This window comes from Pseudomonas fluvialis (assembly GCF_002835605.1).
Taxonomy (GTDB): domain Bacteria; phylum Pseudomonadota; class Gammaproteobacteria; order Pseudomonadales; family Pseudomonadaceae; genus Aquipseudomonas; species Aquipseudomonas fluvialis.
The window spans coordinates 56,129-112,244 of record NZ_PIYS01000029.1 but is presented as its reverse complement, the minus strand read 5'-3'; the positions used below and the strand labels follow the sequence as shown (position 1 = coordinate 112,244).

Genomic DNA, 56,116 nt, shown 5'->3' with positions numbered 1-56,116 from the left:
AGCATTTTGAGGCTGTTTTCAACGCTGTATTGCCAACGCAGGTAGTTTTTCAACGGCCTGCTAAGCGGCTTAGCAGACCGCCTTCCATGTAGTACTCACTGCATGGAGGCAGGAGGCCAAAGCCGAGGTGGTTTTGCAACGGCCTGCTAGTCCTGCCGCCAGGGCGCCTGCAAATAGCGTGTGCGATTGAAGGTTTCCATCCACTGCGGATAAAAAACCACCAGGGCCGTAACCAGGGTGCCGTTGATGAACGCCTCGGGAAACAGCACCAGCCACAGGTAACCCAGCAGGTTGTCCCACTCTTCCACGATGGTCAGTTGCCCGCCCAGGCTGAGCATGCCCAACCCAACCAGACAACTGAGCACAGCGACTATCCCGGCAGCGGAAAAGCCACAGGCAAAGATATAGACAAACAGATTGCGCGGCTGGAAACGCTCCACCCAACGACTGCACGCCTCGCTCAGCCACACCGGCAGCAACACCAGTAGCAACCCATTGGCGCCCAGCGCCAACCACTCCTGTCGCCCCAGCAGGCATAACGCCAACTGCGCAGAGAGCCCCACCAGGATCGCCAGGGGCCAGTCCAGCAAAAGAGTCAGCGCCGTCATGCCAATAAAGTGGAAGGACAGACCCGACTCAAAATCCCGACGCAGGAGCCATAACCCGCACAGCAGCAGCCAACTGCCGCCCAGCAAGTGCTGACGACGCGTATCGCTGAGCAACTCCAGCCAGGGCGCCCGAGCCACTGCCCAGCAAATTCCGGCTGTATAGAGCAACGCCGACAGCGTCAGCGTTTCACCTGTCAGCAAATGTCCGGCAATCATCGCTACCCCCTCCCGCCGTGCACTAGCATACGCCTGGCACACCCAGCGGTTAATATACCGCCATGAACGAGCGCGACTATCTTCGCTTGCTTACCCGCCATGCGGAACAGGCCAACGATCTGCTATCCAACGCCCGCAAATGGGAGCGTGAGCGCTGGGCTTGTCAGCGCCTGCTATTGGCGCTCAACCTGGCATACCGGCTCGATGAGTTCCGCAGCGGCCAGGAACCTCCGGATGTACAGTTTCGCGAGGCCAACTTCGAAGTCTTCTTTGTCCTGGATGAAGGACGCCGACTCAATGAAGAATGGCGAGAAGAAGTCAATCGCCGTCGCAATGCCTTCAGCCTCAGCCAACTGGTGCGCCGCGAACGACGCCCACAGCGCATCAGCGCCAGCCAACTGCAAGCACGCCTGGCCCCCACGCTGCGCAAGAAGGCTCACAACTATCGAGAGCGCGGCATCGACCCCGGCGAACTCGACTTGCTGGCCTTCGTCAACCTCAAGCGCGTGACACCGGACTTCAACAGCCCATTCCCACCGCCTACGGAATATCTGCGCCAGGGCTGGCGCTCCCTGTCCCTGGTGGGCCCGACCTTCGCACGGGTACTGTTCGCGCACGCCGATGCGCCGGAGTTTCTGCGCAGCAACCTGGGAAGAACCACGCTGTTTGACGTCGGCCCCAGCCTTTGACAGCAGACTCACGACCGCTACCTATACTGCGAGAACTTTCGCAATGGAGTGCCGGTCATGTCCACGCGTCCGCTTCTATTCCTCGCTCTGCTGCTGGTCGGCACACCCTGTGCGGCGCAGGCTCTGCGGGTCTTCTACATTGAAAAGCCACCCTACTATCACAGTGTTGAGGGTGAGCCGACGGGCTTTCTGCTGGAACGCAGTCGCGCCATTTTCGCGGCGGCGGGCATAGCGGTGCAGTTTGAAAGCCGGCCGGCCAAACGAATTCTCATGGAAGTCGCCGATCCGCAGGCCAGCTTCTGCTCTATAGGCTGGTTCAAGACCGCCGAGCGCGCGCAGCTGGCCTGGTTCAGCCAGCCTATTCATCGCGATGAGCCCATGCAGGTTCTGACCCGCAGCACCCTGCAAGGCCAGCTCCGCGAGGTACGCCAGATCGAGCAACTACTGAACAGCCCACTCCGCCTCGGCCTGGTGGACGGTTTCAGCTATGGCGCAATCGACCAACGCCTGGCGCAGCAACCCGCACGCCAGCGGATTACCGCGCCGCCGCTACAGATCGTCATGATGCTGCTCAACGAACGCATCGATTACACACTGGTCGATAGTCGCGAGTTGCCTTACCTGATCGGCGAGGCAGACCTCAGCCAGGGGCGCCTGAGCCAACTCAGCCTGGCTGACATGCCACCCGGCCAATTACGCTATCTGATGTGCGGGAAAGGCCTGGAGAAAAATCAGCGCGCAGCAATAAACCAGGCTATTCAGCAACTTGAGCTGAAACCCGATTGATCAATGCAACGACAGGATAGATAAGGGAAATGGTGGGTCGTGTAGGATTCGAACCTACGACCAATTGGTTAAAAGCCAACTGCTCTACCGACTGAGCTAACGACCCAAAAAGATGGTCGGGGTAGAGAGATTCGAACTCCCGACATCCTGCTCCCAAAACAGGCGCGCTACCGGACTGCGCTATACCCCGGCTGAAGATTGGCTCCGCGACCTGGACTCGAACCAGGGACCCAATGATTAACAGTCATTTGCTCTACCGACTGAGCTATCGCGGAACTGTACATCTTCAACTCTGCGACATGGACAACGTTGTGTTCATGCTTCAGAGGCGCGCCATTTTACCCAGGCAAAGCCTCCTGTCAACCCTTTGCATGAGGCTTTGTCACGAAAAGACCAAACCCAGCGACCTGGCATATGCTGTGCATTCAGCACTTTGCAGTCACTGTGCGCCCTGCTATATCTGTGCACAGCTGTTAACCCTTAGCTGTGCCGGCCCCAGGCCACAGGCAGGATAGTCAATGAGCACCCAGGACCAACCCGGCACACCGCAGATTGTCGCCCAGCGCGGCATTCAGCCACGCCACGGCGAACTCATGCAGCGCTGTCGTCAGCAACTGATGAATTGCCTGGCCGAACACCTGAGCGGAGTCTTCGCCCAGGTTGACGACACGCTGTTTGAGCACGCGGAAAAAGCCGAGAACAACCAGCTGCAGGGCCTGTTCTTCGACAGCATGCGGGCCATTCGTAAACAGCGTCCGCATATCGAACGCCACTATCACCAGTACATTGCTCAACAGTTCAGCGCCTTCCTCGATCAACGTGATTCTGCACACCTAGCCCCTGCCCAAGAGCTGGATGCTGAACAGCTCAGCCTGATCCAGAACGACGAATATGAGGAAAGCCTGCAAGTCACCAATATGGTCAGCCGGGTCAAGGCACGCTGTGCGCAGAGCCTGTTCACCCTGGAACAGCGTCTGGCTCTGCTCAATGGTGGTGCAGCCTTGCAGGAAAATGCCAACCCCTGTGGCCCACACTGCGTTGCTCAGGGATTTTGCGAGGCACTGGCGCAAACCAGCCTGCCCTTGCGTATCAAGGTCATTCTTTATCTGCTGTTTGACCAGCACGTCATGGCCAATCTGGATGCGTTATACAGCAACCTCAACCAGCTGCTGGTCGATGCCGGCATCCTGCCCAATCTCAAGTTCAGTCCACAGCGTGCTGCCGCACGCCATGCGTCCAGCAAGGCAAGCGAGCCGCCTTCAGCCGCCCCCCCCGCAGCCGAGCCTGTCTCGGGCAACCCGCCCGCAGGTCATGCAAGCGCATCCAGCACAGCAGGCGGCGCACTACCCGAACTGATGTTTGCCAGCCACCCGCCCAGTGATCCGCACCTTCTGTTCAGCGGGGTCAGCCAACTGCTGCATCTGCGTCATGCACAGCCAGGCAGCGAGCTACTCCCCGGCGGCCAGCCAAGCATGGCCAGTCTGGCTCCGCACAGTGCCACGGAAACCTACAGCGCCGATGAACTGCTCGCCGCGCTGGATCGTCTGCAACGCCAATCTGCTGCCGAGCTGGGCCAGCGTCTGCAACAACCGCAGCCAACGGCCAGCCTCAAGCGAGAACTTCAGGAGCAACTGGCTGCGTTCAGTCAGGCGCCGGAGCAGCACAAACTGGCCGAACAGGAAGCCGACGTCATCGATCTGGTGGGCATGCTGTTTGACTTCATCCTGGATGACGACAACCTCCCGGATAGTTGCAAGACCGCTCTGTCGCACCTGCACACGCCATATCTGAAAATCGCCCTGCAGGACAAGGCACTGTTTACCCAGCACCAGCACCCGGCACGCCGGCTGCTCAACAGCATGGCCCAGGCAGGCGTGCTGTACGCCGGCAATGATGACGAAGCCGGCCTGCTGGCCAAACTGCAGTGGACGGTCGAACAGGTCATGCAACGTTTCTGCGGTGACCTGCAGCTGTTCCATGAGCTGCAAAACGAATTCAACCAGTTTGTCGCCACCCTGCAGCACAAGGTAGAACTGCGCGAGAAGCGCGCGGTAGAAGCCATCAAGGGCCGTGACCGGCTGCTTGGCGCGCGCCAGCTGGCGGTTGAGCAGATCACCCGCATCGTCACCCGCCAAGCGCTACCCAGCATTATCCGCAACTTTCTTGAACTGACCTGGAGCGATGTCCTGGTTTTCGCCCTGCTGCGGCACGGCCAGGACAGCCATACCTGGCAGCGCTCACTGGAAGTGGCGGAGCAGCTCGCCTGGAGCGGTACGCCGCTGGACAGCGACGGTCAGCAACGCCTGCAGAAACTACGCCTGGCCCTGCTGGAAGACATCCGCAAAGGCCTGGAGCTGCTGGGTGGCTATCACGAGGAAGGCATTCGTCGCCTGCTGCAGGATCTGGTGGCTTGCCAGCACGCCATCCAGGCCAAGCAGCCACAACTGGCCGACCGCCTCAATCCCGAGCTACCCAACAGTCCGCTCGGTGCCATGCTGGGTGAGGATGCCAAGCTTCTGGAGGAACAGCCCAGTTCCGGCCTGACGCCCCGCGCCCAGGCCCTGATCAAAGAGCTGGAGCAACTGGAATTCGGCACCTGGTTCGAGTTCAGCGATGGCCAGCAACAGCGCCGCCTCAAACTGTCCTGGTTCAGTCCCACCACCCGCAACTACATGTTTGTCGACCACAGCGGACAACGCGTAGCCATCAAGCCAGTCACCCTGCTGGCCAGCGAACTTGAACAAGGCCTGGCGCGCATCATCGCGCCGGAACGGCAAAGCCCACTGGTCGATCGCGCCCTGCATGCCATCTACCGCGTCCTGCAACGCTTTTCCGGGCGCAACGCCCCGCGCCAATGAGGATTCGTCATGGATGAACGTCGCCAGCATCCCCGCCATACCAACCTGCACCAGCTGGAAGCCTTCGACGCCAACAGTAACGTCCGCCTGGGACGGGTAGCTGACCTCTCAGAAACAGGCTTCATGCTGTTCAGCGAGCAGCAGATTGCCGTGGACAGCCTGTGGCAGATCCGCCTGTGCCTGGCCACTCCGCTCAATGGCATTCAGGAGTTGCAACTGGGCGCCGACTGCCTGTGGTCACGCCCGGGGGCCGATGGCAGCCATGCCTGGGCGGGCTTCCAGATCATCGACCTGAGCGAGGCTCAGGAGCAGCTATTGCGCGAATGGCTCAAGCATCTTTAACGAAGCGCGCGACGCGCATAGAGAAAAGCGCCAATAGGCACTTGCTATTTCGCTAATAAGAATTATTCTCATTCCATAGATGTGAACAACAGGAGGAATGAGCACATGACTTACATGATCGATGCGTGGCTGGATCGCCCGCACCCCTGCCTGCGTATCCTCAATCGCGAGACCGGCGAAATCTGTGCGGTGCTGCATGAGGACGCGTTACAGGAACTCCGCGAACAGGGCGAGCTGGATCTCAGCGACTTCGCCTCCTGTGAGCCGGCCACGCTCAAGGAGCTGGTGCGCAATCTCTTCCTGTTCTGCTACGCCCGCGCCTTGCGCCCCAGCCTGGGCGGGTAACTGCCAGCCCCCGCCAGATGGCGGGGGCCGGTTTGCAAGCCTTACAGAATGTCGAGCAGCTCAACGTCGAACACCAGCACGCTATGCGGCGGGATGCTGCCTACCGCCTGCTCGCCATAGGCCAGCTCGCTGGGCACATGCAGGCGCCACTTGCTGCCGGCATTCATCAGTTGCAACGCCTCGACCCAACCGGCAATCACGCCACCCACCGGGAACTCGGCAGGCTGGCCGCGCTCGTAGGAACTATCGAACACCGTGCCATCGATCAGCGTACCGTGGTAGTGGGTACGCACATGATCGTCACGCCCCGGCTTGGCGCCTTCGCCCGTCACCAGCACTTCATACTGTAGGCCGGAGGGCAGCACCACTACGCCTTCACGCTGCGCATTGCTGGCCAGATAGTCACGCCCTACTGCGGCGGCCGCCTGGGCTTTCAGCTCAGCTTCCGCCTGCATACGCTCACGGATAACCCGGAAGCTGGCATTCAGTTGCTCAGCCGCCACACGGCTGGGCTGGCTGGCAAACGCATCGCGCAGGCCGGCGACAATGGCCTCCAGCTCCACGCCGGGCGGCGGGTTGTCACGCAGCTGGTCACCCAGCTGGCGGCCAATACCGTAGCTGACGCGCGCCTCATCGGTGGACAGATTGAGTTCGGACATGGCCGGCTCCAGGCAGATAAAAGGGCGGCCAGCCTAACACAGTCCCCCGATCACGCCGACCGGCCACGCTGCTGGCGGCAACGCTGCGAGCAATAGCGCACTGCGTCCCAGCAGCGCTGCCATTTCTTGCGCCAGGTAAACGGCAATCCGCAACACGCGCAGGTCTTGCGCGGCAAGTCGGCTTTGCGCCTCATAGCATCTCGCCACGGTCCAGGCGCGCCAGCAACTGCTCGCCACGCGCCCAGAGCGCCTCACGCTGGCCTTCAGCCATGCGTGCCAGGTTGCGATAAGGCATGGCCAGGCGCGGATTGGCCGATAGTTGCGCCTGATGACGCATCAGGAAATGCCAGTACAGGGCATTGAACGGGCAGGCCTGCTCGTCCGTGCTGCGGCTGACCTGATAACGACAACCGCTACAGTAGTCGGACATACGCTTGATGTACTGGCCGCTGGCACAGTAGGGCTTGGAACCCAGATAGCCGCCATCGGCATGCAGCACCATGCCCAGGGTGTTGGGTAGCTCGACCCAGTCGAACGCATCCATATACACCGCCAGGTACCAGTCGCACAGCTGCTGCGGCTGGATACCGACCAGCAAGGCAAAATTGCCGGTGATCATCAGCCGCTGGATATGGTGGGCATAGGCGTGCTCCAGCGTCTGGCCGATGGTCTGACGCATGCAGTTCATCTGCGTCTGCCCGCTCCAGTAGAACGCCGGCAGAGCACGCTGGTTACCCAGTGCATTGCGCTGCGCATACTCCGGCATCAACAACCAGTAGATACCTCGTACATATTCGCGCCAGCCCAGCAACTGGCGAATGAACCCCTCAGCGGCATTCAACGGCACCCTACCCTGCCAGTAGGCTGCCTCGACGTCCCGACACAACTGGCGCACATCCAGCAGGCCGATGTTCAACGCCGCACTGATCCGCGCATGGAACAGAAACGGCTCATCACTGGCCATGGCGTCCTGATAGTCGCCAAATGCCGCCAAGCCGTTGTCCAGGAAGTACTGCCAGAGCTGCTCCGCCTGGGCATGGGTGACCGCATGGGCAAAGCCTTGCAGGCGACCGTAATGTGCGGCAAAACGTTGCTCGACCAGCGCCTGCACAGCCAGGGTGATGGCATCCGCGCTGAAATACAGCGGCAGCGGCGGCTTGCTGTGACGGCCCAGCGGTTTGCGGTTGTCCTTGTCGAAGTTCCACGCCCCACCCACTGGCGTGCCATCACCATTCATCAGCAGGCCCTGCTCGCGGCGCATCTGCCGGTAGAAGAACTCCATGCGCAGCTGACGCTTACCGGCCGCCCAGGCAGCAAACTGCTCACGGGAACAAAAAAACCGCGTATCGGCGTGCCAGTGCAGCGGCAAGCCGGCTTCACGCAGGGACTGCTCGACCCGCCAATCACCGGTCTCGCAGAGGTGCGCCTGCCCGGCACCTTCTTCATGCAGCGCACGCGCCAGTTCACCAGCCAGGCTGCCGGTATTCTGCGGATCGTCGAGGTGCACATAACGCACTCGCCAACCCCGCTCGCGCAGTGCTTGGGCAAAGTGACGCATGGCACTGAACAGCATGATCAGCTTGTACGGGTGATGCGGCACATGGCTGGCTTCCTCCTGCACCTCGGCCAGCAGCAGACAGTCATGCGCGGGATCCAGCTGCGCAAACAGGGGCAAGTGCCAGGACAGCTGATCACCAAGCAACATGCCCACACGGGGGGCACGGCTCATAACGGGTTGGCCAGGGATAACCGGCAGGCCTCGCCGCGCTGCTCCGGCAAACCACACAGCTCCTCATGCACTTCGGCATGCCAAAGTTCCAGTGGCATCGTCACCCGTCCCTCCAGACACTGCCGGACCTGCAGCAGTGAACGCCACAGCAGAACCACGCCTTGCTCGTCACGCACCGGACGACGATCACCACCCTGTACAGCCTGCAACAGGTAGTACCCACCCTGCAGCGAATGCACGCGCAGCGCATCGAGTGCACCACGCGCAGACAGTTCCGTCAGTTCATCAAGAGTCACGGCCACACCTATACATAAAAATTATAATGCACAACTTATGTATAGCATCGATCCCAATAAAAAGCAGCCATTCCTGCAAATAACTGGCAATCTGCTAGGCTCTAGGCCTAGTAACTTATACAATGGCCACACAGATAGCAGAGTGCCATCATTCATGCCCAGCACCGCCCAGTCGTTCGAAATCTTCCCCTGGAACAGCAACCTGGAAACCGGCATTGCGCTCATCGACGAGCAGCATGCGCGACTGGTCGAACTGCTCAATCGCCTTGCCCAGCAACACGTGCAGGGGGTTAGCGCCGAGGAAATTCAGGGCATTCTCGGCGAACTGGCTGACTATGCCGATTACCACTTCCACAGCGAGGAAGCGATCTGGCAAGCGTCGCTGGGTGATGACCCCTGGCTCAACCAGCACCAGCACAGCCATGCGGCCTTTTTCCAGCGCATCCAGGCACTGCAGGACAGTGCACGGCCCTTTACCGAAGTCCTCAGTGAACTATTTGCCTTCCTCACCCAGTGGCTGGCCTTTCATATTCTGGATAGCGACAAGCGCATGGCCAAGGCCGTGTTTGCCGTGGCCGATGGCCTGGACGTAGCGGCGGCCCGGCAGCGCGCCGATGAAGAAATGAGTGGTGCCACCGCCCTGCTGATCAGCACGGTGCTGCAGATGTATGAGCAGCTGTCGTCCCAGGCACTCGAGCTGATGCAGGAAAAACATGCCCGCGAACGTGCCGAAGCGGCCTTGCGGCACAGCGAAAGTCGCTGGAAATTTCTCCTGAAAGGCTCCAGCGAAGGCCTCTGGGAATGGTCAGCCGAGCACGGCGACCTGTTTGCGCAACTGGGACAGCTAACCCTGCCCGAGGCCAATGACAGCCCGTCGTGGCAGCTCTACGAGGAAGACCGCCAAACCCTGCAACGCGCGCTCGGCGAGCTCTACAGCGGCCAGCAGGAACAGTTGCTATGCCACTATCGACTGCGCAACGCCCAGGGTGCCAGCCGCTGGATGCAGTTACGCGGCAAGGTCATCCAGCGTGACGAACAAGGCCAGGTGTTGCGCCTGATCGGCACCCGCCAGGACGTTTCCGAGCGCGAACTGGCTCGTCAGGTTCTGCAGCTGGGTCATGAACTGCTGTTCATTACCGATCACCAGAACCGCATCACCGCCATCAACCAGGCCTTCACCCGCGTCACCGGCTACAGCGCCGAACAGGTGCTTGGCCAGTCACCGCGCCTGCTGGCCTCCGACCGTCATGATCAGGCTTTTTTCCAGGCGTTCTGGCAGGCGCTCCAGCAGCAGGGACGCTGGCAGGGAGAAATCTGGAATCAGCGTGCCGACGGCAGCCAGTATGCCCTGCAGTTGGCCATCCATCGCCAGATGGGGCCGGATGGCAAGCATTGCCAATACGTCGCCATCGGCCATGAAGTGACCGCCTACCTGGAAGCGAACGCACAACTCCAGGCGCTCTTCGCCAGCCTCCCCGACGCCATCCTGGTGGCGGATGACCTGACCCAGCGCATCGTCAGCGCCAGCCCACAGGCCGAGCAGCTTTTCGGCCGCCCCTGCGACGAGTTGCTTAACCTGCCGATTGCCAGCCTGCATCCGCTCAGCGAGCTGGCCAAGATCACTCACGAGCTGGACAAGGGCAATAGCCAGCAGCATGAAGTACGTTTGCTGGAAACTCGCATCCGTCATGCCAGCGGCCACGAGGTCGAGGTGGAAATCAGCAGCGGCCATCATTTCCAGCTGCACGGGCGCAGCTACCATGTCGGCGTATTTCGCGACATACGCCAGCGCAAACAGCAGGAAGCCACGCTGCAGCACTATGCCCACGAACTGGAGCAGCGCAACCAGGAACTGGCCACGCTGCTCGACACCCTGCCCGACCTGATCTGGTTGAAAGATCCGCAGGGACGATTCCTGCGCTGCAATGCACGCACCGCCTCACTGTGGGGTCTCGACGAGAGCCAGGTGCTGGGTAAAACCGACTTCGACCTGCTGCCTCGCGAGCACGCCGAGCAATTTCGCGCCAACGACCTGGCAGCGATCCAGCACGGCGGCACCCAGGCCAACGAGGAATGGCTGACCTTTGCCGATGGCCACAGCGAGCGTGTGCAAACCCGCAAGACCCCCCTCTACGATCGTCAGGGACAGCTGATCGGGGTGCTCGGCATCGCCCATGACATCACCGCGCTGAAACAGCAGCAGGATGCCCTGGAGGTGCAACGCCAGCACCTGGCCACGGCCCTGGAAGCCGCCGAGGCGGGCACCTGGGAATGGAACCTGCAAAGCCACCAGGTGCGCTATAACCCGCGCTGGGCGCAGATGCTTGGCTACCAGCTCGAGGAGCTGGGCCCTCCCACCTTTGCCGTCTGGGAAAACCGCGTACATCCGGAAGACCTGCCACAGGTGATGCAAAACCTGCAGGAGCACCTGGCCGGTCAGCGCGACAGCTACAGTGCCGAATACCGTATCCAGCACCGCAACGGCTTGTGGCTATGGCGACGCAGCCTGGGGCGCATCATGCAACGCGACGAGCAACAGCAGCCACTGCTGGTGGTGGGTATCGATATCGACATCACCGAGCACAAGGAGCATCAGCAGCAACTCAGCTATGTCGAGCGCCATGACGCCCTGACCGGCCTGGCCAACCGTGTACTGTTCGGCGAAATGCTCAACCATTGCATGCAGCAGGCCCTGCAGGACAACAGCACCCTGGCGGTGGCGTATATCGACCTGGACGACTTCGCCCAGCTCAACCAGCAACTCGGCCGTGACGCCTGCGATCAATGGTTGCAGGAAGTCGTGCGCCGCCTGCAAGGCAGCCTGCGCGAGCCCCAGTACCTGGCGCGCACCGGTGGCGATGAATTCGCCATCGTCCTGTGCAACCTGCAAGCGCCGGACAGTTATCTCACCCCTCTACTGCGCGTTCTGGAGAGCATCAGCCAACCCTGGCAACAGGGCGAGCGGCAATTCAGTTGTACCGCCAGCATTGGCGTCACCCGCTACCCGCAGGACAACCCGGTAGACGCCGAACAACTGCTGCGCCAGGCCGACCAGGCCATGTACCAGGCCAAGCTGATCGGCAAAAACCGTTGCCACCTGTTCGATGCGGCTCATGACGAGCACACCCGTGTGCAATACATCCGCCTGGAAGAGATCCGCCAGGCACTGGACAACCAGGAGTTGCGCCTGTACTTCCAGCCCAAGGTCAACATGCGCAGCGGCCAGGTCAAGGCCTTCGAGGCCCTGATCCGCTGGCAGCACCCGGAGCGCGGCCTGCTGCCACCGGCGCTGTTCATTCCGGCGCTGAGCAACCAGCCACTGGCCCTGCGGGTCGGCAACTGGGTTATCGACCAGGCCTTGCAGCAACTGGCGCAATGGCAGGCCCTGGGGATCGATACCTGCGTCAGCGTGAATGTCGACAGCTATCAACTGCACAGCGATGACTTCGCCGAGCAACTGCTGCAGCGCCTGCAGCAGTACCCACAACTACGCCCCCAGCAACTGCGCCTGGAGATTCTGGAAACCGGCGCCCTGCAGGACATGCAGCACGTTTCGCAACTGGTCGATCAGCTGCAGGCCCAAGGCATTGAATTCGCCCTGGATGACTTCGGCACCGGCTTTTCCTCGCTGACCTTCCTCAAGCAGCTACGCGCCAAGACCCTGAAGATCGACCAGAGTTTTGTCCGCCAAGCCCTCGAAGACCCTGAACAGGCCATGATCATCGACAGCATCGTCGGCCTGGCGCGCAGCTTCGAGCGCGAGGTGATTGCCGAAGGCGTGGAGAGCGAAGCCCACGGCCTGCTGATGCTGCAACTGGGCTGTGAGCTGGGCCAGGGTTACGCCATCGCCCGGCCGATGCCCGCTCAGGCCGTAGCCGCCTGGCTGGCCAGTTGGCAGCCCCCTGCCAGCTGGCAGGCCAGCCAGGCGCTGGACGAACAGGGCGTACAACTGTTGCTGGCCGAACTGGCGCACGTGGCCTGGCTGCGCCAGCTACAGGAGTACCTATCCGGCCAGCAGAGTGACGCGCCCCAGGCCCACGCCGACAGCTGTCGTTTCGGACGCTGGCTGGACAAGCCGGAAACCCACCAGCGCTATGCCGGACGCGAAGACTTCCAGGCATTGCTGAAGCAGCACGCCGCACTTCATGAACTGGCCGTGCAGTTACTCCGCCGTCACAGGGAAGACGCGCGCCAGGATATCAGCCAGGCGCTGGCCAACCTGCTGGCTACCAGCGCCAGCCTGATGCGCAAGCTGCACCAGCTGCGCCAGAGCCTGCACGCTAGCGACGACTGATCCAGCTCAAGATCGTCGCAGCTACAGCCGATACAGTAAAAGCACAGTGCTATCAAACCTGCCGCAGAGGACACTTCATGCGTACCTGGCTGACCCGCTTTTCCCTGAAAACCCGTCTACTCGGCCTGCTCGGCCTGCTCGCCATACTGGCACTCGGGCTGACCCTGGCCGGCCTCAGCGGTATGCGCCAAAGCAATGCCGAGCTGGATCGTTTGTATAACCAGGTCCTGCTACCGGTAGACAAACTGGCTGATCTGACCAATCACATGCACAATGCGCGCAGCCAGTTGCTACTGGCCCTGCAACACCGCCCTGGCAGCGTCTACGAGAACGCTCACGACCACGCCGTCAGCCAGCACTTCGACGCCGTAGAGAACAGCCTGCGCATCATGCAGGAGCGTATCGACGACTATCAGCGCCTGCCGATGAGCGAGCAACAGCAGCGTCTGGTCAGCGAACTGCAACGGCATCTCGGCGATTACCTGAACAATGGCGTACGTCCGGTACTCAGCGCCATGCGTCAGGGCGATTATGTCGGCGGCAACGGCATCCTGCTGACCCGCCTGCAACCCGCCTTCATGACCACCTATGCCAGTGTCCGCCAACTGACCGAGCAACAGCATGCCCAGGCCAAGGCCGACCATGAGCGTGCCGACCAGCAATTCGACCAGTTGCTGTTGAGCATCAGCCTGGCGCTGGGTGTCGCCCTGCTGTTGGTCAGCCTGATCGCCGCCGCCACCCTATCGGGTATCACCCAGGCTGTGCAGGCCTTGCGCCAGGGAGGCGAACAACTGGCCGAAGGCAACCTGCGCCATCGCGTGGACTACCAGGGCGATGACGAGCTGGGCGACATTGCCAGCGCCTTCAACGGCATGGCGGCTCGCGTACAACACAGCATGCAGGAACTGGCGGGCGCCGTGGAACAATTGGCTGCCGCCGCCGAACAGACCGCCCAGGTCAGCCACCAGACCAGTGATGGCATTCGTCGCCAGCAACTGGAAACCGATCAGGTCGCCACGGCCATGCATGAAATGTCGGCCACCGTCCAGGATGTTGCCGGCAATGCGGCCAGCGCCGCACAAGCGGCTGAACAGGCTGACCAGCAAGCCGAAAGCGGCAAGCGCGTGGTGCAGCAGACCATCGAGGCGATCGACGGCCTGGCCAGCGAAGTCGAGCATGCCGCCACGGTCATCCATGAACTGGAGGCCAACAGTGGCAGCATCAGCTCGGTGGTCGACGTGATCCGCAGCATTGCCGATCAGACCAACCTGCTGGCCCTGAATGCGGCTATCGAGGCCGCCCGCGCCGGCGAGCAGGGCCGAGGCTTTGCCGTGGTGGCTGACGAGGTGCGCTCACTGGCCTCGCGCACCCAACAGTCGACCAGCGAAATCCAGGCGATGATCGAGAAGCTCCAGCAAGGTGCCAACCGTGCAGTAGAAGTCATGCAAAGCAGCTGTGACAAGGCGCAACGCGGCAAGGAACAGGTCGCCAGTGCCGGTCACCTGCTCGAGCAGATCAGCGCGGCAGTGGCCACCATCAACGACATGAACGCGATGATCGCCTCGGCCGCCGAAGAGCAAAGCTCGGTCGCCGAAGAGATCAATCGCAACGTCACCAGCGTCAGCCAGATCGCCGAAGAAACCAGCGATGCTTCGCGGCAGAACGTTGCCACCAGCACGCAACTGGCCAGCTTGGCCAGCCAGCTGCAAAAGGTCGTACAGCGCTATCGCCTGTGATCAGGTCGGCCACAACTGGCTGATGCCCGCCACGCCCTGGGCACCAGCCTGCCAGGCCTGCGCCAGGTGCTGGCGGCCCAGCCCGCCCAACAGGTAGGCGGGACAGCGGCACACCGCCAGGCAATCCCGTACGGTTTCCCAGCCCAGCCCTGGCTGGCCGGGGTGACTGGTGGTGGGCAGCACAGGCGAAAGGGTGAGGAAGTCCACGCCCAGCGCCTCGGCCATGGCCAGTTCCTGAGGATCATGACAGGACGCCGCCAGCCAGCGCCCCGCAGGCAGCGGTCGCGCCTGTCCGGCCAGTGCGTGCAACTGACGGGCATCGAGATGCCAGCCAACCTCGGGAAACGCCTCCAGCCGCGCCAGCTCGCCCTTGGCCATGAGCTGCGCTCGCCCTGCACACAGCGGCAGCAGCTGTGCCAGCAGATCACGGTAGGCTTGCTCGGTCAGTTGCGGAGCACGCAACAGGATCAACCGGGTGCCCTGCTGCAAGGCCCGTTGAATACCCTGCAGCAACGCCGCGCTGGACAGGTTGGGCGGGGTAATCAGGTAACAGTCTGGCAGGCGCGCAGCCGCCACGATAGGCAGGTTGGCTGCTGGGAAGGCGTAATCAGGCAATGTCTCGGCAGGCACCCAACGCAACGGTTGGCCCTCGATACCCTGTGCCTGACCAGAAAAGGCACTGACCTCCCAGACATCCAGCAACACCTGCTTGTCGGCATAGTCATGGGCGACCTGGATCAGCGGACGCGCCTGCTGCACAGCGATCCCCAGCTCCTCATGGAGCTCACGAGCCAGGGCTTGCGCTACCGACTCGCCAGGCTCCACCTTGCCGCCGGGAAACTCCCAGAGTCCCCCCTGGTGCTTGTCGGGCGAACGCTGGGCAATCAGCACCTGCCCCTGCGCATCGCGAATCACCGCGGCAGCCACATGGATACGCATAGCGACAACCTCGTGCCCACCCACTGCCACGCACCACCAGGCGCCAGAACAGCAGGTGGGCAGCTTCTCAGGTGCGGTATTCCGCGTTGATCTTGACGTATTCGTGAGACAGGTCGGTGGTCCAGATGGTCTCGCTGCACGTACCACGTCCCAGCTCGATACGGATGGTAATTTCCTCACGGGCCATCACCGCAGCACCCTGTTCTTCGCTGTAGCTGCTGGCCCGGCAGCCCTGGCTGGCGATGCACACTTCACCGAGGAATACATCGATCTTGCTCACATCCAGGTCCGGCACGCCGGCATAGCCCACCGCAGCAAGGATGCGCCCCCAATTCGGGTCGGAGGCAAACAGTGCGGTCTTGATCAGCGGCGAATGGGCCACCGCATAGGCGACATCCAGGCACTCCTGGTGCGTAGCCCCACCATTGACCTGCACGGTGACGAACTTGGTAGCCCCTTCACCGTCACGCACGATGGCCTGGGCAATGTCCATGAACACCGCGAACACCGCTTCGCGCAGTTTGCCGAACAGCTCGCCGCTGGCCGAGGTGATTTCCGCCAGCGGCGCCTGTCCGGTGGCAATCAGCATGCAGCAATCGTTGGTCGAGGTGTCGCCATCGATGGTGATGCGGTTGAACGACTTGTTGGCGGCATCGCGTACCAGAGCCTGCAGCACATCGCGGCTGACCTTGGCGTCGGTGGCGATGTAGCCGAGCATGGTGGCCATGTTCGGGCGGATCATCCCCGCGCCCTTGCTGATACCGGTGACAGTGACAGTCACACCGTCGTGCTGGAACTGCCGGCTGGCGCCCTTGGGCAGGGTATCGGTGGTCATGATGCCGGTGGCGGCTTCGGCCCAGTGATCTTCGCTCAGATCATCCAGCGCCGCCTGCAGCGCGCTTTCGATCTTCGCCACCGGCAGCGGCTCGCCGATCACCCCGGTGGAGAACGGCAATACCGCGCCCTCGTCGACACCGCTCAGTGCGGCCAGCGCGGCACAGGTGCGGCGGGCGTTGGCCAGCCCCTCGGCACCGGTGCCGGCGTTGGCGTTGCCGGTATTGGTCAGCAGGTAACGCACGTCGCCCTGCAAACGCTCACGGGTGAGCAGCACCGGCGCCGCGCAAAAGGCGTTGGTGGTAGTCACGCCGGCAATCTGCGCCCCTTCGGCCAGGCGCATGATCACTACATCCTTGCGCCCCGGACGCTTGATGCCCGCCGAAGCAATGCCAAGTTGAAAACCGGGAACCGGGTGCAGGGTAGGCAGAGGACCAAGACCAACAGCCATGAAAGCGCTCCTTGTCGACACAGGTGACGGACGAAACAGTGAAAAAACGCCGCGAACAGGCTGGCCGTTCGCGGCGTGGTTAACGATGAATCAGCCTCGCCGCACACCAGAGCGGTAAAGCAGGCGGGGCCTTACAGGCCAGGCAAGCACTGACCTGTTAGTCAATCTTGCCGTGGCAATGCTTGTACTTCTTCCCGGAGCCGCATGGGCACGGCTCGTTACGGCCGATTTTCGACTCATTGCGCTGCGGTTGCTGGACGCCTTCCGCAGCGGGCTCGGCCGGCTCATCGCCGATCACATCGGGGGCCGCTGCATGCTGGAACTGCATACGGCGGGCCAGCTCCTCGGCCTCACGGCGCAAACGCGCCTCTTCCTCGACCGGGTCCTCACGGCGCACCTGTACATGCGAGAGCACGCGGATGGTATCGCGCTTGATCGACTCGAGCAGCTCCTGGAACAGGCTGAACGACTCGCGCTTGTACTCCTGCTTGGGGTTCTTCTGCGCATAACCACGCAGGTGGATACCGTGGCGCAGGTGATCCATGGTCGACAGGTGTTCCTTCCACAGGTCGTCCAGTACACGCAGCAGCATCTGCCGTTCGAACGTACGCAGCGCTTCAGCACCGGCCAGTTCTTCCTTTTCGTGGTAGGCGGCAACCAGTGCATCGTGGATTTTCGCGCGTAGCGGCTCTTCGTAGAGTTTCTCGTCGTCGTCCAGCCACTGCTGGACCGGCAGACGCAGGCCGAAGTCGCTGTACAGGGCCGCTTCCAGCCCGGCAATGTCCCACTGTTCGGGCAGCGACTGCGGCGGGATATGGGCGTCGATGGCGGCACTCAGCACTTCGCGGCGGAACTCGTCGATGGTTTCGGCGACGTTATCCGCCTGCAGCAGGCTGTTGCGCATGTGATAGATGACCTTGCGCTGCTCGTTGGCCACATCGTCATATTCCAGCAATTGCTTGCGGATATCGAAGTTGCGTCCTTCGACCTTGCGCTGCGCTTTCTCGATGGCATTGCTGACCATGCGATGCTCGATGGCCTCGCCCTGCTGCATGCCCAGCGCCTTCATGAAGTTCTTCACCCGGTCGGAGGCAAAGATACGCATCAGGCTGTCTTCCAGCGACAGATAGAAACGACTGGAGCCCGGATCACCCTGGCGACCGGAACGACCGCGCAGCTGGTTATCGATACGCCGCGATTCGTGACGCTCACAGGCAATCACATGCAGACCACCCGCTTCGATGACCTGCTGGTGACGTTTCTGCCAGTCGGCCTTGATCTGCGCCACCTGTTCGTCAGTGGGGTTTTCCAGGGCCGCGACTTCCACTTCCCAGTTACCACCCAGCAGGATGTCGGTACCACGACCGGCCATGTTGGTGGCAATGGTCACCGCACCCGGACGACCGGCCTGGGCAATGATCTCGGCTTCTTTCTCATGGTATTTGGCGTTGAGCACCTTGTGCTCGATGCCGGCCTTGACCAGCAACTGCGCAACGTATTCGGAACTTTCGATGGAAGCCGTACCCACCAGCACCGGACGGCCAGCCTGCTGGCACTGGCGAATATCGGCAATCACCGCTTCGTACTTCTCGGCCTGGGTCAGATACACCAGATCGTTGTAGTCCTTGCGCGCCACCGGACGATGGGTAGGAATAACCACCACGTCGAGACCGTAGATCTGCCGGAACTCGAAGGCTTCGGTATCGGCGGTGCCGGTCATGCCGGACAGCTTGCCGTACAGGCGGAAATAGTTCTGGAAGGTAGTCGAAGCCAGGGTCTGGCTCTCGGCCTGGATATGCACCCCCTCCTTGGCTTCGATGGCCTGGTGCAGGCCCTCGGAGAGACGCCGTCCCGGCATGGTGCGGCCGGTATGCTCGTCGATGAGGATGATCTGGTTGTTCTGCACGATGTACTCGACGTTGCGATGGAACAACGTGTGTGCACGCAAAGCGGAATACACATGAGTCAGCAGGCTGAGGTTGTGCGCCGAATAGAGGCTCTCCCCTTCGGCCAGCAAGCCGGCCTTGACCAGCAGTTCCTCGACGAACTGATGGCCTGCCTCGTTGAGTTCGACCTGGCGGGTCTTCTCGTCGATGCTGTAATGGCCGGGCAGGGCCTCCTGGCCTTCCTCGGCCTCAACCTGGCGAGTCAGCTTGGGAATCAGCTTGTTGATTTCGCTGTACAGGCGCGAGCTGTCCTCGGCCTGGCCGGAGATGATCAGCGGGGTACGGGCTTCGTCGATGAGGATGGAGTCCACCTCGTCGACCACGGCAAAGTTCAGCTCACGCTGGAATTTCTCATCCAGGCTGAACGCCATGTTGTCACGCAGGTAATCGAAGCCAAACTCGTTGTTGGTGCCGTAGGTAATGTCGGCGGCATAGGCGGCGCGCTTTTCTTCCGGCGCCTGGAAGGGCGTGACCACGCCCACCGACAGGCCAAGGAACTCATACAGCGGGCGCATCCAGTTGGCATCGCGGCGGGCCAGATAATCGTTGACGGTTACCACGTGCACGCCTTTGCCGGACAGCGCATTCAGGTACACCGCCAGGGTGGCCATCAGCGTCTTGCCTTCGCCGGTGCGCATCTCGGCAATCTTGCCTTCATGCAGGGTCATGCCGCCGATCAGCTGGACATCGAAGTGGCGCATGCCCATGACCCGCTTGCTCGCCTCGCGGCAGACGGCAAAGGCCTCAGGCAACAGTTGATCAAGACTTTCGCCCTGCGCCAGGCGTGCCTTGAAGGCTTCACTCTTGCCCCGCAACTGCTCGTCGGAGAGCGCCAGCATCTGCTCTTCAAAGGCATTGACGGCCTGCACCACCTTGGCCATGCGCTTGACTTCACGCTCGTTCTTGCTTCCAAAGAGTTTCTTGAAAAGGGGGGCAAACATATCGGCAGGACTTCCACGCGTTGGAATGAAGAGCATCGCAGGCGACACCCAGGCAGCCTTCATGGCCGCAAGCGAAGGGGCATTCTACTCGGAAATGTCGGTGAGGAAAGGGGCTTCCCGGACTGTCGCCGTGCACCAGGACGCACATCTGCTACCATGCCGCGACCTGTGCGGAGTCCAGCCATGTCGTTTCGCCCCCTCGATGCCAAAGCACCCGCTCTGCTGCTGCGCGAGCTCAAGCCCTTGCGCGACCTGTTGCACAGCGCCGAGCAGCTCAACCGCCTGCAGCAACTGCTGGATGGCCAGCTGCAGCCGGCCGCCCGGCCGTTCTGCCGGCTGGCCTCCTGGCGCGAGGGCATCCTGCTGCTGATCATCACCGACAGCCAGTGGGCCACCCGCCTGCGTTACCAGGAGCGCCGCCTGCTCCGCCAGCTGCAAGGTCTGGCCGAGTTCCGCGGCCTACAACGCATCCTTTTCAAGGTACAACCGACGCGTACCGGCCTGGGCTGCAGCATCGCGCCGCCACAGCGCTCGGCCAGCGCCCGTGCCAACCTGCTGGAAAGCGCCGAGGACATCCGCGACCCACGCCTCAAGGCAGCACTGCAACGCCTGGCTGAACACGTCCAGCCCGACGACTGACTACTCGACAATCACCACCCCACGCATGTCCGGGTGCGGCCCACACAGGTATTCGTAACGGCCCGGCAGGTCAAAGGAGCGCTGCCAGGCCTCGCCGGGAAACAGAGGCTCGGACTCGTCCAATCCTTCGTCCTGAAACCATACCGTGTGGTAACCGCGCTTCTCCGTATTCAGCCAGCGCACGTTGTCGCCCACGCGGATATGCACCTGCGCCGGCTGGAACTGCATATCCTGCATGCGCACCTCAACGTCCTGCCCCCAGGCGGCACCCGCCACCCACAAGGCCAATACTCCCGCCCAACGCTTCATGTTCCGCCCTCAACAGGTCTTCACAGGGAGTGTCGATCGCGCCACGGCCTCGCACAAGAGGGTGCGCCAGCCTGTCACAAGCAGACATAAAAAAGGCCACCCGAAGGTGGCCTGAATAAAGAGAAGAGATAGGGTATTGCTTAGCTTGCCGCAGCAGGACGCATGTAGGAGATGGGCGCGCTGCTGGCATCCTCGAAAATCACGACTTCCCAGGCATCGGTTTCCTCGATCAGCGTACGCAACAGGCGGTTGTTCAGCGCGTGCCCGGACTTGTAGCCCTTGAACTCGCCGATCAGGCTGTTACCCAGCAGATAGAGGTCACCAATGGCGTCGAGGATCTTGTGCTTGACGAACTCGTCTTCGTAACGAAGACCATCTTCATTGAGCACATTGAACTCATCGACAACGATGGCGTTGTCCACGCTGCCACCCAACGCCAGGTTCTGCGAACGCAGGTATTCGATATCACGCATGAAACCGAAGGTGCGGGCGCGACTGACTTCCTTGACGAAGGAGGTGCTGGAAAAGTCGACACTGGCCGTCTGGGTACGTCCACGGAACACCGGATGATCGAAATCAATCTCGAAGCTCACCTTGAAACCGTCGAAGGGTACGAAGGTAGCGCGCTTCTCGCCCTCCTCCACGGTCACTTCGCGCAGCACACGGATGAACTTCTTCGGGGCGTCCTGTTCTTCCAGGCCAGCCGATTGAATGAGGAACACAAAGGGACCGGCGCTGCCATCCATGATCGGCACTTCGGGCGCGGAGAGTTCGACGTAGGCGTTGTCGATGCCCAGGCCAGCCATGGCCGAAAGCAGGTGCTCCACGGTGTCCACCTTGACATCACCATTGACCAGGGTGGTCGACATGGTGGTTTCCCCCACGTTCTCGGCGCGCGCGGGGATTTCCACCACGGGGTCGAGATCGACGCGACGGAACACGATACCGCTATCGACAGGCGCCGGCTTGAGGGTCAGGTACACCTTCTCCCCGGAATGCAGGCCAACGCCGGTGGCACGGATGATGTTCTTCAGGGTGCGTTGTTTGATCATGTTTTAGACTGCGTCTAGTTGCGAACTGTTTTCAACAATAGCCGGCGATGATAACAGAGCCGGCCTTTGCTGAACACCAATCACAACAATGCCCTCGATATAGTCAATCAATCAGCCTGGCGGCGCAGGAAAGCCGGGATATCCAGGTAGTCCAGATCTTCCTGGGTATTCAGGCGTGCGGCCGTGGCGGCACTACCGTGGCTCTGACGCTGCACGGTAGGACGCTCGTAGTCCTTATAGTTGACAGATGCCGACTCGGCGCGCGGCGCGCTGGCGGCCGGCGCTTGCAGGGTAGCAGCGCTCGCCACCTGCAGGGTGTTGTCAACCACCTTGACCGGCTTCTCGGAACGCGAGCTGAGGCCGGTAGCCACCACGGTCACGTGCAGCTCGTCGCGCATATCGGCATCGATCACCGCGCCGACCTTGACGGTCGCGTGCTCGGAAGCAAAGGCTTCGATGATTTCACCTACTGCGGCGTATTCGCCCAGCGACAGGTCGAGACCAGCGGTGATGTTCACCAGAATGCCACGTGCGCCCTGCAGGTTGACGTCTTCCAGCAGCGGGTTGCGAATTGCCGCCTCGGTCGCCTCACGCGCACGATTCGGGCCGCTGGCCGAGCCAGTACCCATCATGGCCATGCCCATTTCACCCATCACGGTCTTCACGTCGGCAAAGTCGACGTTCATCAGGCCCGGACGCTGCATGATGTCGGAGATACCGCGCACGGCACCGGCCAGCACGTCATCGGCTTTGGAGAACGCCGACAGCAGGCTGGCATCCTTGCCCAGGATGGTCAGCAGTTTTTCGTTGGGAATAGTGATCAGCGAGTCGACGCACTCGGCCAGCGAACGAATCCCCTCGTCGGCCACCTGCATGCGCTTCTTGCCCTCAAAGGGGAACGGACGGGTCACCACCGCCACGGTGAGGATGCCCATTTCCTTGGCCACTTCGGCAATCACCGGTGCAGCACCGGTGCCGGTACCGCCACCCATGCCGGTGGTGATGAAGACCATATCGGCGCCTTCCAGCACCTCGGCGATACGCTCGCGATCCTCGATCGCCGCCTTGCGACCGATGTCCGGATTGGTACCGGCACCCAGCCCCTTGGTCACTGCAGTACCCAGCTGCAGGATGGTGCGTGCGCCGATGTTCTTCAGCGCCTGGGCATCGGTATTGGCGCAGATGAACTCAACGCCTTCGATGTTGTTCTTGATCATGTGGTTGACGGCATTGCCACCACCACCGCCGACACCGATAACCTTGATGACGGCGCTCTGCGGAACGTTGTCTACGAGCTCGAACATTTCCCTTCTCCTTTTTACTTTCTAGTTGTATCGCCTACTGCTACCGCGCTTAGAAATTGCCCTGGAACCAGCGTTTCAATCTTTCCAGTACCGGCGTTGCCGTCTCCTCACCACGCCCACCCGCGCTGTACCCACTGCCTTCGGACTGCTTCTGCAGGCCGTACAGCAACAGGCCAACCCCGGTTGCGTAGATTGGATTGCGCACGACATCGGTCATTCCCTTGACACTGTGCGGCACGCCCAGGCGTACCGGCATGTGAAAGATCTCTTCGGCCAGTTCGACAGCACCTTCCATCTTCGAGGTACCGCCGGTGAGGACGATCCCTCCTGGAATCAGATCCTCGTAGCCACTGCGCCGCAACTCGGCCTGGATGAGGGTGAACAGCTCGTCGTAACGCGGTTCAACCACTTCTGCCAGGGCCTGGCGGGACAGTTCGCGCGGTGGCCGGTCTCCCACGCTGGGGACCTTGATGGTTTCCCCCGCACCGGCCAGTTTGGCTAGGGCGCAAGCATACCGAATCTTGATCTCCTCGGCATACTGAGTCGGGGTGCGTAATGCCATTGCGATATCATTTGTGACCTGGTCGCCAGCAATCGGGATGACGGCCGTGTGGCGAATGGCTCCATCCGCGTAAATCGCGATATCCGTGGTGCCACCACCGATGTCGACCAGGCACACGCCCAGGTCCTTTTCATCGTCGGTAAGCACCGAGTAGGCCGAGGCCAATTGCTCGAGAATGATGTCGTCGACCTCCAGGCCACAGCGGCGCACGCACTTCTCGACGTTCTGTGCCGCGTTCACCGCGCAGGTCACGACATGCACCTTGGCCTCCAGGCGTACGCCGGACATGCCCAGCGGCTCGCGCACGCCTTCCTGGTTATCAATCACATAGTCCTGCGGCAGGCTGTGCAGCACTCGCTGGTCGGACGGGATGGCTACGGCCTGGGCCGCTTCGAGCACCCGTTCGAGGTCGGCCAGGCTGACCTCACGATCACGAATGGCCACGATACCGTGGCTGTTCTGGCTGCGGATATGGTTACCCGCCAGCCCCACGAAAGCCGAATGAATACGGCAGCCGGCCATCAGCTGGGCCTCTTCCACCGCACGCTGGATCGACTGCACGGTGGACTCGATATTCACCACCACGCCTTTCTTCAGGCCGCGCGACGGGCTGGTGCCGATGCCAACCACTTCCACCTGGCCGTCGGCGGTTACCTCGCCGACCAGCGCCACCACCTTGGAAGTGCCGATATCGAGACCGACGATCATCTTGCCGCTCTGCACGTTTGCCATGCTTGTTCCCTTCTCCTCAATTCACCGCTGTCGCAGGCGCGACAGCCGGCTCTACCTGACGCCAGGCCACGGCCAGGCCGTTGGGGTAGCGCAGGTCAACGCGTTGGATATTGGCCAGCTGAGGCTTGAGTTCGGCCTCATGGATGGCGATGAAACGGCGCAGTTTCTCTACCAGATTGTCACGCCCGAGCAGCAACTCCAGGCTGTGCCCCTCGGCGTTGGCCGTAGTCGTCAGGTACCAGCTGCCACGCTCACGCAGTTCCAGGCGGGCGATGGAGAAGCCCAACGGACGCAAGAGCTGGCTGAACACCTGATACTGCTGCATCACCTGTTCCTTGGCACGCTGCGGGCCGACCAGCTGGGGCAGATGCTGATAATGCTCCAGCTCGCGGGGCGCAAAGGCCTGGCCCTGGTTGTTGAGCAAGGCCTGCTCTCCCCAACGGGCAATCGGCAGCTGTTCTTCCAGGCGAATTACCAGTTGATCGGGCCACACACGGCGCACTTCGGCACTGGCGATCCAGCTCATCTGCTCCAGTTCGCCACGCATCGCCGCCAGGTCGACTTCCAGGAAGCTCGCCGCCGCGAACGGTGCAATACGCTCCTGCACAGCCTGCTGGCTGATGTAGCGCAGGTCGCCCTGCACACTGATCCGGCTGATCGGCCGGTCGGCATACGGCAACAGGCGCTGAGTCCCCTCATAGACCCCCAGCCCCAGCACTACCAGCGCCAGCGGCCAGAGCAGGCGCTTGAGCGGACTGAAGTCCGGGCGCGGCAGGCTCAAGCGCACGGGTTGCTTGGCCACCATGCGACTGGCCCCGCGTGGCGCCGGCTTGCCACCGCGCTGCGGTGCGCGCAGCGGCGCTGACGTGGGATGACGCAGGCTCATGACCATGGCTTAGCCCCTCGCCTCGACGCTGTCGGCAAGAATCGCCAGCACCAGCTGGGTGAAATCCAGGCCGGCAGCCCGCGCGGCCATCGGCACCAGGCTGTGATCGGTCATGCCCGGCACGGTGTTGACCTCGAGCAGCCAGAAACGCCCAGCAGCATCCTGCATCACATCGGCACGCGCCCAACCCTGCACGCCGACCGCCTCGCAGGCGCGCGCCGTCAGCTCGCGCAAGGCCTGTTCCTGGGCGGCCGGTAGGCCGCAGGGAATCAGGTACTGGGTGTCGTCGGCCAGGTACTTGGCCTCGTAGTCATAGAACTTGTGGGTTGTGCCCAGGCGAATCGGTGGCAGCACTTCGCCGCGCAGTACGGCCACGGTGAACTCCGGGCCATCGATCCACTGTTCGACCAGCACCTGCGCGTCATAGCGCGCGGCTTCCTGCCAGGCTTCGATAAGCGCCGTGAGGTTGTCGACCTTGGCCATGCCGATGCTCGAACCTTCATGGGCTGGCTTGACAATCAGCGGAAAGCCCAGCTCTGCCGCGGCGGCCTGGCAATCGGCCGGCGAAGCCAACGCGGCATGCCGCGGCGTCGGCAGGCCGAGACTATGCCAGACCTGCTTGGTACGCAGTTTGTCCATGGCCAGCGCCGAGGCCAGGATGCCGCTACCCGTGTAGGGGATGCCGGCACATTCGAGCAGCCCCTGCATGGCACCATCTTCGCCGCCCCGCCCATGCAGCACAATGAACGCACGGTCGACGTGCGCGTCAGCCAGGCGCTGCAGGATATCGTCACCGACATCGATCCCCACCGCATCCACCCCGGCCTGCAGCAAAGCCTGCAGTACGGCGTTACCGGATTTAAGGGAAACCTCGCGCTCGGCGCTCTTGCCGCCAAACAGCACGGCAACGCGGCCGAAGGCCTGCGGATCAAGGGTGCACTTCAGGCTCATTTCGACTCACCAGCGAACAGGGGGTGCTTGCACAATTGGCCAGCCAGGGCACCGATATCCCCGGCGCCCTGGCACAGCAGGATGTCGCCGTCGCGCAGCAACGGCTTGAGAATCGGGGCCAGGTCAGTACCCCGCTCGACATAGATCGGGTCGAGCTGACCGCGCTGACGGATGCTGTGGCACAGCTGGCGGCTGTCGGCGCCGGGAATCGGCTCCTCGCCGGCCGGATAGACCTCCATCAGCAGCAGGACATTGGCATCACCCAGCACCTGCACGAAGTCCTCGTAGAGGTCACGGGTACGGCTGTAGCGGTGCGGCTGGTAGACCATCACCAGGCGCCGCTCCGGCCAACCGCCGCGTACCGCCTTGATCACCGCCGCTACTTCACGAGGGTGATGACCATAGTCATCGACCAGCATTACCCGCCCCTCGCCCAGCGACAGCTCCGGGTACACCTGGAAGCGCCGCCCAACCCCCTGGAAACCGGCCAGCCCCTGGACGATCGCGGCATCGTCGAGCCCCTCGTCGGTGGCAATGGCAATGGTGGCCAGGGCATTCAGCACATTGTGATTGCCCGGCATGTTGACGCTGACCTGCAGCGGCTCACGCTCGCGGCGCAACACGGTGAAATGGGTCTGCATGCCTTGCTGGCGGACATTGATGGCCCGTACGTCGGCATCCTCGGCAAAACCGTAGGTAACGATCGGCCGCGCTACCTGCGGGAGAATCTCGCGCACCACCGGATCATCTACGCACAGCACCGCCAGCCCGTAGAACGGCAGGTTGTGGAGGAACTCGACAAAGGTCTTCTTCAGCTTGTTGAAATCGCCGCCGTAGGTACTCATATGGTCGGCGTCGATATTGGTCACCACCGCGACCAGCGGCTGCAGGTGCAGGAAGCTGGCATCGCTTTCATCGGCCTCGGCCACCAGGTAGCGACTGGTCCCCAACTGGGCATTGGTGCCGGCGGCATTCAGTCGGCCACCGATGACGAAGGTTGGATCGAGCTTGGCGGCGGCAAACACCGAGGCGATCAGGCTGGTAGTGGTGGTCTTGCCATGCGTACCGGCCACGGCAATGCCATGCCGGTAGCGCATCAACTCGGCCAGCATCTCCGCGCGCGGCACTACCGGAATGCGGCGCTCCAGGGCATACGCCACTTCCGGGTTGCTCGGATTGACAGCACTGGACACCACCAGCACATCGGCACCACTGGCATTACTGGCGGCATGCCCAATATGCAGGGTGGCACCAAAGCGCTGCAGGCGTTCGGTCACCGGCGACGCCTTGAGGTCCGAGCCGGATACCTGATAACCGAGGTTGAGCAGCACCTCGGCAATCCCACACATACCGACCCCGCCGATACCGACGAAATGAATATGCCGGATGCGGCGCATTTCCGGCTGCGGCATGGCTTTACGGCTTTCAACCATGGGCCACCTCCAAGCAGGTATCAACCACCACCTTGGTGGCATCGGCTTTGGCCAGGCGCCGGGCGGCGGCAGCCATGGCAGTCAAACGTTCGCGGTGCATGGAAACCTCGGCAAGCTGCGCGGCCAAGTGGGCCGCGTCGGTCGTACGTTGGGCCAGGAGCACGGCAGCGCCCTCACTGACCAGAAATTCGGCATTGCGTGTCTGGTGGTCGTCGATGGCATGCGGCAGCGGCACCAGGAACGCCGCCTTGCCGGCCGCTGCCAGCTCGCTGACGGTCAGCGCCCCGGCCCGGCAGATCACCAGGTCAGCCCAGGCATAACTGGCGGCCATGTCCGTAATGAACGGCAGCACTTCGGCAACCAGTCCGGCGGCGCGGTAACGCTCGGCCGTCAGTTCGGCGTGACGACGCCCGGCCTGATGGCAGACCTGCGGGCGCTGCTCCGCCGGCAACAAGGCCAGCGCATCGGGCAGCAGGCGGTTGAGCGGTTCGGCACCCAGGCTGCCGCCCAGCACCAACAGACGCAGCGGGCGATGCGCGGACTGCGGCACAGAGGGCGTAAGAAAAACTTCCGGGCGTACCGGATTACCCGTGGTACGCAGCTTGGCCGATGCGGCAAAGGCGCCCGGAAACGCCTGGCAGATGCGCGCCGCCAACGGCGCCAGGGCACGATTGGCCGTACCGGCAACGGCATTTTGCTCATGAATCACCAGCGGCACGCCGGACAGACGCGCGGCCAAGCCGCCCGGGCCGGTGACATAGCCGCCCATACCCAGCACGCAGACCGGACGCAGCGTGCGCAGTACACGCCAGGCCTGCCACAGGGCACGCAACAGCTGCCAGGGCGCCTTGAGCAGCGCCAGCTTGCCCTTGCCGCGAAGGCCGCTGACCTGAATACGTTGCAGCGGCAGACCGGCCGCTTCGACCAGTTCGTTCTCGATCCCCTGCGGCGTGCCCAGCCAGTGCACCTCGTAGCCGCGTGCCTGGAACTCGCGGGCACAGGCCAGCGCCGGGAATACGTGACCGCCGGTGCCGGCAGCCATGATCAGCACCTTAGCGGCCATGGCGCAGCCCTCCCGACAACGGCGCAGGGGCCGGTTCGAGGAAGTCCTCCTCGCGGAACTCATAGTCGGCACTGCCCAGCAAGGCCGTACGCCGTTCCCACTCGATACGCAGCAACAAGGCCAGGCTGACACAGCAGATCACCAGCGAGCTGCCACCATAGCTGAGGAAGGGCAAGGTCAGTCCCTTGGTCGGCAGCAGGCCGACGTTCACGCCGATGTTGATTAGGATCTGGCCGATCCACAGCACCGCCAGGCCATAGGCCAGGTAAGCCGCGAAGAACTGCCGCGCCTGCTCGGCCCACAGGCCGATGTACAGCGCGCGAACACTGACGAAGACGAACAGCGCCACACTGATCAGCGCCCCCAGCATACCCAGCTCTTCGGCCAGCACGGAAAACACGAAGTCGGTATGCGCTTCCGGCAGATAGAACTGCTTCTGGATGCTGTTGCCCAGGCCCACGCCGAACCACTCGCCACGCCCGAAGGCAATCAGCGCCTGGCTGAGCTGGTAGCCGGCACCAAACTGATCGGCCCACGGATCGACGAAGTTGAGCAGGCGCTGCATACGGTAGCTTTGGCTGGTCATCACCAGCACCCCGGCGCCGAGCACCGCGCTGGCCAGTGGGATGAAGCGCAGCAGGCTGACCCCGCCGAGGAACAGCATGGCAATCGCCGCGCCAAACAGCACCACGGTGGCCCCGAAATCGGGCTCGGCCAGCAGCAGGAAGCCCAGCATGCCCAGCAGCACCAGCGGCTTGAAGAAGCCACGCCAGGTATTGCGCACTTCCTCGCGGCGACGCACCAGATAACCCGCCAGGAAAACCACGGTGAACAGCTTGGCCAGCTCGGACGGCTGCACGTTGAACAGGCCGAAGCCAATCCAGCGCTTGGCACCGTTGACCTCTCGACCGATCCCCGGCAGCAGCACGAGAATCAGCAGCACAAAAGACACCAGCAGCAGTGGCGCTCCCGCACGCTGCCAGAACGACAACGGCAGCAGCAACACAAACAACCCGGCACACAGCCCGATGGCCAGGTACACCAGGTGACGGATCATGTGATACAGCGGGTTACCGGACAGCGCGGCAGCCACCTCGGTGGAAGCCGAGGCAATCATCACCAGGCCCAGGCCAAGCAGTGCCAGGCAACCCGCCAGCAGCGGGAAGTCCAGGTCAATGCCGCGCCCACTGTTCAGCGGCGACGGCTGCTTGAGCAGCTCGGCCAAACGACTCAGCACAGGGCCTCCACGGCGCGGGCAAACAGCTGGCCGCGCTCCTCGAAGTTCTTGAACATATCCAGGCTGGCGCAGGCTGGCGACAGCAGTACCGCATCCCCTGGCTGGGCCAACTCCGTGCAGCGCGCAACCGCCTCTTCCAAGTTGCTCACGCGCAGCAGTGGCACACCATCGCCCAAGGCATCGGCCAGCCGCTCGGCATCGCGCCCGAGCAACACCACGGCGCGGCAGAATTTGCTAACGGGGGCCTTGAGCGCCGAGAAATCGGCGCCCTTGCCGTCACCGCCGGCAATCAGCAGCAGTTTGCCGGCGATATCGCTGCCCAGCCCTTCGATGGCCGCCAGCGCGGCGCCAACATTGGTGGCCTTGGAGTCGTCGTAGTAGCTCACGCCCCGGCGCTCACGCAGCCACTGGCAACGATGGGCCAGGCCGGGGAAGGCTTGCAGCGCCTGGAGCATCGCTGCCATTGGCAGGCCTACGGCATGCCCCAGGGCCAGCGCTGCCAGCGCGTTGCTGTAGTTGTGCGCGCCACGTATCTTCAGTTCGGTAGTGGCCAGCAGCGGCTGGAACTGCAGCGCCAGATAGCTCTGGCCGTCCTGCTGCAACAGGCCGAAACGTTTGAAATCCGACTTGTCGAGACCAAAGCTCCAGCACGGCACCTGATCGGCAATCAACGGACGCGACAGCGGATCATCGCGGTTGACCACCACCTGGCGGGCACCGCGGAAAATGCGGTGCTTGGCCAGGTGGTACTGAATCATGCCGTCATAGCGATCCATGTGGTCTTCGCTGATGTTCAGGCAGGTGGCCACCTCGGCATTCAGACGCTCGGTGGTTTCCAGCTGGAAGCTGGACAGCTCCAGTACGTACAGCTCGACCTCGTCGCTGAGCAGGTCCAGCGCCGGGGTACCGATATTGCCACCCACCGCCACCTTCCTGCCGGCCGCCGCCGCCATCTCGCCGACCAGGGTGGTCACGGTGCTCTTGGCGTTGGAACCGGTGATGGCAACGATCGGGGCCTTGGCGTAGCGGGTGAACAGGTCGATGTCGCCGGACATCTTCACGCCGCGCGCGGCGGCTTCGCGCAGCGCCGGGGTGGCCAGGGCCATGCCGGGGCTCACATAGAGCTCCGCGGCGCGGCACAGAAAATCGACATCCAGCTCACCGCAACGCACGTCCACCTGCGGGTAATCGCGCTGCAGGGTGGCCAGCTCCGGTGGGTTGCTGCGGGTATCGGCTACCGCGAAAGGCAACCCCTGGCGCGCCAGGAAGCGCACCACGGACATGCCACTCTTGCCGAGGCCGACAACAATACGAAACTGGTCGGAAGCGATCAGGCTCACGGGTACGTCCTCAGCGCAGCTTCAGGGTGGCCAGGCCGATCAGCACCAGAATCACGGTGATGATCCAGAAGCGCACGATCACCCGCGGCTCCGGCCAGCCTTTGAGTTCGAAATGGTGATGGATCGGCGCCATGCGGAACACGCGCTTGCCGGTCAGCTTGAAGCTGGCCACCTGGATCATCACCGAGAGGGTTTCCATGACGAACACCCCGCCCATGATGAACAGCACGATCTCCTGACGGACGATCACCGCGATAGTGCCGAGCGCGGCACCGAGGGCCAGCGCACCGACGTCACCCATGAACACCTGCGCGGGGTAGGTGTTGAACCACAGAAAGCCCAGCCCCGCCCCCACCAGTGCGGCACAGAACACAATCAATTCGCCAGCACCTGGTACATAGGGAATCAGCAGGTACTGGGCAAAATTGATGTTGCCCGACAGGTAGCAGAAGATTGCCAGTGCACCGGCCACCATCACCGTGGGCAGGATCGCCAGGCCATCCAGGCCGTCGGTGAGGTTCACCGCATTGCTGGTGCCGACGATGACGAAATAGGTCAGCACCACGAAACCCACGCCCAGCGGCAACGCCACGTCCTTGAGCAGGGGCACGATCAGCGTGGTTTCCACCGGATTCTGCGCCGTGACATACAGGAAGATAGCCGCCGCCAGGCCGAACACCGACTGCCAGAAATACTTCCAGCGACTCGGCAGGCCACGCGAGTTCTTCTCGATCACCTTGCGATAGTCATCCACCCAGCCGATGGCGCCGAACAGCAGGGTCACCGCCAGCACCGTCCACACGTAGCGGTTGGACAGGTCGGCCCAGAGCAATGTGCTGATGGCGATGGCCGTAAGAATCAGCGCGCCACCCATGGTCGGCGTGCCTTTCTTCGACAGGTGCGATTGCGGGCCGTCGTTACGCACGGCCTGGCCGATCTGACGGATCTGCAGGGTACGGATCATCCACGGACCCAGCCACAGCGACAGGGCGAGCGCAGTCAGCACGCCGAGAATGCCGCGCAGTGTCAGGTACTGGAACACGGCAAAGCCCTTGTGGAACTGTTGCAGGTACTCGGCGAGTAGCAGCAGCATCAGTGAATCTCCCCGGATTGGCCACAGAGTGCCGCGACGACCTTGTCCATCGCCGCGCTGCGTGAGCCTTTTATTAGAATGGTGGTGCCGGCCGTTTCGGCCTGCAGAGCGCTGATCAGGCTGGCCTGATCAGCAAAATGACGGGCGCCGGCACCGAATGCCGCCACGGCATGGCGCATCAGCGGGCCTACCGCATACAGTGCAGAGACTTTGCCGGCGGCATGCGCACCCACCTGACGATGGCCTTCTTCGGCCCACTCGCCCAGCTCGCCCATGTCGCCCACTACCAACAGGGTACGTCCGGCAAAACCGGCCAGAATGTCCACCGCCGCGCACATCGACACAGGGTTGGCGTTATAGCTGTCATCGATGACCCGCACACCCTGCGCCGTCAACTGCGCTACGCAGCGCCCGGGCACCGGCTGCAGGGCCTGCAACCCGGCGACCATCGCAGCCAGGCTGACGCCCAGGGCATGCGCCGCCGCGCAGGCCGCCAGGGCATTGCTGACATTGTGCTCACCCAGCAGGTTGAGCTGGACCACGGCCTGTCCCTGCGGGCTGTGCAGGGTAAAGCCCTGGCAGCCACGGGCATCACGGTGCAACTCGCCCGCATGGAAGTCGGCTCGCGCGTCCTGCAGGGCAAAACGCAGGATCGACCGCCCGGCGGCACGCGCCTGCCAGGTGGCGAAGGCGGCATCATCCAGGTTAAGTACCGCCGTACCGTCAGCCGGCAAACCCTCAATAATCTCGCCCTTGGCCTCGACGATTTTTTCCGGACCGCCGAACTCGCCAACATGGGCATTCCCGGCATTGGTCAGGATAGCCACCTGCGGACGCGCCAGGGCCACGGTGTAGGCAATCTCGCCGACATGGTTGGCACCCAGTTCGATCACCGCCGCAACATGCTGTTCGGCCAACTCCAGCAGGGTCAGCGGTACCCCGAGGTCATTATTGAGGTTGCCACGCGTGGCCAGCACTTCGCCATCCAGCGCCGCACGCAGGATGGCCGCGAGCATTTCCTTGACCGTGGTCTTGCCACTGGAGCCGGTCACTGCCGCCAACTGGCCACGAAACGCCTGACGATTCAGTGCGCCCAGCTGGCCCAGCGCCAGTCGTGTGTCAGCCACCTGCAACTGCGGCAGGGCCAGGCTGGCATCCGCCTGCTCGACCAGCGCCGCCACGGCGCCCTTGGCCGCCACTTCCGCCAGGTAGGCATGCCCGTCGAAATTCGGCCCACGCAAGGCAACGAACAGTTGCCCCGGCTGCAGGCGCCGGCTGTCCGTGCACAGGCTGCTGAACGCCACGTCCCCGCCCAGCAGACGACCATTCAGGGCCAGAGCCATTTCCGCCAGAGACAGTGGCTTAAGCATGGGCCACCTCCCAGGCACGCAGAGCCTCGGCGGCCTGTTGCAGGTCGCTGAACGGCAGGCGCTGGCCGTGGATTTCCTGATAATCCTCATGCCCCTTGCCAGCCAGCAGCACGACATCGCCGGCCTCGGCCTGGCTGACCAGGCGGGCAATCGCCTCGCCGCGCCCGGACAGGAAGGTCACCGCCTCCGGCTGCACGAAGCCGCCACGGATATCGGCAAAGATCTGCTCGGGCGCTTCGCTGCGCGGGTTGTCATCAGTCACCCAGACCTGATCAGCCAGTCGCTCGGCCACCGCGGCCATCAACGGACGCTTGCCGCGATCACGGTCGCCACCACAACCAAACAGGCAATAAAGCCGCCCCTGCACATGCGGACGCAAGGCCGACAGCACCTGCTCCAGGGCATCCGGGGTGTGCGCGTAATCGACCACCAGTACAGGCTGCCCCGGCTGGCCGAAGCGCTGCATGCGCCCCAGCGGCCCTTGCAGACGCGGCACCAGGGCGAGGATCTCGCCCAACGGATAACCCAGCGCCAGCAGGCTACCCACCACGGCCAGCAGGTTGCTCAGATTGAAACGACCGAGCAGCGCGCTGCGCAGCCAGCCTTCGCCCTGCGCGGTATGCAGGCGCGCCTGCACACCCTGTTCGGTGAAGCGCATTTCACTGCAGTACAGGCTGGCCTTGCTGTCTTGCTGGCTGTAGCTGAACAGCCGCGACGGCAGGCTCCGAGCGGCCAGCTCACGACCAAAGGCATCATCCAGGTTGATCACCCGGGCACGCAGGTCCGGCTGGGCGAACAGGCGCGCCTTGGCTTCGCCATAGGCCTGCATGTCACCGTGATAGTCGAGGTGGTCACGCGAAAGATTGGTGAACACGGCGAGGTCGAAATCCAGCGCAGCCACCCGCCCCTGCTCCAGACCATGGGAAGAAACCTCCATGGCCACGGCACGTGCGCCTGCCTGTTTCAGCTGTGCCAGGGTGGCCTGCACGCCCAGCGCATCCGGCGTGGTATGCCGCCCGGCCAGCAGTTCGCCATGGAAACCGTTACCCAGCGTACCGATGATTCCGCAGCGCTCGCCGAGCAGGTCCAGGGCCTGGGCCAGCAACTGGCTGACACTGGTTTTGCCATTGGTGCCAGTGATGCCGATCAGGCGCAGGGCGCGGCTCGGCTCGCCATAGAAACGCCCGGCAATCGCCGACAACTGGGCAGACAGGCCACGCACCGCGATCAGCGCGCACGCGCTGTCCTGCATCGGCGCAGCACCGTCAGCCTCGTAGACCACGGCTGCAGCGCCACGGGCAATGGCATCAGCGATATGCGCCCGGCCATCCGTCTGGCCACCCGGCACAGCCAGGAACAGGTCGCCCGGCAGAACCTTGCGACTGTCCAGGGCCAGTTCACGAATAAGCACCGCGGACTCGGCCTGCGGCAACAATTGATTGAGTGGCATGGGCATCAGAAGCGCCCTCCATTGACTTGGGCCAGCTTCTGCGGCTGCTCGTCGGCAGGCAGGTTATCCGGCGCGATATTCATCAAACGCAGCGCCCCGGCCATGACCTTGCCGAACACCGGAGCGGACACCAGGCCACCGTAGTAGGCACCGTTGCTCGGTTCGTCGATCATCACCACGGTGGCGATACGCGGGTTATCCATGGGGCCGACCCCGGCAAAGAAGGAGCGATAGGCCTTGTCGACGTAGCCTTTGCTGCCAACCGCCGCCTTGCGCGCGGTACCACTCTTGCCGCCGACGTGATAGCCCGGCACCTTGGCTCGTGCACCACCGCCACCCGGCTCTTCGACCACGGCTTGGAGCATCTGCAGCACCTGCTTGGCCACGGCGGCATCCATGACCTGTACCGGCTGCGGCAGGCGATCCTGACGGACCATCGACAGCGGCACGTTCTTACCCTCGTTGGCCAGTACGGCATAGGCATGCGCCAACTGCACGGCAGTCACCGACAGGCCGTAGCCATAGGCCAGGGTGGCGGTTTCCGCCTGCGGCCACTTGCGATGATTGGGCAGGTTGCCCACGCGCTCGCCAGGGAAACCCAGGCCGGTATCCTGGCCCAGGCCGGCCTGCTGCATCACCGCATAGATCGGCTCGGCACCGATATCGAAAGCAATCTTGCTGATGCCGACGTTGCTGGACTTCATGAGGATCTGCGTCAGGTCCAGCACGCCACCGCGCGACACATCGCGAATGGTGTAGCGGCCAATACGCAGGCTGCCCGGATGGGTATCCACGGTGCTCTCGGGCTTCCAGCGCCCGGTACCCAGTGCCGCAGCAATAGAGAACGGCTTGACCGTGGAACCCGGCTCGAAGACATCGATCATCGCGCGGTTGCGCATGGCCTGGGGATTGAGATTGCGCCGGTTGTTGGGGTTGTAGGTCGGCTGGTTGACCATGGCCAGCACTTCGCCGCTCTTCACATCGAGCATCACCAGACTGCCAGCCTTGGCACCGAACTCCTGCAGGGCATTGCGCAGCTCACGGTGCGCCAGGTACTGCAGGCGCAGGTCGATGGACAACGCCAGAGCCTTGCCCGACTTGGCGTTCTGGGTGACCTGGATATCCTTGATCAGCTTGCCGCGACGATCCTTGAGCACCTGGCGCTTGCCCGGCACACCGGCCAGCCACTCGTCGAAGGCCAGCTCGACGCCCTCGCGCCCCTTGTCATCGATATCGGTAAAACCGACCACATGTGCCGTGACTTCACCGGCCGGGTAGAAGCGCCGAAACTCTTCCACGCCATACACCCCGGGAATCCGGTATTCCAGTACCGCCTGACCCTGCTCGGGCGTCAGACCACGCATCAGATAGATGAATTCCCGCCGGGCGTTCTGCTCGATACGCTGCACCAGCGCACGCGGTTCCAGGCCCAGCAACGCGGCCAGCTCGGGGATACGCCCAGCCGCCGGTAACAACTCCTTGGGGTTGGCCCACAGGGTCATGACCGGCGTACTGACGGCCAACGGCTCGCCATTGCGGTCGGTAATCAGCCCGCGGTGTGCGGGAATCGGGATATGCCGCAGGCTGCGGGCATCGCCATGCGACTGCAGGAAATCCCGATCAACCACTTGCAGGTCGACAATCCGCCAGGCGATCGCTGCCACCAGCACGGCAAGCACCACCAGCACCAGACGAAAGCGCCACGGATACTGCACCCCGGGCAGGCGGATCATGGCGCCACCATGCGGACTTCGCCCGGCTCGGGAATGCGCATCTGCAAGCGCTCGGCGGCCAGACTCTCGATACGGTTATGCGCTGTCCAGGTGCTCTGCTCAAGAATCAGCCGTCCCCATTCGGCCTGCGCCTTGTCACGCACACTGAGCTCGCCATACAGCTCGTTGAGCAACTGGCGACTCCAATGCGCGCAGTAGGACACGCCCAGCGCCGACAGTACGATGCACACAAACAGCACCAGCAGCAGGCTGCTACCCGGTGGCAGGGGCTTGGCGAACAGGCGGCTCACCGCAGCTTCTCCGCAATACGCATGACGGCACTGCGCGAACGCGGGTTGGCACGTACTTCCGCTTCGCTGGCAAACACCGGCTTGCCATGCAGCTTCAGGCGCGGCTCGAACGCTTTGGGGATGATCGGCAGGTCACGCGGCAGGCGATCAACTTCGCCCTTGGCATGCCGGCGCATGAACTGTTTGACGATACGGTCTTCCAGGGAATGGAAGCCGATCACTACCAGCCGCCCACCCACGGCCAGGGCTTCGAGCGCCGCATCGAGGCCACGCTGCAAATCACCCAGTTCATTATTGACGTGGATACGCAGGCCCTGGAAAGCACGGGTCGCCGGGTTCTTGCCCTTCTCCCAGGCGGGATTGGCATCGGTAAGCACCTGGGCCAGGTCCGCAGTACGCTCGAACGGCTTGAGCGCACGACGCTGCACCACGGCTCGCGCCATACGCTTGGCGAAACGCTCTTCACCATACTCTTTGAAGACCCGGGCAATTTCTTCCTCGTCCGCCATGGCAATGAACTGCGCGGCACTCAGCCCGGCATGCGGATTCATGCGCATATCCAGCGGGCCGTCATTGACAAAGCTGAAGCCCCGCTCGGCGTCATCCAGCTGCGGCGAGGACACGCCAAGATCGAGCAATACACCATCCACTCGGCCATGCAGCTGGCGCTGCGCCAACTCATCGCCCAGCTCGGCAAAACTGCGCTGCACAACGACAAAGCGGCCGTCTTCGGCCGCCAGCGCTTGCCCCGTGGCAATAGCTTGCGGGTCTTTGTCAAAGCCCAGCAGGCGGCCCTCCGCTCCCAGCTTCTGCAGAAGCAGGCGACTATGCCCGCCGCGCCCGAAGGTGCCATCGACATAGCAGCCATCGCCGCGCACAGCCAGGGCCTCGATAGCTTCATCGAGCAATACGGTGATATGGCGAAACGGGCTGGTCATGCTCACAGGATCAGATCACGCAGGTCATCCGGCAGCGCGCCGGGTTGTTTGATGGCAGCCAGATCCGCTTCCGCCAGGGCATTCCAGGCATCCTCGTTCCACAGCTGAAACTTGTTCAGTTGCCCGACCAGCATGGCGTGCTTGTCCAGGCCGGCATGGGTGCGCAGGCGCGGCGGCACGAGAAAACGACCGTTGCCGTCCAGCTCGATATCCACTGCATTGCCGATCAGCAGGCGCTGCAGGCGGCGCGTCTCTTCGCGCAACGACGGCAGCTCACGCAGCTTGGCCTCGATCAGCTCCCACTCGGACAACGGATAGATACACAGGCAGGGGTCTACCGCATCAATGGTCACGATGAGCTGGCCAGCACAACGCGCAAGCAGCTCATCACGATACCGACTCGGCATCGCGAGGCGCCCTTTGGCGTCGAGACTGATGGCGTTAGCTCCGCGAAACAAGGCTGCGCTTCCCCTTATTAACTAGCTATCCGTGCCCATAAAAACCACTTCAACCCACTTTATGCCACTTCGGCACACTATAGGAACGCAGCAACCCCACCGTCAAGGCACGGCAAAGCGGAAAAATCCTTATGTGACGGCGATTTAGCGCCGACCCAGGGGGAATGAAGGGGCTTTTTGACGGAGCCAGAACAGGCAAAAACGAACCAGCACAAAGCACTGAACTTCGAACTTAAAGTACTTTGTTAAGAGTAAGATTTTTTAGGCATTAAAAAGGCGGGAAAAACAGCACTGCAGAAGTTACAGCAGCGAGAAAGGAAGGTGGAGAGTCGGCCTGTAAGCCGGGTTCTGTCGAGGACAGCCATTCCTCTACGCACTACATCACTGCAGCGCTTTAGCAACCTACCCGGTTCCAGCGCGGGCCACGCCAATGGAACCCTATTTGGTCTTGCTCCGAGTGGGGTTTACCTAGCCACGGACTGTTGCCAGCCGTGCGGTGCGCTCTTACCGCACCTTTTCACCCTTACCGGCGCTTGCGCGCTTAGGCGGTTATTTTCTGTGGCACTTTCCGTAGGCTCACGCCTCCCAGGCATTACCTGGCACTCCGCCCTATGGAGCCCGGACTTTCCTCCCCCTGCCAGATGGCAGGCAGCGACTGTCCAGCCGACTCTCCGCCGGCAAGGGTAACGGCAGCCGCCACAGGCGGCAAGCGCAAAGCGCAACAACCAGCGTCGCCGTGCCGCCTCAACGCTAAGACTGACGAGCCAGCGCTGCCTGGTACAACAGGTTCTTGCGCACCCCGGTAATCTCCGCCGCCAGCGCTGCGGCACGCTTGAGCGGCAAGTCGGCCAACAACAAGTCAAGCACGCGCAGCGCCTCACCACTCAGCGCCTCCTCGCCCTCGGGCGCCTGCCAGCCCGCCACCAACACCACACACTCACCGCGCTGCTGGTTGCTATCAGCCGCCACCCAGGCGCACAACTCATCCAGCGGCAGCCCCTTGAGGGTTTCAAAAGTCTTGCTCAACTCACGCCCAAGCACCGCCTGACGCTGCCCGCCAAAGGCCTCGCACATGTCCTGCAGGGACTCCAGCAGACGATGCGGTGCCTCGTAGAAGATCAAGGTGCGGGACTCCTCCGCCACGCCCTGCAGGCGCGCCTGGCGCGCTGCCGCCTTGGCCGGCAGGAAACCCTCGAAGATGAAGCGATCCGACGGCAGGCCAGCGGCAGAGAGTGCCGCGACTAGAGCACAGGCTCCCGGCACAGGCGACACACGAATCCCAGCCGCCCGCGCGGCACGCACCAGATGAAAGCCAGGATCGGAAATCAGCGGTGTACCGGCATCGGAAATCAGCGCCACATCCTCACCCGCCAGCAAACGCTCGACAAAGCGCCCCCCCTGTTCGCGCTCATTGTGCTCATGACAGGCGGCCAGCGGCGTCGTGATGCCGAAGTGCTGCAGCAGCCGCGACGAGTGACGGGTATCCTCCGCGGCAATCAACGCCACCTCGCGCAACACCCGCAGGGCACGCGCGCTGATGTCTTCCAGATTGCCGATCGGCGTAGCCACCACATACAGGGTACCGACAGCAGATGAACTCAAAGGGGCGGACGACACGGCAAACTCCGGGACATTGAACAGGCGCACGATTGTAACGGCTTTCCCGCCACAGGTTCGCACCCATGGCGCCCCTTCGGTACAATCGCTGATTCGTTGACCCGAGTACCAGGATAGACTCCATGACCTTGCGCCCCCTGCTCGCCTTCAGCCTTGCCGCCCTGCTTTGCGCCTGCGCAAGCGACGGCCGCGCCCCGCTTGGCGAACTGCCCCGCACCCCCAAGGCCAGCATTGAGCAACTGCTCAGCGAAGCCAGCAGCAGCCAAGGTGAACAGGCGGCGCTACTGCGCCTCTCCGCCGCCGAGCAGGCGTTGCGCCTGGGCCACTGGCAGCAGACCGCAGACATCCTGCAACAGGTGCCGCTGGACTCGCTCAAGCCGGCCCAGCAAATCTATGCCAGCACCCTGAGCGCTGAGCTGGACCTGGCCCGCCAACGCCCAAAAAGCGCGATCAAGGCCTTCGCCCATCCCAGCTTCGAGCGCCTCGCCGAACTGCCACTGGAGCAGCAACTGCGCAGCCAGAGCGTACGCGCCCAGGCCCTGGAAGCCGATAAACAACTGCTCGCGGCAGCCCGTGAGCGCGTGTTCATTGCCCCCCTGCTCGCCGACCAGCAACAGGCGGCCAACCATGCCCATATCTGGAAGCTGCTCAGCCAGCTTTCCCGCCAGGAACTGCACAGCGAGGGCGACAGCGAGTTCGACGCCTGGCGACAACTGGCACTGATCAGCAAGCAGAATGCCACGCCACAACAGCAAAGCGCGCAGATCGACGCCTGGCTGGCAGCCCACCCGCAGCACCCGGCGGCACAAGACCTGCCCCAGGCACTGCGCGACATCCAGCAACTGGCTCGCCAGCCCTTGCAGAAAATTGCCCTGCTGCTGCCCCAGGACGGCCCGCTGGCCTCGGTGGCACGCGCCCTGCGTGACGGCTTCCTGGCCGCGCACTACCAGGCCCTGGCCAGCAACCCACAGCTACCCAGCGTGCAACTGTATGACAGCAACAGCATCAGCTCGCTGGACGCTTTCTACCAGCAAGCCAGCCAGGACGGTATCCAGCTGGTCGTCGGCCCGCTGGAAAAACCGCTGGTCAAGCAACTCAGCGAACGCGAGCAACTGCCCCTGCCCACCCTCGCCCTCAACTACAGCGACAGCACGCGCACACCGCCGGCCCAGCTCTTCCAGTTTGGCCTGGCTGCCGAGGACGAGGCGCGCGCAGCCGCGCAACGCGCCTGGGATGACGGCATGCGCCGCGCCGTAGCGCTGGTGCCGAGCGGCGAATGGGGCCGCCGCGTGCTGGCCGCCTTCCAGGGTAGCTGGCAAGCACAAGGCGGGGAGCTGCTTGGCGTGCAATACATCGATCAACCCGTCGAGCTGGCACGACAGATTGCCGAGCTGCTGCAGCTGCGCCAAAGCGAAGCACGCGCGCAGCGCCTGGAGGCCGCCGTGGGCAGCACCATCGATGCGCAGCCGGCGCGTCGCCACGATATCGACTTCATCTTCCTCGCCGCCACACCGCAGCAGGCCCAACAGATCAAGCCAACGCTGGCCTTTCAATACGCCGGCGACATTCCGGTCTACGCCACATCGCACCTTTACAGCGGTACGCAGAACAGCACACAACTGCTCGACATGGACGGCATTCGCTTCTGCGAAACACCCTGGCTGCTGTTTGCCGACAACAGCCTGCAGCAACAGACCAGCGGTCAATGGCCGCAAGCCTCGGGCAGCCTGGGCCGCCTGTATGCCATGGGCGCCGATGCCTATCAGCTGACCCCGCGCCTGCAACAGCTGCAAAGCCTGCCGGGAATGAGCCTGGACGGCCTGTCCGGCCGCCTGAGCCTGGCTCCCGGACAACGCGTACAGCGCCAACTGCCCTGGGCCGAGATCCGCGACGGCCAGGTCGTGCCGCTGCCAGGCAACGATTATTGAGCCGCCAGCACAGCGGCCAGCTCGCCGAGCAACGCGCCTGTCAGTTCCTGCAACGCCAGGGACTGCGCTTGCTCGAGCGGAACTGGCGCTGCCGCCTGGGGGAACTGGACCTGATCATGCGCGACGACGACCATCTGGTGTTCGTCGAGGTACGCTATCGTAGCCATGCCGCCTGGGGCGGCGCGGCGGCCAGCGTCGATGCGCGCAAACAGGCACGACTGATTCGTGCCGCCGAGCAGTTTCTCCAGCAACACCCAGCCCTCGCACGCCTGGCCTGCCGCTTCGATGTCGTCGCCCTGGACGGCGAGCAACCGCCGGACTGGCTGCAGGGAGCATTTACCGGCTGAATCGGGTCTATCAAGCAATTCTGCTCGACCGATAACGTCCGGTCGGGTAAAAAACCACGCCATGGCGCCCGCTCACCGCGCAGGCAATAGTTCACCGGCGCAAGCCGCGCACTCGAAGGTCTCAACGATGGATATGCAATCCCGAATCCGCCAGATGTTCCAGGCCAGCATCGACACCAAGCAGCAGGCCATGGACGTGCTGATCCCCGTGATCGAACAAGGCAGCCAGGTCATGGTCAACGCCCTGCTCAACGAGGGCAAGATCCTCTCCTGCGGCAATGGCGGCTCGGCCGGCGATGCCCAGCACTTCTCCTCGGAACTGCTCAACCGCTTCGAACGCGAACGCCCCAGCCTGCCGGCCATGGCATTGACCACCGACAGCTCGACCATCACCTCGATCGCCAACGACTACAGCTACAACGAGGTGTTTTCCAAGCAGATCCGCGCCCTCGGCCAGCCCGGCGACGTGCTGCTGGCCATCTCCACCAGCGGCAATTCGGCGAATGTCATCCAGGCCATCCAGGCCGCACATGACCGTGAAATGACCGTTGTGGCGCTCACCGGCCGTGATGGCGGCGGCATGGCCTCGCTGCTGCTGCCGGAAGATGTGGAGATCCGCGTGCCAGCCAAGGTCACCGCACGTATCCAGGAAGTCCATCTGCTGGCCATCCACTGCCTGTGCGACCTGATCGACAACCAACTGTTCGGGAGTGAAGAATGACTCGCAAAGCCCTGCTTCTGCTCTGTCTCAGTACCTGCCTGGCCATCGCTGGCTGCAGCAACCGCAGCATCGGCAAGTCCATCGATGACAAGCTGCTGCCGGGACGCATCAGCAGCAAGATCAACCAGGCCAGCGCTGACCTGAAGAGCAACTCGAACGTGGTGGTGGTCAGTTATAACGGGGTAATTCTGCTGGCCGGGCAAACGCCGCGCGCCGACCTCAAGGAACTGGCCGAACGAGTGACCAAGTCAGAGCCCGGAGTGCGCCGGGTACACAACGAATTGCAGCTCATGCCGCCCAGCGCGGTCAGCGGCCTGGCACGCGTCAATGACGCGACCATCACCAGTTCGATCAAGACGCGCCTGACCGCCGACAGCAAGGTGCCAGCACGCAATATCAAGGTGGTTACGGAAAACGGCGTAGTCTTCCTCATGGGCCTGGTCAGTCGTCAGGAAGCCAACCTGGCCACGCGCATCGTGCAGGATGTCTCCGGGGTACAGAAGATCGTCCGCCTGTTCGAATACACCAACTGACAGACCATTCAGTACAGTCTTGGCCGTACCCGTAAGGTACGGCCGCCCCCTTACTTGACGACCTTCAGGCTGGGCCGACCGCCGGGCTTGGGCGGTTCATCCTGAGGCGTCGCACCTTCCTCTTCAGCCAGAACAGCTTCTGCTTCCGGGGCTTCCAGCTCGAAGACCATGCCTTGCCCGTTTTCTCGGGCATAGATCGCCAGCACGGCCGCGCAAGGCACGTATAAACGGTGCGCCACACCCCCAAAGCGCCCTTCGAAACTGACCGCCTGGTTGTCCATTTCCAGGTAGCGCACCGCCGACGGCGAAACATTCAAAACGATCTGTCCATCGCTGGCAAAACCGGGCGGCACGCGCACCTGCGGATAATCGCTATTGACCAGCAGATGCGGCGTGCATTGGTTATCCACGATCCATTCGTAGAGTGCACGCAACAGGTAGGGACGACTGGAGTTCATGCAGGCTCCTCAGCGCATATCGCGTTCGGCCGCCGACAGGCTGGCCTGGAACGCCGGTCGGGCAAAACCACGCTCCATATAATCAAGCAGGGGTTTGGCCGCACGGGGCAGTTCAATACCCAGCTGTGGCAGGCGCCAGAGAATGGGCAACAGGCAGCAATCTACCAGACTCATGTCCTCGCTCAAGAAGAAAGGCTTGTCGGCAAACAGTGGTGACACACCAATCAGGCTCTCGCGCAACTCCTTGCGCGCCTGCACCCGTACGGCATCCTTTTGCCGGGGATCAAGGATCTGGTCGACCTGTCGGCACCAGTCGCGCTGGATACGATGCACCAGAAGGCGGCTGTTAGCCCGCGCCACCGGATAAACCGGCAACAACGGCGGATGCGGATAGCGCTCGTCCAGGTACTCCATCACCACACTGGTCTCGTAGAGCGCCAGGTCGCGATCGGCCAGGGTAGGCAGGCTTCCGTAAGGATTGAGCTCGCTGAGTTGCGCCGGGCATTGTCCGGCCTGCACCTCGATAAGTTCAGCCTGCACGGATTTCTCGGCAAGTACCAGACGTACCCGATGGCTGTAATGGCTCAGCGGATCGGAAAACAGCGTCAGCTTGTTGATGGCGGCCATGCGGTGAGGCTCCTCCTCGCGGTTCAACTTTTTGGGAGGCAGAAAGACGCGCGCGCCCCGTAGGGCGCGCGCTGCGAACGGCCAGACAGTGCTTAGTGCACGTCTTTCCAGTACTCGCGTTTAAGCAGGTAGGCGAACACGAAGAAGAACGCCAGGAACAACAGTACGTAGGTACCGATACGCTGGCTCTCCAGCTTGACCGGGTTGGCCGAGTAGGCCAGGAAGGTCACCAGGTTCTTCACCTTCTCGTCGAACTGCTCGGGTGTCAGCTCGCCACTGTTCGGCACAATGGTCAGCTGGTCACAGGCTTCGTGAGTGATCGGCGCACCGGTCAGCGGGTCGAACTGCTTCTTGCCGCCCTCCACTACCTGTACCTGCTTGCAACCTACGACCTGACGGCCTTGCAGACCAGCCAGTACGTTGGGCATGCCGACATTCGGGAAGACCTTGTTATTGACGCCGTAGGGACGGGTCGGGTCCTCATAGAAGGCACGTAGGTAGCTGTACAGCCAGTCGTTGCCGCGTACGCGAGCCACCAGGGTCAGGTCGGGCGGCGCCGCACCGAACCACAGCTTGCCGTCCTGCTCACGCATGCTGCTCTTCATGTGGTCGCCGATCTTGGCGCCAGTGAATACCAGGTTGGCCTTCATCAGTTCTTCGCTGATGCCCAGGTCACGCGCGACACGCTCGTAACGCTGGTACTTGGCGCCATGGCAGCCCATGCAGTAGTTGGCGAAAGTACGCGCGCCGTCCTGCATGGCGGCCTTGTCGCGCAGGTCGATATCCACTTTATCCAGCGGAACTTCCAGAGCAGCGGCAGAGGCAAAAGCCGGCAGGAGCGCAAAAATAAGTGCTGCAAATTGCTTTTTCATTAGCCAGTCACCCTTTCCGGAACCGGTTTAGTCTTCTCCATCCGGGTGTAGAACGGCATCAGGATGAAGTAGGCGAAGTACAGTACGGTGCAGATACGCGCCAGCAGCGTGCGACCATCGGTCGGCGCCAGCACACCCAGCACACCGAGGATCACGAAGGACACGCAGAACACCAGCAGCCACAGTTTGCTCATCCAGCCTTTGTAGCGCATGGACTTGACCGGGCTACGGTCCAGCCAGGGCAGCACGAACAGCACGGCAATCGCTGCACCCATGGCAATCACACCCAGCAGCTTGTCCGGCACGGCGCGCAGGATGGCGTAGAAGGGCGTGAAGTACCACACCGGGGCAATGTGCGCAGGCGTCTTGAACGGGTTGGCCGCTTCGAAGTTCGGTTTCTCCAGGAAGTAACCGCCCATTTCCGGGAAGAAGAACACCACGGCACAGAACACGAAGAGGAACACTACGACGCCAACGATATCCTTGACGGTGTAGTAGGGGTGGAAGGGGATGCCATCCAGCGGCACGCCATTCTCGTCCTTCAGCTTCTTGATCTCGATGCCATCGGGATTGTTCGAACCCACTTCGTGCAGCGCCAGGATGTGCATGACCACCAGGCCAAGCAGGACGATCGGCAGGGCAATCACGTGCAGGGCAAAGAAGCGGTTCAGGGTAATCCCGGAGATCAGGTAGTCACCACGGATCCACTCGGTCAGGTCAGCACCAATCACCGGGATGGCACCGAACAGCGAGATGATCACCTGGGCACCCCAGTAGGACATCTGGCCCCAGGGCAGCAGGTAGCCCATGAAAGCCTCGGCCATCAGGGCAAGGTAGATCAGCATGCCGAAGATCCACACCAGCTCGCGCGGCTTCTGATAAGAGCCGTAGAGCAGACCGCGGAACATGTGCAGATAGACCACCACGAAGAACGCGGAAGCCCCGGTGGAGTGCAGGTAGCGGATGATCCAGCCGTACTCCACGTCGCGCATGATGTACTCGACGGAAGCGAAGGCTTCCTCGGCCGACGGGGTGAAGCTCATGGTCAGCCAGATACCGGTAAGGATCTGGTTGACCAGCACCAGCAGGGCCAGCGAACCGAAGAAATAGAAGAAGTTGAAGTTCTTCGGTGCGTAGTACTTGGACAGATGGTCTTCCCACATCTTGGTGGCGGGGAAGCGGGCGTCAACCCATTCCATGAACTTGCTCATCATGCCTTCTCCTGATCCACGCCGATGATGATGACGTCATCAGACTCGTAGCTGTACGGCGGAACCGGCAGGTTCAGCGGCGCCGGCTGGGCCTTGTAGACACGGCCCGCCAGATCGTACTTGGAGCCGTGGCAGGGGCAGAAATAGCCACCCTTCCAGTCTGGTCCCAGATCGGCCGGAGCGACTTCCGGACGGAACGACGGCGCGCAACCCAGATGGGTACACAGGCCGACGACCACCAGCAGCTCAGGCTTGATCGAACGGTGCTTCGGATCGACATAGCTCGGCTGTTCCGAGGCTTGCGATTGCGGATCCGCGACCTGCCCCTCGACAGCCTCCAGCGCAGCCAGAATCTCTGCGTTGCGGTTGAGGACGAACACCGGCTGACCACGCCACTCAGCAACGATTTGCTGACCCGGCTCGATCTTGCTGACATTCACCTTGACCGGGGCACCCGCAGCCTTGGCCTTCGCACTGGGGAACCATGACCCCACGAACGGGACCGCAGCGCCCGCCGCTCCTGCCGCACCTACCACAGAGGTAGCTGCCACAAGGAAGCGACGCCGGCCTGCATTCACGCCGTCATTGCTCATTAAGTCGTCTCCCATCAGCTGTATGGCCTGTGGTTCAGGCCTTTAGTATGAAAACGGTGGTGCGCTAAAAATTCGCCAGATGGTAAAGAAAAGCCCCAATTCTGACAAGGTAACAAGCTGTCACAGGGGCAGGAAAACCCCAGTAGTTCAGGCCTTTGCCGGGACCATCTCGCCACTTCATTGATCTGGCTCAAGCCCGCCGCACTCAACCGACCAACGCGACACCAGTAACGCTCCGGCATAAAAAAACGCCCACTTGCCAGTGGCAAATGGGCGTTCTTGGTGAAACGCCGAAATTAGCGCTTCGAGTACTGCGGACGCTTACGCGCCTTACGCAGACCGACTTTCTTACGCTCGACTTCGCGGGCATCGCGAGTCACGTAGCCGGCCTTACGCAGCGAGCTGCGCAGACCTTCGTCATAGGCGATCAGCGCGCGGCTGATACCGTGACGGATAGCGCCAGCCTGGCCGCTTACACCACCACCAAGCACGGTGATGTACAGGTCAAACTTCTCCAGGGTCTCGGTCAGCTCAAGCGGCTGACGCACGACCATGCGCGCGGTCTCACGACCGAAGAAGTTTTCCAGGGTGCGGTTGTTGATGGAAATCTTGCCAGTACCCGGACGCAGGAATACGCGTGCGGTAGCAGTCTTACGACGGCCAGTGCCGTAGTTTTGAGTCGCCGACATAATCAACTATCCCGTTAAATCTTGAGTTCTTGGGGCTGCTGTGCGGTGTGCGGGTGAGCGGCACCCTTGTACACCTTCAGCTTGCGATACATGTCGCGGCCCAGCGGGTTCTTCGGCAGCATGCCCTTGACCGCGATCTCGATGACGCGCTCAGGAGCCTTGGCGATCAGCTTCTCGAAGCTGATTTCCTTGATGCCACCCGGGAAACCGGAGTGCGAGTAGTACATCTTGTCGCTGGTCTTGGCGCCGGTCACACGCACCTGCTCAGCATTGATGACCACGATGTAATCACCGGTATCAACGTGCGGAGTGTATTCAGGCTTGTGCTTACCGCGCAGGCGGCTGGCGATCTCGGTAGCCAGACGACCCAGGGTCTGGCCGGCAGCGTCGACGACGTACCAGTCGCGCTTAACAGTTTCCGGTTTTGCAGTAAAAGTCTTCATTCGCTATAGCCTCAGGGGCCGCCCTGAAAATAAGACGGCGGATCTTACTGAATAGTACTTGCTTTGACAAGTCAAAGACGGCCGGAAACAGACACTGTCGGGGGCTCGGGTCAGTGCGTCCGCTACGGCAAGGGGGGTTCGGTGGACTAGGCATCTCCACCTTCCGTCACGACGAGCTAGGCATTCCCGTCGTGAAAGCCGGCGAATTATGCCCATGCGCGCCGCAAGCTGCAAGCCGGCCTTACAGGGCGCGGGCAATGATTTCCTTCATGATCTCGTTGGTACCGGCATAGATGCGCTGCACGCGGGCATCCGCCCAGGCCCGCGCCACCGGATACTCCCACATGAAGCCATAGCCACCATGCAGCTGCACGCACTCATCGAGCACCTTGCACTGCAGGTCGGTTCCCCAGTACTTGAGCATCGCCGCAGTCGGCACATCCAGCTTGCCGGCCAGGTGCAACTCCAGGCAACGATCGACGAACACCCGACCGATCTGGATTTCCGTGGCCATCTCCGCCAGCTTGAAGCGGGTGTTCTGGAAATCGGCCACGGCCTTGCCGAATGCCTTGCGCTCACGGGTGTAGTCCAGCGTCCACTGCAACGCGGCCTCGGCCGAGGCCAGCGCGCCCACGCCGACGGTAAGGCGCTCCTGAGGCAGCTCCTGCATCAGGTAGGCAAAGCCCATGCCGGCTTGCCCCAGCAGGTTCTCCTTGGGCACCCGCACATCCTGGAAGAACAGCTCGGAGGTATCCTGAGCCTTCATCCCGACCTTCTCCAGACGCTTGCCCTTGGCAAAGCCCGGCGTACCGGCCTCGACCAGGAACAAGCTGGTGCCCTTGGCGCCCGCCTTGGGGTCGGTCTTGGCGACCACGATCACCAGATCGGCCAACCAGCCATTGGTGATAAAGGTTTTGGAACCATTGATCACATACTCATCACCATCCAGCACCGCCGTGGTTTTCACACCCTGCAGGTCAGAGCCGGCACCCGGTTCGGTCATGGCAATGGCCGTGACCAGCTCGCCCGAGACCAGCTTGGGCAGGTAGTGCAGTTTCTGCGCCTCACTGCCGTAGTGCAGGATGTAGGGCGCGACGATGTCCGAGTGCAGCGAAAAGCCGATACCGGTCAGACCGAGACGGCCGATCTCCTCGATGACCACCGTACTGTAGAGAAAATCAGCACCCATGCCGCCGTAAGCTTCGGGAATATGCGAGCACAGCAAGCCGGCCTCACCGGCCTTGTTCCACAGCGCGCGATCGACATGCCCAGTCTTTTCCCATTGCGCATGGAACGGCACAGCCTCCTGCTCAAGAAACTTGCGCACGCTGTCGCGGAACAGTTCGTGATCGGAGCTGAAAAGGGTTCTGGGAATCATCGTTGCACCTGCAGACCTGAACAAAAAAGAGTGTTCAGGCACTCTAACCAAGCAACCGCTTGCTTAGTACTGGACAGTTACGCCAATAAATAAGACGATCCCGCCACACTCTGGCTGCTTAGCCTTAGACCAAAACAACAAGACTGCCCAGCCATGACGCTCGCCGCCCCCCATCGCCCGCTGCATACCGTGAACATCCTCGCCACCGACGGCGTATTCGCTTCGACACTGATGCAAGCCAAGGATTATTTCCACATGGCCAGCCTGCGTCATGGCAAACAGCAGGGGCTGGGCCTGAGCCCCAGCTTCAACATTCGCCTGGTCAGCCCGGACGGCCATCCGGTGCGCAGCTTCAGCGGCGTGGAGATCCCCGTGGATGGCGCCCTGGCGCCTTGCGACCTGATCCTGCTGCCCGCATTCTGGGGAGATTTCGCCAGCCTAAGCCAGCGCCATCCACAGATCATCGACTGGCTACGCCTCTGCCACGCACAAGGCAGCGCGCTGTGCGGTGAAGCCACCGGGGTGTTCTGGATGGCCGAAGCCGGGCTGCTCGACGGCAAGGAGGCAACCACCTACTGGCGCTTCTTCCAGGCCTTCGCCGAGCGCTTCCCCAAGGTCAACCTGCGCCAGGACAAGCACCTTACCGATGCCGATAACCTGTACTGCGCCAGCGGCGTCACCTCGGCCTGCGACCTGTACATCTACCTGATCGAACGCTTTTGCGGCAGCCAGCTGGCACAGGGTGTGGCGCGTGACATTCTCTACGAAGTACAGCGCAGCTACACACCGGGACGCATGGGGTTTGGCGGCCAGAAGCTGCATCAGGACCTGAGCATCCTGCACATCCAGCAATGGCTGGAGGAACACTATGCCGAGCGCTTTCGCTTCGAAGACGTGGCGCGCGAGCATGGCATGAGCATCCGCAACTTCATGCGACGCTTCCAGGCAGCGACTGGCGACAAACCGCTGCACTACTTGCAACGACTGCGCATCGAAACCGCCAAGGGCCTGCTCAGCGCCACCCGCAAGAGCATCAAGACCATCAGCTATGACGTCGGCTACGACGACGCCAGCTTCTTTGCCCGACTGTTCCGCCAGCATACCGGGCTGTCACCCAACCTGTACCGCCGCCAACTGCAGCAAAAGGACAGCTGAACGAGACGCCCGCCTTCAGGGACGGTGCGGGCGCGAGAGGAACTCGTGGCTCTGCATTTCCAGCAGGCGACTCAGCGTGCGCTGAAACTCGAAACTCAGCCGACCGCCGGTATACAGATCCTTGAGCTCCACTTCCGCGGAGATGATCAGCTTGACGTTGCGGTCATAGAACTCGTCGACCAGGTTGATGAAGCGACGCGCCATGTCGTCCTTGGCCACGCTCATCTGCTCGACGTTGGCGAGGATCACCGCGTGGTAGATCTTGCCCAGCTCGATGTAGTCGTTCTGGCTACGCGGGCCGTCGCACAGCTCGCGGAAATCGAACCAGGCGATGTCGTCACCTTCCTTGCGCGCGACGATCGGGCGATTCTCGATCATCAGCGTCTTGTTTTCCTCCACCACGCAGTGCTCCGGCAGTAGGCTGCGGAAGCTCTTCTCCAGGCTGGTCTCGGCCTCGGCGTCCAGCGGGAAGTGGAACAGCTCGGCCTGTTCCAGGGCACGCAGACGATAGTCCACGCCACTGTCAACGTTGACGATCTCGGTGTGTCGCTTGAGCAACTCGATGGCTGGCAGGAAGCGCGCGCGCTGCAGGCCGTCCTTGTACAGGCCATCGGGAACGATGTTGGAGGTCGCCACCAGGCTCACCCCGTTCTTGAACAGTTCTTCGAGCAGGGTTGCCAGAATCATCGCATCCGTGATGTCGCTGACGAAGAACTCGTCGAAGCAGATCACCCGCGCCTCGTCCGCAAAACGTTTGCCGATGATGGTCAGGGGGTTCTTCTCGCCCTTGAGGGTCTTCATCTCCTCATGCACACGCTTCATGAAGCGGTGGAAGTGCGTACGCATCTTCTGCTCGAAGGGCAACGCATCGAAGAAGGTGTCGACCAGATAGGTCTTGCCGCGCCCTACTCCACCCCAGAAATACAGACCCTTGACCGGCCCCTGGCGCTTCTTGGCGAACAGTTTGCCGAGCAATCCGGATGCCTTGGAGTCCGCCACCAGCTCGTCATACAGGCGCTGCAGATGGCGCACGGCATTTTCCTGGGCGGCATCATGGAAGAAGTCCGGCCGCTGCAGATCGGCCTGGTAGCGTGCGAGGGGCGTCATATTCGTTAGCCAAGCAATGAAAAACGGGGGCGTAAATGTAACGGCGCCCCCGTCGCTTGGCAATCGAACCTGTGGCCAACGGTCGCAGCAGGCTAGGCCTGTGCCGTCAACGCCTCGCGCAAACGCTGCTGCGCCGCCGCGCAGGCCGGCTCATCGGCGAACTGCGGGCTGTGTCCGACACACTGCTCGTCCAGCCACAGGCTGAAGGTAGCGCCGGCCTGGCGCACATCCAGTGGCTCACCGGACTGCAGGCGCTTGCTGACCTGGCCGGCCGCCTTGCCATCGGCAAACGATACGGACAGCAGCAACTGCTCGCCCGCTGCGTCCAGCACACGGAAGCGGAAGCTGCCATCGTCGTCGCGAAAGCTAACCACGCGGGCGCTTTTCGCGGCTTTCTTTTTCTCGCTGACCGCAACCTGCACCTGCTCGCGGAACGAGCGCAGGCCGACCGCTTCGCGCAGCTCGCCGAGGAACGGCGTGGCGATCCTGCGCGCCTTGCTGGCACCGGCCAGGAGGATGTCTTCCAGGTCTGCCGGCCGGGCGATCAGCGTGTTGTAGCGCTCGCGCGCCTCGCCCAATTCATTTTCCAGCAACTGATACAGTCGATTCTTCGCCTCGCCCCAGGCCAGACCACCTTCCAGCTCGGCGCGGAACTCGGCCTGCTGCGCCTGACTGGCAAAAGCCTGGTACAGGGTAAACAGATGCGAGCCGTCGGCATCCTTGGGCTCACCGGGCAGGCGCGAGTCGGTGACGATACGCGCAACGGCATCCTTCAGCTGCTTGGCCGTACCGAACAGCGGGATGGTGTTGTCGTAGCTTTTGCTCATCTTGCGGCCATCGAGACCGGGCAGGGTCGCCACCTCTTCCTCGATCACCGCTTCGGGCAGGGTGAATAGCTCGCGGCCCTGGCCGAACAGGTGGTTGAAGCGCTGACCGATGTCACGCGCCATTTCCACGTGCTGAATCTGATCACGACCAACCGGCACCTTGTGCGCGTTGAACATGAGGATGTCCGCGGCCATCAGTACCGGGTAGCTGAACAGGCCCATGGTCACGCCGGCATCCGGGTCTTCGCCGGCCTCAACGTTCTTGTCCACCGAGGCCTTGTAGGCGTGGGCGCGGTTGAGCAGGCCCTTGCCGGCCACACAGGTGAGCAACCAGCACAGCTCGGGGATCTCGGGGATGTCGGACTGCCGATAGAAGGTCGCCTTGTCGGTATCCAGGCCCAACGCCAGCCAGGTGGCGGCGATCTCCAGGCGCGAACGCTGGATGCGCGCCGGGTCGTCGCACTTGATCAGTGCGTGGTAATCGGCGAGGAAATAGAAGGAATCAGCCTGCGGGTCGCGGCTGGCAACAATCGCCGGGCGGATGGCCCCGGCATAGTTGCCCAGGTGGGGCGTGCCGGTGGTGGTGATGCCGGTAAGAATACGGGTGGTCATGGGCAATCGCTTGTCGAATATCGGAATGGTCACAGGCGCGGCAGGAGGAGCGTCTTCAGCTCAACCAGCCGGCCGTGGAAAAAGTGGCCGCATTCTGCCACTTTCAGCAGCTCGTGGGCACGCGGCAAGGCCTTGCACCAGGCATACACCTGCGCCGGATCAATGACTTCGTCCTGCTCCGGCTGAATCACTACCAGCTGCCCGCCTGTTGGCAGCGGCTGCGCCTGCAGACGGCCCACCGCCGGAGCCAGCATGAACAGCTGCTGCACGGCGATGCCGCGCGCCTCCAGGCGGGCAGCCAGGCTGCAGGCGACAAAGCCCCCGAAGGAAAATCCCGCCAGGCTCACCGGCAACTGCGGATGCTGCGCGCAGAGCCAGTCCAGCGCGGCCTCGGCATCGTCGATCTCGCCACTGTGCATGTCGTGCACGCCCTCGCTGGCGCCCACCCCGCGGTAGTTGAAGCGCAAGGTTATGTAGCCGGCATCTCGGGCGCAGCGCTGCACGCTGGACACCACCTTGTTGAGCATGCTGCCGCCCTGGGTGGGGTTGGGGTGACAAATCAGCAACAGCCCCTTGGGCTGTTCCAGTGGCAGGTAAAGTGCTTCCAGCGCACCGCAGGGGCCGCTGAGCTGCACGGGGGTTTCACGTATCAACAACAGGGAACTCCGTGACCCTGACGCGGGTCTGCACGTCTTCGAATGGCATTGGCGCGGCGCTATACAGCCCGCCGGCAAGTCGCTACCGTAAAGCAAAGCCGCCCTTAATGAACAGAGGAAGGATTCGTGGAACAGACTCTCTCGGCCTGGTTGCTGCCAGCCCTCGCCCTGCTTGCCGGTGTCGGCATCGGCTTCATCATCGCCCGCCTGGCGCCCAACACCATTCCAGGGCGCACCCAGCGCCAGCTGGATGATCTGCAGGAGCGTTTCGACAGTTACCAGAACGACGTGGTGACCCACTTCAACACCACCGCCAGCCTGGTCAAGAAACTCACCCAGAGCTATCAGGACGTACAGGAGCACCTGGCCAGTGGCGCTACGCGCCTGGCACTCGACGAGGTCACCCGGCAACGCCTGCTGGCCGCCCTGCAGATGGACGACAGCACGCCCCACAACGAGCGCCTGGAGCCACCTGCCGGCTATGTACCGCGCGACTACGCACCGAAAAGCGATGCCAACAGCCCCGGTACGCTGGCCGAAGACTTCGGCCTGAAACGCTAGGTAACAGCCTGCCGACCGGCAACAGTCTGACCAAGGCGTCAACTCGATTGACGCCAGGGCCCGCCTGGTGCGAACCTTCGCCACCTGTTCCGGGCCCGCCGCAGAGCCTTCGGCCCTGAGGGGCTGACAGCCAGGCGTACACCGCCAAGCCATAGCATCGCCCAGCCTCGCCCGGAACCCGCCAGGTCGCCCTGCATTCGACCTGCTGCCTGACTCTCCTGCCGTCAAGGAACCGGAACTATGTTGCTGCGCCGCATGCTGACCATGCTGGGTATCGTTACCCTGGTCGTTCTCGCTCTCGCCGCCTACAAGGGCTACAGCATCTACCAGCAGGTACAGATGTTCTCCGCCCCGCCGCCCGCCATCAGCGTGGCCGCCAGCCAGGTCGAAGCACGCCCCTGGCAACGCCTGCTGCCCGGTATCGGCACGCTCAAGGCTTATCAGGGCGTCGACCTGACCGTAGAAGCCAGCGGCACCGTACGCGAAGTACTGTTTGCCTCCGGCGAGCAGGTCAACGCCGGGCAACCCCTGCTGCAACTGGACAGCGAGGTCGAACAGGCCATGCTGGCCACCGCCGAGGCGGCCCGCAACCTGGCCCGCGTGGAGTACGAGCGCGGCCGCAACCTGGCTGGCAAGCAGGCCATTTCCAAGAGCGAATTCGATCGCCTGAACGCCGAACTGCTCAAGGCCGAAGCCACGGTCGCGCAACTACGTGCGCAACTGGCCAAGAAACGCATCGTCGCGCCATTCAGCGGCACCATCGGCATCCGTCAGGTGGATGTGGGCGACTTCCTCTCCTCCGGCACCACCCTGGCTACCCTGCAGGACCTGTCGCGCCTGTATGTCGACTTCTTCCTCCCCGAGCAGGCGGTGCCGCAACTGGCCATCGGCCAGCAGGTACGCCTGCGCGTAGCCGCCTACCCCGACGAGCTGTTCAACGGCGAGATCAGCGCCCTCAATGCCAAGGTCGAGGACAGCACGCGCAACCTGCAGGTACGCGCCACCCTGCCCAACCCCGAGCAAAAGCTGCTGCCAGGCATGTTCGCCAACCTCGATGTGCTGCTGCCTGAGCAATCCCCGGTGCTGGTGGTTCCGGAAACCGCGCTGACCTACACCCTGTATGGCAACTCGGTCTACGTAGTGCTGCCCGAACTCGACGAGCAAGGCCAGCCAGCAAAGGACAGCGATGGCCAGCCGCTGCTCAAGGTCGAACGCCGCTACGTAGATAGCGGCGAGCGGCGTGACGGCCTGGTGGAAATCCGTAAAGGCCTG

52 protein-coding genes, 3 tRNA genes, 1 other RNA gene and 1 pseudogene (1 of these 57 only partly in view) are annotated in these 56,116 nt (G+C 62.6%); 16 read left to right on the top strand and 41 right to left on the bottom strand.

What is annotated here, in order from left to right:
* Positions 1-146: 146 nt before the first annotated feature.
* Positions 147-824 carry an energy-coupling factor ABC transporter permease gene (locus CW360_RS15330; RefSeq protein ID WP_093985941.1) on the bottom strand — a complete coding sequence of 226 codons (678 nt, stop codon included), beginning with the start codon at positions 822-824 and terminating at the stop codon, positions 147-149.
* 62 nt (positions 825-886) lie between these two features.
* On the opposite strand from CW360_RS15330, the gene CW360_RS15325 reads away from it, so the two are divergent.
* Both CW360_RS15325 and CW360_RS15320 read left to right on the top strand, forming a co-directional pair.
* Positions 887-1,513 (top strand): DUF1780 domain-containing protein, encoded by a 627-nt coding sequence (locus CW360_RS15325; protein ID WP_093985940.1) that lies wholly within the window; start codon positions 887-889, stop codon positions 1,511-1,513.
* Positions 1,514-1,570: 57 nt separating this feature from the next.
* The gene (locus CW360_RS15320) at positions 1,571-2,299 is read left to right on the top strand and encodes a substrate-binding periplasmic protein (RefSeq protein ID WP_101194298.1); all 729 of its coding nucleotides are present in this window, start codon (positions 1,571-1,573) and stop codon (positions 2,297-2,299) included.
* Positions 2,300-2,329: 30 nt separating this feature from the next.
* Here CW360_RS15320 and CW360_RS15315 read toward each other — a convergent pair.
* The 3 genes from CW360_RS15315 to CW360_RS15305 form a co-directional block, all read right to left on the bottom strand.
* A tRNA-Lys gene (locus CW360_RS15315) sits at positions 2,330-2,405 on the bottom strand.
* A 7-nt stretch (positions 2,406-2,412) separates the two neighbouring features.
* Positions 2,413-2,489: transfer RNA gene (locus tag CW360_RS15310), tRNA-Pro, on the bottom strand.
* Positions 2,490-2,498: 9 nt separating this feature from the next.
* Positions 2,499-2,574: transfer RNA gene (locus CW360_RS15305), tRNA-Asn, on the bottom strand.
* Between the two features lie 243 nt (positions 2,575-2,817).
* On the opposite strand from CW360_RS15305, the gene CW360_RS15300 reads away from it, so the two are divergent.
* From CW360_RS15300 to CW360_RS15290, 3 genes are all read left to right on the top strand, one after another.
* Positions 2,818-5,157: a DUF1631 domain-containing protein gene (locus tag CW360_RS15300; RefSeq protein ID WP_101194297.1), complete on the top strand. Its 2,340-nt coding sequence runs from the start codon at positions 2,818-2,820 to the stop codon at positions 5,155-5,157.
* A gap of 9 nt (positions 5,158-5,166) precedes the next feature.
* A complete protein-coding gene (locus tag CW360_RS15295) occupies positions 5,167-5,499 on the top strand; it encodes a PilZ domain-containing protein (protein ID WP_093985937.1) in 333 nt (110 codons plus the stop codon).
* Positions 5,500-5,604: 105 nt separating this feature from the next.
* On the top strand, positions 5,605-5,844 hold the full coding sequence (locus CW360_RS15290; protein WP_093985936.1) for a PA4570 family protein: 240 nt from the start codon (positions 5,605-5,607) through the stop codon (positions 5,842-5,844).
* 41 nt (positions 5,845-5,885) lie between these two features.
* Here the strand turns inward: CW360_RS15290 and bamJ are convergent, their stop codons facing one another.
* Genes bamJ through CW360_RS15270 form a run of 4 tightly spaced genes read right to left on the bottom strand, consistent with a single transcriptional unit; the run spans position 5,886 to position 8,528 of the window.
* Positions 5,886-6,503, bottom strand: a complete 618-nt coding sequence (gene bamJ, locus CW360_RS15285; RefSeq protein ID WP_093985935.1) for a BamJ family beta-barrel-assembly machinery protein — start codon at positions 6,501-6,503, stop codon at positions 5,886-5,888.
* 50 nt (positions 6,504-6,553) lie between these two features.
* Positions 6,554-6,697 (bottom strand): DUF2256 domain-containing protein, encoded by a 144-nt coding sequence (locus CW360_RS15280; RefSeq protein WP_093985934.1) that lies wholly within the window; start codon positions 6,695-6,697, stop codon positions 6,554-6,556.
* Entirely contained in the window at positions 6,694-8,232 is a 1,539-nt protein-coding gene (locus tag CW360_RS15275; protein ID WP_101194296.1) for a cryptochrome/photolyase family protein, read from the bottom strand. The genes CW360_RS15280 and CW360_RS15275 overlap by 4 nt, the downstream gene beginning before the upstream one ends.
* Positions 8,229-8,528: a DUF6482 family protein gene (locus tag CW360_RS15270; protein WP_093985932.1), complete on the bottom strand. Its 300-nt coding sequence runs from the start codon at positions 8,526-8,528 to the stop codon at positions 8,229-8,231. The genes CW360_RS15275 and CW360_RS15270 overlap by 4 nt, the downstream gene beginning before the upstream one ends.
* A gap of 154 nt (positions 8,529-8,682) precedes the next feature.
* Here CW360_RS15270 and CW360_RS15265 point away from each other — a divergent pair, with 154 nt between their 5' ends.
* From CW360_RS15265 to CW360_RS17385, 3 genes and pseudogenes are all read left to right on the top strand, one after another.
* Positions 8,683-12,822, top strand: coding sequence for a bacteriohemerythrin (locus tag CW360_RS15265; RefSeq protein WP_170307405.1), 4,140 nt, complete (start codon positions 8,683-8,685; stop codon positions 12,820-12,822).
* A 77-nt stretch (positions 12,823-12,899) separates the two neighbouring features.
* Positions 12,900-13,700 (top strand): annotated as a pseudogene (locus tag CW360_RS17390) (Tar ligand binding domain-containing protein); the annotation flags it as partial.
* Positions 13,695-14,558 (top strand): methyl-accepting chemotaxis protein, encoded by an 864-nt coding sequence (locus CW360_RS17385; RefSeq protein ID WP_425439774.1) that lies wholly within the window; start codon positions 13,695-13,697, stop codon positions 14,556-14,558. The pseudogene CW360_RS17390 and the gene CW360_RS17385, both read left to right, overlap by 6 nt.
* On the opposite strand, the gene CW360_RS15255 is transcribed toward CW360_RS17385, so the two are convergent.
* The 3 genes from CW360_RS15255 to secA all read right to left on the bottom strand — a co-directional run bounded on the left by CW360_RS15255 (position 14,559) and on the right by secA (position 19,669).
* Positions 14,559-15,497: a Nudix family hydrolase gene (locus CW360_RS15255; RefSeq protein ID WP_093985929.1), complete on the bottom strand. Its 939-nt coding sequence runs from the start codon at positions 15,495-15,497 to the stop codon at positions 14,559-14,561. It abuts the gene before it with no gap.
* 67 nt (positions 15,498-15,564) lie between these two features.
* A complete protein-coding gene (argJ, locus tag CW360_RS15250) occupies positions 15,565-16,782 on the bottom strand; it encodes a bifunctional glutamate N-acetyltransferase/amino-acid acetyltransferase ArgJ (RefSeq protein ID WP_101194293.1) in 1,218 nt (405 codons plus the stop codon).
* A gap of 157 nt (positions 16,783-16,939) precedes the next feature.
* Positions 16,940-19,669, bottom strand: a complete 2,730-nt coding sequence (gene secA / locus CW360_RS15245) for a preprotein translocase subunit SecA (protein ID WP_101194292.1) — start codon at positions 19,667-19,669, stop codon at positions 16,940-16,942.
* 183 nt (positions 19,670-19,852) lie between these two features.
* Here secA and CW360_RS15240 point away from each other — a divergent pair, with 183 nt between their 5' ends.
* Entirely contained in the window at positions 19,853-20,308 is a 456-nt protein-coding gene (locus tag CW360_RS15240; RefSeq protein ID WP_101194291.1) for a DciA family protein, read from the top strand.
* Here the strand turns inward: CW360_RS15240 and CW360_RS15235 are convergent, their stop codons facing one another.
* From CW360_RS15235 to rsmI, 19 genes are all read right to left on the bottom strand, one after another.
* A complete protein-coding gene (locus tag CW360_RS15235) occupies positions 20,309-20,617 on the bottom strand; it encodes a cupredoxin domain-containing protein (protein ID WP_093985925.1) in 309 nt (102 codons plus the stop codon). It lies immediately after the preceding gene.
* Between the two features lie 140 nt (positions 20,618-20,757).
* Positions 20,758-21,669, bottom strand: a complete 912-nt coding sequence (lpxC, locus tag CW360_RS15230; protein WP_093985924.1) for a UDP-3-O-acyl-N-acetylglucosamine deacetylase — start codon at positions 21,667-21,669, stop codon at positions 20,758-20,760.
* 107 nt (positions 21,670-21,776) lie between these two features.
* Positions 21,777-22,973: a cell division protein FtsZ gene (gene ftsZ, locus CW360_RS15225; protein WP_093985923.1), complete on the bottom strand. Its 1,197-nt coding sequence runs from the start codon at positions 22,971-22,973 to the stop codon at positions 21,777-21,779.
* A gap of 49 nt (positions 22,974-23,022) precedes the next feature.
* Positions 23,023-24,267 carry a cell division protein FtsA gene (gene ftsA, locus CW360_RS15220; RefSeq protein WP_093985922.1) on the bottom strand — a complete coding sequence of 415 codons (1,245 nt, stop codon included), beginning with the start codon at positions 24,265-24,267 and terminating at the stop codon, positions 23,023-23,025.
* A gap of 16 nt (positions 24,268-24,283) precedes the next feature.
* Positions 24,284-25,159, bottom strand: a complete 876-nt coding sequence (locus CW360_RS15215) for a cell division protein FtsQ/DivIB (protein WP_101194290.1) — start codon at positions 25,157-25,159, stop codon at positions 24,284-24,286.
* Positions 25,160-25,162: 3 nt separating this feature from the next.
* A complete protein-coding gene (locus CW360_RS15210) occupies positions 25,163-26,104 on the bottom strand; it encodes a D-alanine--D-alanine ligase (RefSeq protein ID WP_093985920.1) in 942 nt (313 codons plus the stop codon).
* The gene (murC, locus tag CW360_RS15205) at positions 26,101-27,537 is read right to left on the bottom strand and encodes a UDP-N-acetylmuramate--L-alanine ligase (RefSeq protein WP_101194289.1); all 1,437 of its coding nucleotides are present in this window, start codon (positions 27,535-27,537) and stop codon (positions 26,101-26,103) included. The genes CW360_RS15210 and murC overlap by 4 nt, the downstream gene beginning before the upstream one ends.
* Positions 27,530-28,600, bottom strand: a complete 1,071-nt coding sequence (murG, locus tag CW360_RS15200) for an undecaprenyldiphospho-muramoylpentapeptide beta-N-acetylglucosaminyltransferase (protein WP_101194288.1) — start codon at positions 28,598-28,600, stop codon at positions 27,530-27,532. The genes murC and murG overlap by 8 nt, the downstream gene beginning before the upstream one ends.
* Positions 28,590-29,834 (bottom strand): putative lipid II flippase FtsW, encoded by a 1,245-nt coding sequence (ftsW, locus tag CW360_RS15195; RefSeq protein ID WP_371870502.1) that lies wholly within the window; start codon positions 29,832-29,834, stop codon positions 28,590-28,592. The genes murG and ftsW overlap by 11 nt, the downstream gene beginning before the upstream one ends.
* Positions 29,831-31,177: a UDP-N-acetylmuramoyl-L-alanine--D-glutamate ligase gene (gene murD, locus CW360_RS15190; RefSeq protein ID WP_101194287.1), complete on the bottom strand. Its 1,347-nt coding sequence runs from the start codon at positions 31,175-31,177 to the stop codon at positions 29,831-29,833. The genes ftsW and murD overlap by 4 nt, the downstream gene beginning before the upstream one ends.
* A gap of 10 nt (positions 31,178-31,187) precedes the next feature.
* Positions 31,188-32,270 (bottom strand): phospho-N-acetylmuramoyl-pentapeptide-transferase, encoded by a 1,083-nt coding sequence (mraY, locus tag CW360_RS15185; RefSeq protein ID WP_101194286.1) that lies wholly within the window; start codon positions 32,268-32,270, stop codon positions 31,188-31,190.
* Complete coding sequence (locus tag CW360_RS15180; protein ID WP_101194285.1) at positions 32,270-33,640, bottom strand: UDP-N-acetylmuramoyl-tripeptide--D-alanyl-D-alanine ligase; 1,371 nt, start codon at positions 33,638-33,640, stop codon at positions 32,270-32,272. Before CW360_RS15180 ends, mraY begins: the two co-directional genes overlap by 1 nt.
* Positions 33,633-35,096 (bottom strand): UDP-N-acetylmuramoyl-L-alanyl-D-glutamate--2,6-diaminopimelate ligase, encoded by a 1,464-nt coding sequence (gene murE, locus CW360_RS15175; RefSeq protein ID WP_101194284.1) that lies wholly within the window; start codon positions 35,094-35,096, stop codon positions 33,633-33,635. Before murE ends, CW360_RS15180 begins: the two co-directional genes overlap by 8 nt.
* Positions 35,096-36,823 carry a peptidoglycan D,D-transpeptidase FtsI family protein gene (locus CW360_RS15170; protein WP_101194283.1) on the bottom strand — a complete coding sequence of 576 codons (1,728 nt, stop codon included), beginning with the start codon at positions 36,821-36,823 and terminating at the stop codon, positions 35,096-35,098. The genes murE and CW360_RS15170 overlap by 1 nt, the downstream gene beginning before the upstream one ends.
* Positions 36,820-37,113 carry a cell division protein FtsL gene (gene ftsL, locus CW360_RS15165; RefSeq protein WP_093985912.1) on the bottom strand — a complete coding sequence of 98 codons (294 nt, stop codon included), beginning with the start codon at positions 37,111-37,113 and terminating at the stop codon, positions 36,820-36,822. The genes CW360_RS15170 and ftsL overlap by 4 nt, the downstream gene beginning before the upstream one ends.
* Entirely contained in the window at positions 37,110-38,051 is a 942-nt protein-coding gene (gene rsmH, locus CW360_RS15160; RefSeq protein ID WP_101194282.1) for a 16S rRNA (cytosine(1402)-N(4))-methyltransferase RsmH, read from the bottom strand. The genes ftsL and rsmH overlap by 4 nt, the downstream gene beginning before the upstream one ends.
* Positions 38,052-38,053: 2 nt before the next feature.
* Complete coding sequence (gene mraZ / locus CW360_RS15155; RefSeq protein WP_093985910.1) at positions 38,054-38,509, bottom strand: division/cell wall cluster transcriptional repressor MraZ; 456 nt, start codon at positions 38,507-38,509, stop codon at positions 38,054-38,056.
* A 321-nt stretch (positions 38,510-38,830) separates the two neighbouring features.
* An RNA gene (gene rnpB, locus CW360_RS15150) (RNase P RNA component class A) lies at positions 38,831-39,180 on the bottom strand.
* A gap of 79 nt (positions 39,181-39,259) precedes the next feature.
* Positions 39,260-40,111, bottom strand: coding sequence for a 16S rRNA (cytidine(1402)-2'-O)-methyltransferase (gene rsmI / locus CW360_RS15145; protein WP_392528565.1), 852 nt, complete (start codon positions 40,109-40,111; stop codon positions 39,260-39,262).
* Between the two features lie 137 nt (positions 40,112-40,248).
* On the opposite strand from rsmI, the gene CW360_RS15140 reads away from it, so the two are divergent.
* The 4 genes from CW360_RS15140 (at position 40,249) to CW360_RS15125 (ending at position 43,655) form a co-directional block, all read left to right on the top strand.
* Positions 40,249-42,054 carry a penicillin-binding protein activator gene (locus CW360_RS15140; RefSeq protein ID WP_101194281.1) on the top strand — a complete coding sequence of 602 codons (1,806 nt, stop codon included), beginning with the start codon at positions 40,249-40,251 and terminating at the stop codon, positions 42,052-42,054.
* The gene (locus CW360_RS15135) at positions 42,051-42,401 is read left to right on the top strand and encodes a YraN family protein (RefSeq protein WP_093985908.1); all 351 of its coding nucleotides are present in this window, start codon (positions 42,051-42,053) and stop codon (positions 42,399-42,401) included. The genes CW360_RS15140 and CW360_RS15135 overlap by 4 nt, the downstream gene beginning before the upstream one ends.
* Positions 42,402-42,528: 127 nt before the next feature.
* Entirely contained in the window at positions 42,529-43,122 is a 594-nt protein-coding gene (locus CW360_RS15130) for a phosphoheptose isomerase (protein ID WP_093985907.1), read from the top strand.
* Positions 43,119-43,655, top strand: a complete 537-nt coding sequence (locus CW360_RS15125; RefSeq protein ID WP_093985906.1) for a BON domain-containing protein — start codon at positions 43,119-43,121, stop codon at positions 43,653-43,655. The genes CW360_RS15130 and CW360_RS15125 overlap by 4 nt, the downstream gene beginning before the upstream one ends.
* A 50-nt stretch (positions 43,656-43,705) precedes the next feature.
* On the opposite strand, the gene CW360_RS15120 is transcribed toward CW360_RS15125, so the two are convergent.
* The 8 genes from CW360_RS15120 to CW360_RS15085 form a co-directional block, all read right to left on the bottom strand.
* Positions 43,706-44,113, bottom strand: a complete 408-nt coding sequence (locus CW360_RS15120; RefSeq protein ID WP_093985905.1) for a ClpXP protease specificity-enhancing factor — start codon at positions 44,111-44,113, stop codon at positions 43,706-43,708.
* Positions 44,114-44,122: 9 nt separating this feature from the next.
* Positions 44,123-44,740 carry a glutathione S-transferase N-terminal domain-containing protein gene (locus tag CW360_RS15115; RefSeq protein ID WP_093985904.1) on the bottom strand — a complete coding sequence of 206 codons (618 nt, stop codon included), beginning with the start codon at positions 44,738-44,740 and terminating at the stop codon, positions 44,123-44,125.
* 92 nt (positions 44,741-44,832) lie between these two features.
* Positions 44,833-45,612 (bottom strand): cytochrome c1, encoded by a 780-nt coding sequence (locus CW360_RS15110; protein WP_101194280.1) that lies wholly within the window; start codon positions 45,610-45,612, stop codon positions 44,833-44,835.
* On the bottom strand, positions 45,612-46,823 hold the full coding sequence (locus CW360_RS15105; RefSeq protein WP_093985902.1) for a cytochrome b: 1,212 nt from the start codon (positions 46,821-46,823) through the stop codon (positions 45,612-45,614). Before CW360_RS15105 ends, CW360_RS15110 begins: the two co-directional genes overlap by 1 nt.
* Complete coding sequence (petA, locus tag CW360_RS15100) at positions 46,823-47,416, bottom strand: ubiquinol-cytochrome c reductase iron-sulfur subunit (protein ID WP_093985901.1); 594 nt, start codon at positions 47,414-47,416, stop codon at positions 46,823-46,825. Before petA ends, CW360_RS15105 begins: the two co-directional genes overlap by 1 nt.
* 296 nt (positions 47,417-47,712) lie before the next feature.
* On the bottom strand, positions 47,713-48,105 hold the full coding sequence (gene rpsI / locus CW360_RS15095) for a 30S ribosomal protein S9 (protein WP_101194279.1): 393 nt from the start codon (positions 48,103-48,105) through the stop codon (positions 47,713-47,715).
* Between the two features lie 14 nt (positions 48,106-48,119).
* The gene (gene rplM, locus CW360_RS15090; RefSeq protein WP_093985899.1) at positions 48,120-48,548 is read right to left on the bottom strand and encodes a 50S ribosomal protein L13; all 429 of its coding nucleotides are present in this window, start codon (positions 48,546-48,548) and stop codon (positions 48,120-48,122) included.
* Between the two features lie 241 nt (positions 48,549-48,789).
* Positions 48,790-49,926, bottom strand: coding sequence for an acyl-CoA dehydrogenase family protein (locus CW360_RS15085; protein WP_093985898.1), 1,137 nt, complete (start codon positions 49,924-49,926; stop codon positions 48,790-48,792).
* A gap of 255 nt (positions 49,927-50,181) precedes the next feature.
* Between CW360_RS15085 and CW360_RS15080 the strand changes: the two genes are divergently transcribed.
* Positions 50,182-51,081 (top strand): GlxA family transcriptional regulator, encoded by a 900-nt coding sequence (locus CW360_RS15080; protein ID WP_170307408.1) that lies wholly within the window; start codon positions 50,182-50,184, stop codon positions 51,079-51,081.
* A 15-nt stretch (positions 51,082-51,096) separates the two neighbouring features.
* On the opposite strand, the gene zapE is transcribed toward CW360_RS15080, so the two are convergent.
* The 3 genes from zapE to CW360_RS15065 form a co-directional block, all read right to left on the bottom strand.
* Positions 51,097-52,188, bottom strand: coding sequence for a cell division protein ZapE (zapE, locus tag CW360_RS15075; protein ID WP_093985896.1), 1,092 nt, complete (start codon positions 52,186-52,188; stop codon positions 51,097-51,099).
* A gap of 92 nt (positions 52,189-52,280) precedes the next feature.
* Positions 52,281-53,627, bottom strand: a complete 1,347-nt coding sequence (locus CW360_RS15070) for a tryptophan--tRNA ligase (protein ID WP_101194277.1) — start codon at positions 53,625-53,627, stop codon at positions 52,281-52,283.
* Between the two features lie 29 nt (positions 53,628-53,656).
* Positions 53,657-54,283 carry an alpha/beta hydrolase gene (locus CW360_RS15065; protein WP_101194276.1) on the bottom strand — a complete coding sequence of 209 codons (627 nt, stop codon included), beginning with the start codon at positions 54,281-54,283 and terminating at the stop codon, positions 53,657-53,659.
* Positions 54,284-54,409: 126 nt separating this feature from the next.
* On the opposite strand from CW360_RS15065, the gene CW360_RS15060 reads away from it, so the two are divergent.
* Together CW360_RS15060 and CW360_RS15055 are read left to right on the top strand one after the other, a co-directional pair.
* The gene (locus CW360_RS15060; RefSeq protein ID WP_093985893.1) at positions 54,410-54,844 is read left to right on the top strand and encodes a Z-ring associated ZapG family protein; all 435 of its coding nucleotides are present in this window, start codon (positions 54,410-54,412) and stop codon (positions 54,842-54,844) included.
* 240 nt (positions 54,845-55,084) lie between these two features.
* On the top strand, positions 55,085-56,116 hold the 5' portion of the coding sequence (locus CW360_RS15055) for an efflux RND transporter periplasmic adaptor subunit (protein ID WP_101194275.1). The gene runs 123 nt beyond the window's last position; only the first 1,032 of its 1,155 coding nucleotides appear in the window; its start codon is at positions 55,085-55,087; the stop codon falls past the right edge of the window.

Coding starts and splice junctions, on each gene's coding strand:
- CW360_RS15330 (WP_093985941.1), bottom strand. CDS start 824: ATGATTGCCGGACATTTGCTGACAGGTGAAACGCTGACGCTGTCGGCG.
- CW360_RS15325 (WP_093985940.1), top strand. CDS start 887: ATGAACGAGCGCGACTATCTTCGCTTGCTTACCCGCCATGCGGAACAG.
- CW360_RS15320 (WP_101194298.1), top strand. CDS start 1,571: ATGTCCACGCGTCCGCTTCTATTCCTCGCTCTGCTGCTGGTCGGCACA.
- CW360_RS15300 (WP_101194297.1), top strand. CDS start 2,818: ATGAGCACCCAGGACCAACCCGGCACACCGCAGATTGTCGCCCAGCGC.
- CW360_RS15295 (WP_093985937.1), top strand. CDS start 5,167: ATGGATGAACGTCGCCAGCATCCCCGCCATACCAACCTGCACCAGCTG.
- CW360_RS15290 (WP_093985936.1), top strand. CDS start 5,605: ATGACTTACATGATCGATGCGTGGCTGGATCGCCCGCACCCCTGCCTG.
- bamJ (WP_093985935.1), bottom strand. CDS start 6,503: ATGTCCGAACTCAATCTGTCCACCGATGAGGCGCGCGTCAGCTACGGT.
- CW360_RS15280 (WP_093985934.1), bottom strand. CDS start 6,697: ATGAGGCGCAAAGCCGACTTGCCGCGCAAGACCTGCGCGTGTTGCGGA.
- CW360_RS15275 (WP_101194296.1), bottom strand. CDS start 8,232: ATGAGCCGTGCCCCCCGTGTGGGCATGTTGCTTGGTGATCAGCTGTCC.
- CW360_RS15265 (WP_170307405.1), top strand. CDS start 8,683: ATGCCCAGCACCGCCCAGTCGTTCGAAATCTTCCCCTGGAACAGCAAC.
- CW360_RS17385 (WP_425439774.1), top strand. CDS start 13,695: ATGGCGGCTCGCGTACAACACAGCATGCAGGAACTGGCGGGCGCCGTG.
- CW360_RS15255 (WP_093985929.1), bottom strand. CDS start 15,497: ATGCGTATCCATGTGGCTGCCGCGGTGATTCGCGATGCGCAGGGGCAG.
- argJ (WP_101194293.1), bottom strand. CDS start 16,782: ATGGCTGTTGGTCTTGGTCCTCTGCCTACCCTGCACCCGGTTCCCGGT.
- secA (WP_101194292.1), bottom strand. CDS start 19,669: ATGTTTGCCCCCCTTTTCAAGAAACTCTTTGGAAGCAAGAACGAGCGT.
- CW360_RS15240 (WP_101194291.1), top strand. CDS start 19,853: ATGTCGTTTCGCCCCCTCGATGCCAAAGCACCCGCTCTGCTGCTGCGC.
- CW360_RS15235 (WP_093985925.1), bottom strand. CDS start 20,617: ATGAAGCGTTGGGCGGGAGTATTGGCCTTGTGGGTGGCGGGTGCCGCC.
- lpxC (WP_093985924.1), bottom strand. CDS start 21,669: ATGATCAAACAACGCACCCTGAAGAACATCATCCGTGCCACCGGCGTT.
- ftsZ (WP_093985923.1), bottom strand. CDS start 22,973: ATGTTCGAGCTCGTAGACAACGTTCCGCAGAGCGCCGTCATCAAGGTT.
- ftsA (WP_093985922.1), bottom strand. CDS start 24,267: ATGGCAAACGTGCAGAGCGGCAAGATGATCGTCGGTCTCGATATCGGC.
- CW360_RS15215 (WP_101194290.1), bottom strand. CDS start 25,159: ATGGTCATGAGCCTGCGTCATCCCACGTCAGCGCCGCTGCGCGCACCG.
- CW360_RS15210 (WP_093985920.1), bottom strand. CDS start 26,104: ATGAGCCTGAAGTGCACCCTTGATCCGCAGGCCTTCGGCCGCGTTGCC.
- murC (WP_101194289.1), bottom strand. CDS start 27,537: ATGGTTGAAAGCCGTAAAGCCATGCCGCAGCCGGAAATGCGCCGCATC.
- murG (WP_101194288.1), bottom strand. CDS start 28,600: ATGGCCGCTAAGGTGCTGATCATGGCTGCCGGCACCGGCGGTCACGTA.
- mraY (WP_101194286.1), bottom strand. CDS start 32,270: ATGCTGCTGCTACTCGCCGAGTACCTGCAACAGTTCCACAAGGGCTTT.
- CW360_RS15180 (WP_101194285.1), bottom strand. CDS start 33,640: ATGCTTAAGCCACTGTCTCTGGCGGAAATGGCTCTGGCCCTGAATGGT.
- murE (WP_101194284.1), bottom strand. CDS start 35,096: ATGCCCATGCCACTCAATCAATTGTTGCCGCAGGCCGAGTCCGCGGTG.
- CW360_RS15170 (WP_101194283.1), bottom strand. CDS start 36,823: ATGATCCGCCTGCCCGGGGTGCAGTATCCGTGGCGCTTTCGTCTGGTG.
- rsmH (WP_101194282.1), bottom strand. CDS start 38,051: ATGACCAGCCCGTTTCGCCATATCACCGTATTGCTCGATGAAGCTATC.
- CW360_RS15140 (WP_101194281.1), top strand. CDS start 40,249: ATGACCTTGCGCCCCCTGCTCGCCTTCAGCCTTGCCGCCCTGCTTTGC.
- CW360_RS15130 (WP_093985907.1), top strand. CDS start 42,529: ATGGATATGCAATCCCGAATCCGCCAGATGTTCCAGGCCAGCATCGAC.
- CW360_RS15125 (WP_093985906.1), top strand. CDS start 43,119: ATGACTCGCAAAGCCCTGCTTCTGCTCTGTCTCAGTACCTGCCTGGCC.
- CW360_RS15120 (WP_093985905.1), bottom strand. CDS start 44,113: ATGAACTCCAGTCGTCCCTACCTGTTGCGTGCACTCTACGAATGGATC.
- CW360_RS15115 (WP_093985904.1), bottom strand. CDS start 44,740: ATGGCCGCCATCAACAAGCTGACGCTGTTTTCCGATCCGCTGAGCCAT.
- CW360_RS15110 (WP_101194280.1), bottom strand. CDS start 45,612: ATGAAAAAGCAATTTGCAGCACTTATTTTTGCGCTCCTGCCGGCTTTT.
- CW360_RS15105 (WP_093985902.1), bottom strand. CDS start 46,823: ATGAGCAAGTTCATGGAATGGGTTGACGCCCGCTTCCCCGCCACCAAG.
- petA (WP_093985901.1), bottom strand. CDS start 47,416: ATGAGCAATGACGGCGTGAATGCAGGCCGGCGTCGCTTCCTTGTGGCA.
- rpsI (WP_101194279.1), bottom strand. CDS start 48,105: ATGTCGGCGACTCAAAACTACGGCACTGGCCGTCGTAAGACTGCTACC.
- rplM (WP_093985899.1), bottom strand. CDS start 48,548: ATGAAGACTTTTACTGCAAAACCGGAAACTGTTAAGCGCGACTGGTAC.
- CW360_RS15085 (WP_093985898.1), bottom strand. CDS start 49,926: ATGATTCCCAGAACCCTTTTCAGCTCCGATCACGAACTGTTCCGCGAC.
- CW360_RS15080 (WP_170307408.1), top strand. CDS start 50,182: ATGGCCAGCCTGCGTCATGGCAAACAGCAGGGGCTGGGCCTGAGCCCC.
- zapE (WP_093985896.1), bottom strand. CDS start 52,188: ATGACGCCCCTCGCACGCTACCAGGCCGATCTGCAGCGGCCGGACTTC.
- CW360_RS15070 (WP_101194277.1), bottom strand. CDS start 53,627: ATGACCACCCGTATTCTTACCGGCATCACCACCACCGGCACGCCCCAC.